This window comes from Salipiger sp. ABF4_146, assembly GCF_056161345.1.
In genome coordinates this window covers 226,828-280,879 of record NZ_JBSWYX010000005.1, presented here as the reverse complement: position 1 = coordinate 280,879, position 54,052 = coordinate 226,828, and the positions used below count along the sequence as shown (strand labels likewise).

At 66.3% G+C, this 54,052-nt stretch carries 58 protein-coding genes and 1 tRNA gene (2 of these 59 running past the window's edge); 15 read left to right on the top strand and 44 right to left on the bottom strand.

The features are described from left to right. Nucleotides 1-514: the 3' portion of an ABC transporter ATP-binding protein gene (locus ACXAJT_RS09865; protein ID WP_475234837.1), read on the top strand. It extends 278 nt beyond the left edge of the window; the window shows 514 of its 792 coding nt (coding positions 279-792); its start codon lies beyond the left edge, outside the window; its stop codon occupies nt 512-514. 19 nt (nt 515-533) lie between these two features. Next, nucleotides 534-1,565, top strand: a complete 1,032-nt coding sequence (locus ACXAJT_RS09860) for a siderophore-interacting protein (protein ID WP_475234836.1) — start codon at nt 534-536, stop codon at nt 1,563-1,565. A 9-nt stretch (nt 1,566-1,574) separates the two neighbouring features. On the opposite strand, the gene ACXAJT_RS09855 is transcribed toward ACXAJT_RS09860, so the two are convergent. The 3 genes from ACXAJT_RS09855 to ACXAJT_RS09845 are packed head-to-tail and all read right to left on the bottom strand — an operon-like array spanning nt 1,575 to nt 4,142. Continuing rightward, nucleotides 1,575-2,351 (bottom strand): LamB/YcsF family protein, encoded by a 777-nt coding sequence (locus ACXAJT_RS09855; RefSeq protein ID WP_475234834.1) that lies wholly within the window; start codon nt 2,349-2,351, stop codon nt 1,575-1,577. A gap of 31 nt (nt 2,352-2,382) precedes the next feature. Then, nucleotides 2,383-3,396, bottom strand: coding sequence for a 5-oxoprolinase subunit C family protein (locus tag ACXAJT_RS09850; protein ID WP_475234832.1), 1,014 nt, complete (start codon nt 3,394-3,396; stop codon nt 2,383-2,385). Beyond that, the gene (locus ACXAJT_RS09845; RefSeq protein ID WP_475234831.1) at nt 3,393-4,142 is read right to left on the bottom strand and encodes a 5-oxoprolinase subunit B family protein; all 750 of its coding nucleotides are present in this window, start codon (nt 4,140-4,142) and stop codon (nt 3,393-3,395) included. The genes ACXAJT_RS09850 and ACXAJT_RS09845 overlap by 4 nt, the downstream gene beginning before the upstream one ends. Before the next feature lie 176 nt (nt 4,143-4,318). Between ACXAJT_RS09845 and ACXAJT_RS09840 the strand changes: the two genes are divergently transcribed. Next, nucleotides 4,319-4,618, top strand: coding sequence for an SH3 domain-containing protein (locus ACXAJT_RS09840; RefSeq protein ID WP_475234830.1), 300 nt, complete (start codon nt 4,319-4,321; stop codon nt 4,616-4,618). Nucleotides 4,619-4,720: 102 nt separating this feature from the next. Here ACXAJT_RS09840 and ACXAJT_RS09835 read toward each other — a convergent pair whose 3' ends face one another. From ACXAJT_RS09835 to hisD, 10 genes are all read right to left on the bottom strand, one after another. After that, a complete protein-coding gene (locus ACXAJT_RS09835; protein WP_475234829.1) occupies nt 4,721-4,909 on the bottom strand; it encodes a DNA gyrase inhibitor YacG in 189 nt (62 codons plus the stop codon). Continuing rightward, on the bottom strand, nt 4,906-5,949 hold the full coding sequence (locus tag ACXAJT_RS09830) for a ribonuclease E/G (RefSeq protein WP_475234828.1): 1,044 nt from the start codon (nt 5,947-5,949) through the stop codon (nt 4,906-4,908). Before ACXAJT_RS09830 ends, ACXAJT_RS09835 begins: the two co-directional genes overlap by 4 nt. Continuing rightward, a complete protein-coding gene (locus ACXAJT_RS09825; protein WP_475234827.1) occupies nt 5,946-6,530 on the bottom strand; it encodes a Maf family protein in 585 nt (194 codons plus the stop codon). Before ACXAJT_RS09825 ends, ACXAJT_RS09830 begins: the two co-directional genes overlap by 4 nt. Nucleotides 6,531-6,596: 66 nt before the next feature. After that, nucleotides 6,597-6,815, bottom strand: coding sequence for a translation initiation factor IF-1 (gene infA / locus ACXAJT_RS09820; protein ID WP_005978431.1), 219 nt, complete (start codon nt 6,813-6,815; stop codon nt 6,597-6,599). A gap of 109 nt (nt 6,816-6,924) precedes the next feature. Beyond that, on the bottom strand, nt 6,925-7,809 hold the full coding sequence (locus ACXAJT_RS09815; protein ID WP_475234826.1) for a carbon-nitrogen hydrolase family protein: 885 nt from the start codon (nt 7,807-7,809) through the stop codon (nt 6,925-6,927). 90 nt (nt 7,810-7,899) lie between these two features. Then, a complete protein-coding gene (locus tag ACXAJT_RS09810) occupies nt 7,900-8,511 on the bottom strand; it encodes a GNAT family N-acetyltransferase (protein ID WP_475234825.1) in 612 nt (203 codons plus the stop codon). Continuing rightward, nucleotides 8,508-8,906 (bottom strand): ketosteroid isomerase-related protein, encoded by a 399-nt coding sequence (locus tag ACXAJT_RS09805; RefSeq protein ID WP_475234824.1) that lies wholly within the window; start codon nt 8,904-8,906, stop codon nt 8,508-8,510. The genes ACXAJT_RS09810 and ACXAJT_RS09805 overlap by 4 nt, the downstream gene beginning before the upstream one ends. Further along, nucleotides 8,903-9,349 carry an arsenate-mycothiol transferase ArsC gene (locus tag ACXAJT_RS09800; protein ID WP_092425390.1) on the bottom strand — a complete coding sequence of 149 codons (447 nt, stop codon included), beginning with the start codon at nt 9,347-9,349 and terminating at the stop codon, nt 8,903-8,905. Before ACXAJT_RS09800 ends, ACXAJT_RS09805 begins: the two co-directional genes overlap by 4 nt. Nucleotides 9,350-9,353: 4 nt before the next feature. After that, nucleotides 9,354-9,833, bottom strand: a complete 480-nt coding sequence (locus ACXAJT_RS09795) for a UPF0262 family protein (RefSeq protein ID WP_475234822.1) — start codon at nt 9,831-9,833, stop codon at nt 9,354-9,356. Between the two features lie 102 nt (nt 9,834-9,935). Then, nucleotides 9,936-11,237, bottom strand: a complete 1,302-nt coding sequence (hisD, locus tag ACXAJT_RS09790) for a histidinol dehydrogenase (RefSeq protein ID WP_475234821.1) — start codon at nt 11,235-11,237, stop codon at nt 9,936-9,938. Nucleotides 11,238-11,407: 170 nt separating this feature from the next. Here hisD and ACXAJT_RS09785 point away from each other — a divergent pair, with 170 nt between their 5' ends. Beyond that, nucleotides 11,408-11,821, top strand: a complete 414-nt coding sequence (locus ACXAJT_RS09785; protein ID WP_475234820.1) for a c-type cytochrome — start codon at nt 11,408-11,410, stop codon at nt 11,819-11,821. 51 nt (nt 11,822-11,872) lie between these two features. Here ACXAJT_RS09785 and ACXAJT_RS09780 read toward each other — a convergent pair whose 3' ends face one another. From ACXAJT_RS09780 to ACXAJT_RS09770, 3 genes are read right to left on the bottom strand one after another with little or no spacing between them, the layout of a single operon-like run. Then, nucleotides 11,873-12,340: a DUF2948 family protein gene (locus ACXAJT_RS09780; RefSeq protein WP_475234818.1), complete on the bottom strand. Its 468-nt coding sequence runs from the start codon at nt 12,338-12,340 to the stop codon at nt 11,873-11,875. Beyond that, nucleotides 12,337-13,608, bottom strand: coding sequence for a UDP-N-acetylglucosamine 1-carboxyvinyltransferase (murA, locus tag ACXAJT_RS09775; protein WP_475234817.1), 1,272 nt, complete (start codon nt 13,606-13,608; stop codon nt 12,337-12,339). Before murA ends, ACXAJT_RS09780 begins: the two co-directional genes overlap by 4 nt. After that, nucleotides 13,608-13,778 (bottom strand): hypothetical protein, encoded by a 171-nt coding sequence (locus ACXAJT_RS09770; protein WP_475234816.1) that lies wholly within the window; start codon nt 13,776-13,778, stop codon nt 13,608-13,610. Before ACXAJT_RS09770 ends, murA begins: the two co-directional genes overlap by 1 nt. Before the next feature lie 135 nt (nt 13,779-13,913). Here ACXAJT_RS09770 and ACXAJT_RS09765 point away from each other — a divergent pair. Beyond that, nucleotides 13,914-13,988, top strand: a tRNA-Thr gene (locus ACXAJT_RS09765). A 175-nt stretch (nt 13,989-14,163) separates the two neighbouring features. Here the strand turns inward: ACXAJT_RS09765 and ACXAJT_RS09760 are convergent. The 5 genes from ACXAJT_RS09760 to ACXAJT_RS09740 form a co-directional block, all read right to left on the bottom strand. Beyond that, nucleotides 14,164-14,895 (bottom strand): hypothetical protein, encoded by a 732-nt coding sequence (locus tag ACXAJT_RS09760; RefSeq protein ID WP_475234814.1) that lies wholly within the window; start codon nt 14,893-14,895, stop codon nt 14,164-14,166. Between the two features lie 195 nt (nt 14,896-15,090). Continuing rightward, a complete protein-coding gene (locus tag ACXAJT_RS09755) occupies nt 15,091-15,591 on the bottom strand; it encodes a CYTH domain-containing protein (RefSeq protein WP_475234813.1) in 501 nt (166 codons plus the stop codon). Then, on the bottom strand, nt 15,588-16,337 hold the full coding sequence (locus ACXAJT_RS09750; RefSeq protein WP_475234812.1) for a ParA family protein: 750 nt from the start codon (nt 16,335-16,337) through the stop codon (nt 15,588-15,590). Before ACXAJT_RS09750 ends, ACXAJT_RS09755 begins: the two co-directional genes overlap by 4 nt. Then, a complete protein-coding gene (locus ACXAJT_RS09745; RefSeq protein ID WP_475234811.1) occupies nt 16,334-17,866 on the bottom strand; it encodes a CHAD domain-containing protein in 1,533 nt (510 codons plus the stop codon). Before ACXAJT_RS09745 ends, ACXAJT_RS09750 begins: the two co-directional genes overlap by 4 nt. Continuing rightward, complete coding sequence (locus ACXAJT_RS09740; protein ID WP_475234810.1) at nt 17,863-18,042, bottom strand: hypothetical protein; 180 nt, start codon at nt 18,040-18,042, stop codon at nt 17,863-17,865. Before ACXAJT_RS09740 ends, ACXAJT_RS09745 begins: the two co-directional genes overlap by 4 nt. A gap of 202 nt (nt 18,043-18,244) precedes the next feature. Here ACXAJT_RS09740 and ACXAJT_RS09735 point away from each other — a divergent pair, with 202 nt between their 5' ends. The 4 genes from ACXAJT_RS09735 to ACXAJT_RS09720 all read left to right on the top strand — a co-directional run bounded on the left by ACXAJT_RS09735 (nt 18,245) and on the right by ACXAJT_RS09720 (nt 23,124). Next, the gene (locus tag ACXAJT_RS09735; protein ID WP_475234809.1) at nt 18,245-18,529 is read left to right on the top strand and encodes a hypothetical protein; all 285 of its coding nucleotides are present in this window, start codon (nt 18,245-18,247) and stop codon (nt 18,527-18,529) included. A 134-nt stretch (nt 18,530-18,663) separates the two neighbouring features. Continuing rightward, nucleotides 18,664-20,658, top strand: a complete 1,995-nt coding sequence (gene dnaG, locus ACXAJT_RS09730; RefSeq protein ID WP_475234807.1) for a DNA primase — start codon at nt 18,664-18,666, stop codon at nt 20,656-20,658. A gap of 141 nt (nt 20,659-20,799) precedes the next feature. Beyond that, nucleotides 20,800-22,818: an RNA polymerase sigma factor RpoD gene (rpoD, locus tag ACXAJT_RS09725; RefSeq protein ID WP_475234806.1), complete on the top strand. Its 2,019-nt coding sequence runs from the start codon at nt 20,800-20,802 to the stop codon at nt 22,816-22,818. A gap of 15 nt (nt 22,819-22,833) precedes the next feature. Continuing rightward, nucleotides 22,834-23,124, top strand: a complete 291-nt coding sequence (locus ACXAJT_RS09720) for an HlyU family transcriptional regulator (RefSeq protein WP_475234804.1) — start codon at nt 22,834-22,836, stop codon at nt 23,122-23,124. A gap of 76 nt (nt 23,125-23,200) precedes the next feature. Here the strand turns inward: ACXAJT_RS09720 and ACXAJT_RS09715 are convergent, their stop codons facing one another. Beyond that, nucleotides 23,201-24,106 carry an NAD-dependent epimerase/dehydratase family protein gene (locus ACXAJT_RS09715; RefSeq protein ID WP_475234803.1) on the bottom strand — a complete coding sequence of 302 codons (906 nt, stop codon included), beginning with the start codon at nt 24,104-24,106 and terminating at the stop codon, nt 23,201-23,203. Nucleotides 24,107-24,376: 270 nt separating this feature from the next. On the opposite strand from ACXAJT_RS09715, the gene ACXAJT_RS09710 reads away from it, so the two are divergent. Then, nucleotides 24,377-26,173, top strand: a complete 1,797-nt coding sequence (locus ACXAJT_RS09710; RefSeq protein WP_475234802.1) for an autotransporter assembly complex protein TamA — start codon at nt 24,377-24,379, stop codon at nt 26,171-26,173. Continuing rightward, a complete protein-coding gene (locus tag ACXAJT_RS09705) occupies nt 26,170-31,044 on the top strand; it encodes a translocation/assembly module TamB domain-containing protein (RefSeq protein ID WP_475234801.1) in 4,875 nt (1,624 codons plus the stop codon). The genes ACXAJT_RS09710 and ACXAJT_RS09705 overlap by 4 nt, the downstream gene beginning before the upstream one ends. 477 nt (nt 31,045-31,521) lie before the next feature. On the opposite strand, the gene ACXAJT_RS09700 is transcribed toward ACXAJT_RS09705, so the two are convergent. The 7 genes from ACXAJT_RS09700 to ACXAJT_RS09670 form a co-directional block, all read right to left on the bottom strand. Beyond that, nucleotides 31,522-32,493, bottom strand: a complete 972-nt coding sequence (locus tag ACXAJT_RS09700) for a ketopantoate reductase family protein (protein ID WP_475234799.1) — start codon at nt 32,491-32,493, stop codon at nt 31,522-31,524. Then, complete coding sequence (ureG, locus tag ACXAJT_RS09695; protein ID WP_475234798.1) at nt 32,490-33,122, bottom strand: urease accessory protein UreG; 633 nt, start codon at nt 33,120-33,122, stop codon at nt 32,490-32,492. The genes ACXAJT_RS09700 and ureG overlap by 4 nt, the downstream gene beginning before the upstream one ends. 17 nt (nt 33,123-33,139) lie before the next feature. Further along, nucleotides 33,140-33,775 (bottom strand): urease accessory protein UreF, encoded by a 636-nt coding sequence (locus ACXAJT_RS09690; RefSeq protein ID WP_475234797.1) that lies wholly within the window; start codon nt 33,773-33,775, stop codon nt 33,140-33,142. Next, nucleotides 33,765-34,358: an urease accessory protein UreE gene (locus tag ACXAJT_RS09685; RefSeq protein WP_475234796.1), complete on the bottom strand. Its 594-nt coding sequence runs from the start codon at nt 34,356-34,358 to the stop codon at nt 33,765-33,767. The genes ACXAJT_RS09690 and ACXAJT_RS09685 overlap by 11 nt, the downstream gene beginning before the upstream one ends. 138 nt (nt 34,359-34,496) lie before the next feature. Next, nucleotides 34,497-34,715 (bottom strand): DUF1127 domain-containing protein, encoded by a 219-nt coding sequence (locus tag ACXAJT_RS09680; RefSeq protein WP_475234795.1) that lies wholly within the window; start codon nt 34,713-34,715, stop codon nt 34,497-34,499. A 441-nt stretch (nt 34,716-35,156) separates the two neighbouring features. After that, entirely contained in the window at nt 35,157-36,905 is a 1,749-nt protein-coding gene (gene ureC, locus ACXAJT_RS09675) for an urease subunit alpha (protein ID WP_475234794.1), read from the bottom strand. Between the two features lie 19 nt (nt 36,906-36,924). Continuing rightward, nucleotides 36,925-37,308 carry a lysozyme inhibitor LprI family protein gene (locus tag ACXAJT_RS09670; RefSeq protein WP_475234792.1) on the bottom strand — a complete coding sequence of 128 codons (384 nt, stop codon included), beginning with the start codon at nt 37,306-37,308 and terminating at the stop codon, nt 36,925-36,927. Nucleotides 37,309-37,417: 109 nt separating this feature from the next. Here ACXAJT_RS09670 and ACXAJT_RS09665 point away from each other — a divergent pair, with 109 nt between their 5' ends. After that, nucleotides 37,418-38,263, top strand: coding sequence for a c-type cytochrome (locus tag ACXAJT_RS09665; protein WP_475234791.1), 846 nt, complete (start codon nt 37,418-37,420; stop codon nt 38,261-38,263). An 88-nt stretch (nt 38,264-38,351) separates the two neighbouring features. Here the strand turns inward: ACXAJT_RS09665 and ACXAJT_RS09660 are convergent, their stop codons facing one another. The 15 genes from ACXAJT_RS09660 to ACXAJT_RS09590 form a co-directional block, all read right to left on the bottom strand. Then, nucleotides 38,352-38,570: a hypothetical protein gene (locus ACXAJT_RS09660; RefSeq protein WP_475234790.1), complete on the bottom strand. Its 219-nt coding sequence runs from the start codon at nt 38,568-38,570 to the stop codon at nt 38,352-38,354. 65 nt (nt 38,571-38,635) lie between these two features. Beyond that, nucleotides 38,636-38,965: an antifreeze protein gene (locus ACXAJT_RS09655; RefSeq protein WP_475234788.1), complete on the bottom strand. Its 330-nt coding sequence runs from the start codon at nt 38,963-38,965 to the stop codon at nt 38,636-38,638. 34 nt (nt 38,966-38,999) lie between these two features. Further along, nucleotides 39,000-39,305, bottom strand: a complete 306-nt coding sequence (locus tag ACXAJT_RS09650; protein ID WP_475234787.1) for an urease subunit beta — start codon at nt 39,303-39,305, stop codon at nt 39,000-39,002. Further along, nucleotides 39,302-39,469 carry a hypothetical protein gene (locus ACXAJT_RS09645; RefSeq protein WP_475234786.1) on the bottom strand — a complete coding sequence of 56 codons (168 nt, stop codon included), beginning with the start codon at nt 39,467-39,469 and terminating at the stop codon, nt 39,302-39,304. The genes ACXAJT_RS09650 and ACXAJT_RS09645 overlap by 4 nt, the downstream gene beginning before the upstream one ends. 37 nt (nt 39,470-39,506) lie before the next feature. Beyond that, the gene (locus ACXAJT_RS09640) at nt 39,507-39,809 is read right to left on the bottom strand and encodes an urease subunit gamma (protein WP_475234785.1); all 303 of its coding nucleotides are present in this window, start codon (nt 39,807-39,809) and stop codon (nt 39,507-39,509) included. Between the two features lie 3 nt (nt 39,810-39,812). Then, on the bottom strand, nt 39,813-40,655 hold the full coding sequence (locus ACXAJT_RS09635; RefSeq protein WP_475234784.1) for an urease accessory protein UreD: 843 nt from the start codon (nt 40,653-40,655) through the stop codon (nt 39,813-39,815). Between the two features lie 179 nt (nt 40,656-40,834). Beyond that, nucleotides 40,835-41,311, bottom strand: coding sequence for a tRNA (N6-threonylcarbamoyladenosine(37)-N6)-methyltransferase TrmO (tsaA, locus tag ACXAJT_RS09630; protein ID WP_475234783.1), 477 nt, complete (start codon nt 41,309-41,311; stop codon nt 40,835-40,837). Between the two features lie 49 nt (nt 41,312-41,360). After that, a complete protein-coding gene (locus tag ACXAJT_RS09625; RefSeq protein ID WP_475234781.1) occupies nt 41,361-41,981 on the bottom strand; it encodes a 2-dehydro-3-deoxy-6-phosphogalactonate aldolase in 621 nt (206 codons plus the stop codon). After that, complete coding sequence (locus ACXAJT_RS09620; RefSeq protein ID WP_475234780.1) at nt 41,978-42,874, bottom strand: 2-dehydro-3-deoxygalactonokinase; 897 nt, start codon at nt 42,872-42,874, stop codon at nt 41,978-41,980. Before ACXAJT_RS09620 ends, ACXAJT_RS09625 begins: the two co-directional genes overlap by 4 nt. Nucleotides 42,875-43,038: 164 nt before the next feature. Continuing rightward, a complete protein-coding gene (locus ACXAJT_RS09615; RefSeq protein WP_475234778.1) occupies nt 43,039-43,800 on the bottom strand; it encodes a sulfite exporter TauE/SafE family protein in 762 nt (253 codons plus the stop codon). Nucleotides 43,801-43,946: 146 nt separating this feature from the next. Then, nucleotides 43,947-44,936, bottom strand: coding sequence for a hypothetical protein (locus tag ACXAJT_RS09610; protein WP_475234777.1), 990 nt, complete (start codon nt 44,934-44,936; stop codon nt 43,947-43,949). Between the two features lie 83 nt (nt 44,937-45,019). After that, nucleotides 45,020-45,898 (bottom strand): transglutaminase family protein, encoded by an 879-nt coding sequence (locus ACXAJT_RS09605; RefSeq protein ID WP_475234775.1) that lies wholly within the window; start codon nt 45,896-45,898, stop codon nt 45,020-45,022. Nucleotides 45,899-45,920: 22 nt separating this feature from the next. Beyond that, on the bottom strand, nt 45,921-48,326 hold the full coding sequence (locus ACXAJT_RS09600; RefSeq protein ID WP_475234774.1) for a circularly permuted type 2 ATP-grasp protein: 2,406 nt from the start codon (nt 48,324-48,326) through the stop codon (nt 45,921-45,923). 4 nt (nt 48,327-48,330) lie between these two features. Then, nucleotides 48,331-51,744, bottom strand: coding sequence for a transglutaminase family protein (locus ACXAJT_RS09595; RefSeq protein WP_475234773.1), 3,414 nt, complete (start codon nt 51,742-51,744; stop codon nt 48,331-48,333). Between the two features lie 178 nt (nt 51,745-51,922). After that, entirely contained in the window at nt 51,923-52,597 is a 675-nt protein-coding gene (locus tag ACXAJT_RS09590) for an SDR family oxidoreductase (RefSeq protein ID WP_475234771.1), read from the bottom strand. Between the two features lie 255 nt (nt 52,598-52,852). On the opposite strand from ACXAJT_RS09590, the gene ACXAJT_RS09585 reads away from it, so the two are divergent. From ACXAJT_RS09585 to nrdR, 3 genes are all read left to right on the top strand, one after another. Next, nucleotides 52,853-53,104 carry a hypothetical protein gene (locus ACXAJT_RS09585; RefSeq protein WP_475234770.1) on the top strand — a complete coding sequence of 84 codons (252 nt, stop codon included), beginning with the start codon at nt 52,853-52,855 and terminating at the stop codon, nt 53,102-53,104. A 123-nt stretch (nt 53,105-53,227) separates the two neighbouring features. Next, complete coding sequence (locus ACXAJT_RS09580; RefSeq protein WP_475234769.1) at nt 53,228-53,635, top strand: secondary thiamine-phosphate synthase enzyme YjbQ; 408 nt, start codon at nt 53,228-53,230, stop codon at nt 53,633-53,635. A gap of 187 nt (nt 53,636-53,822) precedes the next feature. Further along, nucleotides 53,823-54,052, top strand: partial view of a transcriptional regulator NrdR gene (gene nrdR, locus ACXAJT_RS09575; RefSeq protein ID WP_475234768.1) — the 5' end (the start) only. Its footprint extends 238 nt past the window's final position; 230 of the gene's 468 nt are visible here — the first part of the coding sequence; its start codon is at nt 53,823-53,825; the stop codon falls past the right edge of the window.

The window sequence follows — 54,052 nt, the reverse complement described above, 5'->3', positions numbered from 1 at the left end:
CGCGCCCGAGGGCATCACCGTCGCCGATCTGGTGAAACGCGGGCGCACGCCGTGGCGTGGCCTCTTCACCCCGTGGCGCGACGCCGACGCCCGCGCCTGCGCCGAGGCGCTGGAGGCGGTGCAGATGACCGCCTTCGCCGAGCGCCCGCTGAGCGAGCTTTCGGGCGGCCAGCGGCAGCGGGCGTGGATCGCGCTGGTGCTGGCGCAGAGCGCGCCGCTGCTGTTGCTTGATGAGCCGACCACCTACCTTGACCTCGTGCATCAGATCGACGTTCTGGCGCTGCTGCGCCAGCGCAACCGCGAGGCCGGGCTGACGGTGATCTCGGTGCTGCATGACCTCAACCTCGCGGCGCGTTTCTCGGACCGGCTGGTGCTGCTCGGGCCGCGGGGCCTTGTGGCCACCGGCACGCCTTGGCAGGTGCTGAGCCCCGCCAACCTGCGCACCGGCTTCGGCCTTGCCGCCCGCGTCGACCCCGACCCGGTGACCGGCACGCCGATGATCATCCCGCTCTGATCCGAAAGGAGACCGCGACATGACACCCGCTTCCCGCTCCATCTCGACGAGCCGCTTCGAAGGCCCGCTTCCCGACGGGTTCGTCGGGGCGCTGCGCAGCCGCCTCGACGAATTCGGCATCCCCAGCGAGCAACGCGGCCGCCGATTGAAGGTGCACACCAGCGGCGCCGAGGTGGCGCTGCGCATGGACCGGCGCGGCTTTGACGTGGAGATCGCCGCCGACGGCGACGCGCCGCTGCACCAGTGCCGCGAGACGGTGATCTACATGCTCGATCACCTGCTGCCCGAGGCCGCCACCCGCATGTCGTGGAGCGGCATCGAAGCCGCGCGCACCCCGCCCAACTTCCACCTCGCCACGGTGCGCGGCACCCGTCGGATCTCGGCCAACTTCCTACGCGTCGAGATGGCCTGCGAGGGCATCGCCGCGCTGTGCGAGGGCGGCATGCATTTCTCGCTGCTGCTGCCGCCGGAGGGCCAGCAGCCGCGCTGGCCGGAACTGACCGCACAAGGCCGCACGATCTGGCCCGACGGTGCCTGCGCGCTGCACCGTGCCGCCTATACGTTCGTGTGGCTCGATGCGGCGCAGGGCCGCTTTGCCTTCGACATCTTCGAGCATGAGGGCGGCCGCACCACCGCTTGGGCACAGCAGGCGACGCCCGGCACCACGGTCGGCGTGATGGGCCCCGGCGGCGGCGACTTTCCCGATGCCGCTTCGCTTTTGCTGGCCGGTGACGAGACCGCCCTGCCCGCCATCCGCCGCATCCTCGAGCATGCCCCGGCGGCGCTGCGCGGACGGGTCATGATCGAAACTGGCGCCGAGGCCGACCGCCCGGACCTGCCGCTGCCCGCGGGCATGGACCTGCGCTGGATCAGCCGCGACGATGCCGGCGGGCTCGGCACTGCGCTGGCCGAGATCACCGAGATCGAAGACGGGCAATTCGTCTGGGTCGCCGCCGAGAAAGCCACCGTTCGCGCCGCGAAGGCGCAGTTCAAAGACATGGGTCTGCCGCGCGAGCAGGGCTACTTCTCGGCCTATTGGATCAGGGGCTGAGGCGGTCGCTCAGACCCCGCCGCTACGCCCCGAAAACGCCTTCAGCGCAACGCCCGCACCTTCCAGAGCAGCGCGTACCGCGCGCGCGATCTGCAGCGCGGTCTTGCCGTCGCCGTGCATGCAGATGGTGTCCACCGCCGCCGGGATATGCGCGCCGCTTTCGGTGATGATCGCGCCCGCCTGCACCATTTGCACCATGCGCGCGGCGGCCAGATCGGCATCATGGATCACCGCACCGGGCAGCGCACGGTCGACGAGCGTGGCGTCGTCGTTATAGGCGCGGTCGGCAAAGATCTCGCCCGCCCAGCGGCAGCCCAGGTCCTCCACCGCAGCCTGCTGCTGCGTCGCCGCCAGAACCATGACGATGATCTCGGGATCGACCGACAGCGCCCCCTGATAGGCGGCCAACGCCATGGCCTTGTCCTCGGCGCACATATTGGCCAGCGCGCCGTGCAGTTTCAGATGCCGCACCTTGCCGCCCGCCGCACCCGCCATCGCCTGCGCCGCGCCCAGCTGATACGCCACAAGATTGCGCAGGCTGTCGTGAGACATGTGCATCCGGCGCCGGCCAAAGCCCTGCAAATCGGGAAACCCCGGATGCGCACCGATGCCGGTGCCGTTCTCGACCGCCAGCCGCATCGTCGCCGCCATGACGTCGGGATCGCTGGCGTGAAAGCCGCAGGCGATATTGGCCGAGGTGATCACCTCGAGCAGCGCCGCATCCTGCCCCATCACCCAAGGGCCGAAGCTCTCGCCCATATCCGCGTTGAGATCGACGCTGGTCATCCCTGTGTCTCCTTCTGTCAGAGCCTGCGGCTCAATGGTCGTGATACTCGCCGTTGGAAAAACCGCTGACCAGCTTGTGGCCCAGCAAATCGGTCACCTCGGCCGGGTCGCGCGTCAGCGGCTCGGTGCGGCGCGGCAAGTCTTTCAGCGCCGCGCGGTAGGCCGCCTCTGCGGCCAGCGCCTCGTCCATCGACACGAAACTGAAGCTCAACTCGGCCCCGGCGGGCGCCTGCGCCACGCGTGGCAGATCGGCAGGAATGACGGTGGCGAGGCGCGGGTAGCCACCGGTGGTCTGGCATTCGGCCATCAGGACGAAAGGCGCGCCATCGCCGGTCATCTGGATGTCGCCCGGGGTGATGATCTCCGAAACCACCGACAGCCCGCCGTCGACACCAAAAGGCGCACCATCAGGCACCAGCTTCACCCCCATGCGGTTGGCGCGGGAGTCGCGCGTGAACCTCGCCTCGCCAAGCCGCCGCCGCTGCTCTGCGGGGAACAGTCGGGTCTGCAGGCTCTCCACCACCCGCAGCGCCCCGCCCGAGAAGCGGTCCTCCACCGGCAGCATCCGGGCCACCGGCCCGCCCGCGTCAGCGCCCACCGGCAACCGGTCGCCGGCCTGCACCGCGCGTCCCAGCCCGGCTGTCAGATGTGCAGAGCGCGCGCCCAGCACTTCCTCGGGCTCCAGCCCGCCACCGACCGAAAGATAGCCATAGGCCCCCGATTGCACAGGGCCGATCTCCAGCACCGCGCCCGCGGGCAGCGCGTGCGCGGCGTTCCAGACCACCGGCGCGCCGTCGATGCTGGCGCGCATGGCGCCGCCGGTCAGCGCGATGCGCAGGTCGCACCCCGCCTCGAAGCGCCCGCCAACGCCGCCCATTTCCAGCGCCGCCGTCGCGCCCTGTCCAAGCAGCGCCGCGCCCTCGGCCAGCGCCAGCCGATCCATCGCGCCGCCACGCGACAGGCCATAGGCGATCCAACCCGGCCTGCCGTCATCCTGCACCGTGACCGCAGGCCCGGCGCGATGAACGATCAGCGCCCGGCTCATGGCAGGTCCTCCCAGCTTGCCCCGCCCTCGGGGTCGTCCTGCATGCGGGCAAAAACCTCTTCGCTGACTTGCGGGAACTCCACCTCATCGCCCGGCGCCAGCAGGAACGGCCGCTCCGCCCCCATGCGAAACAGCGGCGCCGCCGTCTGGCCCACATGGCGCCATCCGGTCGGCGCGCTGACCGAGAAGATCACGAACTGGCGGATCGCCAGCACCAAAGCGCCCTTCGGCACGCGCGGCGTCAGCCCCTGCTGGCGCGGAATGTTCCACGTTTCGGGCAACTCGCCCAGATAGGGCTGGCCCGGCGCGAAGCCAAGCGCCGTCACCCGCACCCGCGCCCGGGACAGAGAGGCCACCGCGTCGGCCTCGCTCAACCCGGCCTCCGCCGCCGCCTCGGCGAGCTGCGGCGCAAGGTCGCCGCCATAGACGGTGGGAATGCGGTGCAGCCGCCGGCCATGCGGCAGATCGGCCTGCAGCCAGTCGCGCGCGGCCATCAACTGGCGTAGCTTGGCCTCAAGCGTGGCATGGCTCAGCGCCAGCGGATCAAAGCGCAGATAGGCCGAGACCAGCGAGGAGGAGATCTCCTCCACCCCCTCGGGCGGCTCGCGTTCAAGCGCAGCACGAAAGGCCAGCGCGGCGCGGTTGGCAGGTTCGCTCAGCCTGTCGCCGAAGCTGACCAGCATGCCGTCGATGCCAGCGGTGCGAAGCAAGGGGTAAGACGCCAGAGCGGTCGGATCGTCAGTCATGGACCGGACGTTAGCGAAGCCACCGGTGGCTGCAACCAGCAATAGCCGCCAGCCGCCAGCCAGCGTGGCCGCGCTGCCCCGTCCGCTGCCAGACGTGCAGACCGCACCCATCGCCCGTTCCTTTTGCCCCGCGCGCGCATTAAACCTGTGACCGAGGCAGAAGACAGGAGAAACATATGCGGCGAACAATCGTCATGGTGCTGGCACTGGCGGCTCTGGCCGGATGCGGCGCGCCCTCCGGCAGCAACGTCTGGGGCGACCGCTACGAGGTCTACGGGGTGGACGACGACGACATGCTGAAACTGCGCGGCGGGCCGGGCACCGGCTTTGACGTGCTGGCCGGGCTTCCGAACGGAACGGTGGTGCGGGTCTATGAGTGCACGCAAACCGGTGGCACCCGCTGGTGCGAGGTCTCGCTGGATCGCGAGCCGGGCATGAAGGGCTTCGCGTCCTGGGCCTACCTGCGCGAGCTCTGAAAGCGCGCAGGACCAGCGACCAGACCCTTCGTCTAGACAAAAATATCCCGGGGGCGCCGCGCCACGCGCGGCGGGGGCAGCGCCCCCGAAATCACCTGTCGATCAGTGTCGCGTTGGGTTGTTGAGTTCGCGCTCAGCCGCCTCGATGGCCTCTTCCACGTCCTGCGGATCGGTCGACGGTACGGCGTAGCTGCCCGACATCCATTTCGCCAGATCCACATCGGCGCAGCGCTTCGAACAGAAGGGCCGGTATTTCGCGTCGGTCGGCTTGGCGCAGATCGGGCAGCTCATGACAGCATCCCCGGCTTCAGCACCTCGCTCAGCGGCACGCGCTCGCGCTTGCGCTGCAGCTCCATGAGCCCCAGCTGCGTCCAGCCTGCAAGGATGGTTTCGGTCGGGTCCTGCTTCAGCGCCGCACGCAGCACCGACTCGATCTGCCGGCGCTCTTTCTTCGGCATCGGAGCCAGATCGACGATGACCTGCCCGCCCAGGCCGCGCAGGCGCAGCTGCCGCGGCAGTTCGCGCAGGGCGGCGATATTGGCTTTCAGTCCCGCCGCAGGCGAGGTGTCGCCGCCGGTGTTGACGTCGACAGCCACGAGCGCACGGGTCGGCTCGATGCTCATCGAGGCGCCACCGGACAGTGGCACCAGCGGGCGCGACAGCGCGTCGATCAACTCGTGCACGCCGTGGCGCTCGAAGCTGCCAGCCTCGGCATCCACAGCGCCCTCTTCCCACTCACGCCATGCCAGCGCATGCGGGCCGTCGCCTTCGACCAGAACCTCGGCGTCGCCGGAAACGTCGGCCATCACCTGCTGGCACAGCTCAGCCATGGCGGCCACGTCCTCGGCGATCTCATCGGGATCGCCTTGGGCGCAGGACGAGCGCATAATCAGGCCGTTCTCGGCCTCTTTCGCCCCGGGCATCACCTCGTGGGCGATCTCCAGCAAGCTCTCGCGGATGTCGTCATCCTTGATCCGGCGCGAGATGTTCAGCCCCGGCGCGCCGGGCGTGACGATGGCGTAGCGCGATTTGAACAGCACGCGGGTGGTCACGGGAATCGCCTTGCCCGGTTCGGCAAAGCCAGTGACCTGCACCACCAGCGGCTGGCCGGGGGACAAGCCCTTCACCTGTCGCAGGAAGGCCGAGCCTTCGGGCGTGTCGAGGAACATGCCGCCCTGCCCCTTCATCGGGCGCTGCGCGATGCCGCGGTAGATGGTGCCGGGGCGCGCGTGGTCGCTGTCGATCAGCAGATCCTCGAGCTTGCCGTCGACGATCAGCGCCGCCGCTTCGGCATCGCCGAGGTGGTCGAGCGCGATGGTGCGTCCCTTCATGCCAGTTCTCCGGGCTTGTAGAGCGGATAGCCTGCAGCGAGCAGCAGGTTCGCGGTTTCGGCAAGCGGCAGACCGACCACCGAGGTGAAGCTGCCGTTGATCCAAGGAATGAAGGCGCCCGCCATTCCCTGAATGCCGTAACCGCCAGCCTTGCCCTGCCAGTCGTCCGAGGCAAGATAGGCGTTGAGTTCCTCGTTCGAGAGGTCCTTCATCTTCACCTGCGTGACCACATCACGCTCCCACAGCTGATCGCCGCGGCGCACTGCGACGGCGGTGATCACCCGGTGACGCCGGCCCGAGAGCTTGGTGAGGAACTCCGCCGCTTCGCCGGCATCGCGGGGTTTGCCCAAGATACGACGCCCCAGCGCGACGGTGGTGTCGGCCGAGAGAACGATTTCGTCAGCGGTGGCGGGAATCGCCTGCGCCTTTTCGCGTGCGAGGCGCACGCAGTAGGGGCGCGGCAGCTCGCCCGGCATCGGATCTTCGTCGATGTCGGGCGGGCGGATGTCGTCGGCTTTCACGCCCAGCTGCGCGAGCAAATCGCGCCGCCGGGGCGAGCCGGAGCCGAGAACGAGCTTCATGCGCGGACCTCGCAGGTCCAGCCCCGTGCAGCGGGAACCGCCTTAAGATTCGGGACCATCCGGCGCTTACTTGAAGCGATAGTTGATCCGGCCCTTGGTCAGATCATAGGGGGTCATTTCGACCTGTACCTTGTCGCCTGCGAGAACACGGATGCGGTTCTTGCGCATCTTGCCTGCCGTGTGCGCGATGATCTCATGGCCGTTCTCAAGCTCGACCCGAAACGTCGCGTTGGGCAGGAGTTCCTTCACGACACCGGGAAATTCGAGCGTATCTTCCTTGGCCATGCTTTCTCCTGAAAATGCCATTCCGCCTGTAGGTCGCGGAACGCGCATGGATATGCGCCCAAACGCGGCGTTTTTCAAGGGTGCAATTGCAGATTGTCGGGAATAGCCGTCAGCGCAGCGCCCGCACTGCCACGGGGCCGTCGCGCCCGGACTGATCGTCCCAATGGGTGCGGTTCAGCACAACCCCATCGTTGCGGACCCGGGCGACGGCGTCAAGGTCCAGCTCGGCATAGGTCCAGCCCGGTTTGCCTAGCACCCCTTCGGCGATCACCCCGGTGGCCGGAAACCCGGTGTCCGGCGGGCAGAACACCCCGCCCGCACCGGTGTTGGTGTCCACCGCCTCGGACCAGTCGCAATCGCCCACGGTCGAGGCCATCACCGCGATGCACTGCTGTTCGAGCGCGCGGGCCATGGTGCCGATACGCACGCGGCTATAGCCCGCCTGCGCCTCGGTGCAGGAGGGTACAAGCAGCAGATCGGCATCGCGCAGCGCCCGGCCCAGCAGCGGATATTCCGAATCGTAGCAGATCAGGATGCCGATCCTGCCAAGCGCAGTGTCGAAGATCTGCAGCGGCGCGCCGCCCACCACGTCCCAGTCCTCGCGCTCGAAACGGGTCATGATCTGCTTGTCCTGAAACCCCATGTCGCCGCCCGGCGCGAAGAGCCGCGCGCGGTTCACCGGACGCGGGCCCAGCGTCCCGTCGAACACCGGCGCCGAGGCGGCGAGGATATGCGCGCCGTATTTCGCCGCGAGGTCCGAGTGCAGCGCATCCACACGTGGCAGGCGCTCGGATATAGCGTGCAGCGAGCCCTCGAGGTCTGCCGCCGCGGCGGCCCCGGCAAGCGTGGCGATTTCCATCGCGCCGTATTCGGGGAAGACCAAAAGCTCCGCGCCCTGCCCCGCTGCCTCGGACACCCACGCCTCGATCTTGGCGGCATAGGCATCCCAGCTTTCTTGAAAGTCCATCGGGTAGGCGGCGGTTGCGATCTTCATGGGCAGGTCCTTGGTGATGCCGGTTGAGAGGGGGCGCTGCCCCCGTCCGCTGCGCGGACTCCCCCGGCGTATTTGGGAAGAGAAGAAGGGCTAGGCGGTATCGCCGCCGAGGTCCCCCTCGAGGTCGCGGATCCAGAATTGCAGGGCGTGGTCGGTCTGTTCGGCCTGATCCACGTCGCGCCAGTGGAAATGCGCGATGACCCCCTCGAGCGGCGCGTAGCCGCGCTTGCGCCAGAACGGGTCGAGCGGCGCGTAGCTGGGGGGACGCAGCGGATGGTCTGCGCGGCGCTGCACGGCGCAGAACGCGCTATAGCGGCGCTCGAGGCGGCGCGCATGGGCTTCGCGCAAGTCAAAAAAACGGTGGCCGATCCCCTGCCCACGCGCTTCGGGCAGCAGCACCGACTCGGCGCAGTAGAAAATCTTGGCAAGCGCGAGGCCGGTGGCGGCAAACGGCGCGGCGAAATCGTCGGCGTGGTCTTCCATCGGAGTACCGGTGGCGGCACCGACAAGGCGCACGCCCTCGAAGGCACCGACCAGCACCGCCCCGGCGCTGGTCCGGTAGCTCTCGAGATAGTCGCGCTCGTAATCGAGATCACCGTCGTAAAGATAGGGCCAGTCGCGGAACACCGCGATGCGCAGCCGCGCCACGTCGTCGAGCGCGGCGTCGAGCGCCGCGCCGGTGAGCACGCGGACCTCGGTCACGAGACCTGCCGGACCCAGTCGGACAGGCTGTAATAGGTGACCACGCGGCTGATCTTGCCGTCCTTCAGCGAAAAGAAAGACCCTGCGGGCAGCCGGTAGGTCTGTCCCCGCGCCTCGGGCAGCCCTGCGTCGGTCTTGAGATAGGTGCCGTTGACCACGAATTCGGCGGCGGCGCGGGTGCCGCCCTCGGCCTCGAAGATCACCATGTCGGTCAGCTGCTCTTCGTAGCAGTGGGACATATGGGCGCAGAACTCGGCGAACTTGGTCTTGCCGGAGCGAATCTGCCCCTCGTTCACGTGATGCGCGATATCCGCCGACAGCAGGTCGAGCATCGCCTCGGTGTCGCCGGAATTGAACGCCTCGAAATAGGCCTTGATGGTGTCTGTGGCCGTCATGTGTCTCCCCATCGGGTCTTGAGCTTGTCGTAAATCTGGTCGCGGGTCTGGCGGTAGGCGTTGAGCTTGGTCTCGCGGGTCTCGCCGAGCCCCGTGGGATCCATGATCGGCCAGTATTCCACCGTCAGATGAAAGAAGCGGGTGAGTTCCAGCGCGGCGCGCTGCGAGGCGGGCGACATGGCGACGATCAGGTCGAACCCCGACAGCGTCTCGCCCATCTCTTCGAGTTCTTCGAAGCTGCGCGAGCGATGCTTGGAAAGCTCGACGCCGATCTCCTGACAGACAGAGATGGCGAAGCCGTCGATCTCGAGATCATTCACCACGCCGACGGACTGCACATAGGTGCCCTGTCCGTAGAGCTTTTTCATGATGCCCTCGGCCATGGGCGAGCGCACGGCGTTGTGGTCGCAGCAAAACAGAACCGATTGCGGCAGCTTCGGCACCCGGTCAGCCCCCGAAATGCAGCACGCAGATGAGGGTGAAGAGCCGGCGTGCCGTATCATTGTCGACCTCGGCCTTGCCCTCGAGCCGCTCTTGCAGGATGCGCGCGCCCTCGTTGTGGATGCCGCGGCGAGCCATGTCGATGGTTTCGATCTGACTGGGCGCGGCGGATTTCACCGCGTCGAAGTAACTTTTGCAGATCTGGAAGTAATCCTTCACCACCTGCCGGAAAGGTGCCAGCGACAGATGGAACTCGGCCGCCGGCTCCCCGGCCTCGGTGGAAATGTCGAACACCAGCCGTTTCTCGCGGATCGACAGGCCAAGCGCATAGGGGCCTGGCGGCACCTCGCGGCCCTCGCGCGGGGGAAGTGTGAAACTGTTTTCTTCCATGAGATCGAACATGGCAACGCGGCGCTCCTGCTCGATCTCCGGGGTCGGAGGCGGCAGGTTGGCGTCGTCCAGCTCGATACGGGCGATATGGCTCATGGGCGCGTCCTCGGCTTCGGCTCCGGAATCTGTAGCCAATGCGAGGAGATGGGGCAATGCGCCTTGCGCCGCAGGCGGCGCGCTGCGCCTGCGCCTTTGGTGTCAGCCGTTGAGCTTGCGCAGGCGCGCCGTCACCGACAGGCCATGCGCCTGCAGGCTTTCAGAGGACGCCAAAATCTCTGCCGCCGGGCCGATCGCACGCAGCGCCTCGGGCGACATCTTGGCCAATGTGGTGCGCTTGAGGAAATCGAGCACCGACAGCCCCGAAGAGAACCGCGCCGACCGGGCGGTGGGCAGCACGTGGTTCGGCCCGCCGACGTAATCGCCGATCGCCTCGGGCGTCCACTGGCCGAGGAAGATCGCACCGGCGTGGCGGATCTGCTGCGACAGCGCCTCGGGGTCGGCGACGCAGAGTTCGAGATGCTCGGGCGCGACGCGGTTGGAGAGATCGGCCGCCTCGGAAAGATCACGGGTGACGATGACCGCGCCGAAATCGCGCCAGCTGGCGCCGGCGATGCCTTGGCGTTCGAGCCCCTGCAACTGGCGCTCTACCTCCTCGGCGACGGCGCGCCCGAAGGCCGCGTCGGGGGTGATCAGGATCGATTGCGCGCTCTCGTCGTGCTCGGCCTGACTGAGCAGGTCGAGGGCGATGAATTCCGGGTCATTGTCAGCGTCGGCGATCACGAGGATCTCTGACGGACCTGCGATCATGTCGATGCCCACTTTGCCAAAGACGCGGCGTTTGGCGGCGGCGACAAAGGCATTGCCCGGCCCGGTGATCTTGTCGACCGGGGCGATGCTTTCGGTGCCATAAGCCAGCGCCGCGATCGCCTGCGCGCCGCCCATGCGGTAGATCTCGTCGACGCCGGCGATCTTCGCCGCCAGCAGGACCAGCGGGTTCACCACGCCGTCGGGCGTCGGCACGGTGATGCAAAGCCGCTCGACCCCGGCCACCTTGGCGGGAATGGCGTTCATCAGCACCGACGACGGGTAGCTTGCCAAACCGCCGGGCACGTAAAGGCCCGCCGCCGCGACCGCGGTCCAGCGCCAGCCCAGCGTGGCACCATCGGGATCGGTCCACTGCGAATCCTCGGGCATCTGCCGCACGTGGTAGGCGCGGATACGTTCCGCTGCGGTCTCCAGCGCGTCGCGCTCGGCCTGCGGCACCTGCGCGCAATAGGTCTCGATCTCTTCGGCGGTGAACCGCAGGCCCTTGGCGTCCAGAGTCATCCGGTCAAACTTGGCGGTCAGTTCCAGCACCGCCGCGTCACCGCGGGCGCGCACATCGGCGATGATCGCGCCGACGGTATCGTCCACATCGGGGCTGTCCTCGCGCTTGGCGCTGAGCAGCTGCGCGAACTGCAGCTCGAAATCCGGCTCTGTGGTGTCGAGAAAGACGGGCATGGGCGATCTCCTTGTCGCGCCCGTGCTTAGAGACAAGCCGTGCCCGGCTCAAGTGGCCGGATCGGGGATTCGCGGCCTTGGCGATGACGAGGATCAGCGGGCAACACATGCGAATCGCTTAATGTAGAGGAATCGGCACGGGAGAGCCGTGGTATTTCGGAGGAGCTAAGATGTTTGAGAATCGTATTTCCGCCTTCGCGTTGGCATTGGCCATGACGGGGCTTTGCATGGGGGGCGCCGCGCTGGCGCAAGGCGCGGGAGAGACCGAATACATGAATGCCTGCGCTGCGTGCCACGGCGAAGGTGGCACCGGCGACGGGCCGCTGGCCGAACTGATGACCGTCGACCTGCCGGACCTGACGCAAATCGCGGCGAACAACGACGGCGTGTTCCCGATGCTCGAGATCATTCAGATCATCGACGGCCGCAGTGGCATCCGCGGCCATGGCTATCCGATGCCGGTCTGGGGGCAGCGCTTCAAAGAGACGCTGTCGGTTGAGATCGGCGCATATGCCAGCGAGATCGTCACGCGAGGGCGTATCCTCGCCCTCGCGCAGTATCTGGAAACGATGCAGGCGCAGTAGGACAGGCGCAGCAGGCCGGCCGTCCTAAGCTAAGCCTAAGCCGGGCTGCTTTCAGGCTCCGTGATCCGGCACCTGTCCCGAAATGGCGCGATAGGGCCGGGTCACATCCTTCAGGCGCAGTTCCAGCGCCTCGACCTCGGCGCGGATCGCGCCGTCGCCGGCGAAGGTCAGTTCGACGAAACCAGCGCCGTCCTCGCCCGGCTCGAAGCCGACCTTCAGCAGCGACAGCACCGTGTCCTTGTCCTCGCGACTGATTCCCTGCGCCGCCACCTTCAGCACGCTTTCCACCACGAGCAGCGCGCGAACCCGCTCTGGCGGATCCCGATGCACACCGTCCTCGCGGCGGAGCCGGTTGAGCAGCAGCGCCAGCCGATTGTGGCGCTTTTCCCATGCGATGTCGGCGACGCTGAGCACCGAGTCCTGCGCCAGAGCCGACAGCACCTGCAGGTCCTCGGGGTCCATCGCGCCGAGATTGAGCGGCTGGCCGCCCGCGTCTTCGAATCTTGCGTCTTCGGTCACTCGCCCTTCACCCGTTCGATCTTGGCGCCAACACCGCGCAGTTTACGCACCACGTGCTCGTAGCCGCGGTCCAGATGATAGACCCGGCTGACCACCGTGTCGCCCTCTGCCGCAAGACCGGCGAGAATCAGCGACACCGAGGCCCGCAGATCGGTGGCCATCACCGGAGCGCCCTTCAGTTTCTCGACGCCCTTCACCCGGGCGGTGCCGCCCGATACGTCGATGCTCGCGCCCATGCGCAGCAGCTCGGGCGCGTGCATGAACCTATTCTCGAAAATCTTTTCTTCCAGCACGCTTTCGCCGTCGGCGGTGCAAAGCAGTGCCATCATCTGCGCCTGCAGGTCGGTGGGGAAGCCCGGGAAAGGTTCGGTGGTCACATCCACCGCCTTCACCCGGCCGTTCTTGCGCGCCACCTTAAGGCCGGTCGGCGTCTCCTCAACCCCGATGCCCGCCTCGTCAAGTTTCTCGCAGAAGCTTTTGACCAGTTCGATCGTACCACCGAGGCATTCCACCTCGCCGCCGCAGATCGCCGGGGCCAGCATATATGTGCCCAGTTCGATTCGGTCGGTCACAACACGGTGCGTGGCCCCGCCCAGCGTCTCGACGCCCTGGATCTCGATGGTGCTGGTGCCCTCGCCCTCGATCTGCGCGCCCATCTTGCGCAGGCATTGCGCCAGATCGACGATCTCCGGCTCGCGCGCCGCGTTGCGGATCACCGTGGTGCCCTTGGCCAGTGTCGCGGCCATCAGCGCATTCTCTGTCGCCCCGACCGAGGCGAAGGGAAACTCGACGATGCCGCCCTGCAGACCGCCCGACGGCGTCTTGGCATGCACATAGCCTTCGCGCAGATCAAGTTCGGCGCCCATCGCTTCGAGCGCCCGCAGGTGCAGGTCCACCGGGCGGGCGCCGATGGCGCATCCGCCGGGCAACGACACCTCGGCATGGCCAAAACGCGCCAGCAGCGGACCAAGCACGAGAATCGACGCGCGCATCTTGCGCACGATGTCATAGTCGGCGCGGGTCGAGGTCAGCGCGTGGCTCGACATCGCCAGCACCTGCCCGTCGTTCAGTGCCTGCACCTCCGCGCCCAGCGACTGCAACAGCAGCGTCATGGTGCGGATATCCGAAAGCCGCGGCGCATTGGTCAGCGTCAGCGGCTGATCCGACAGCAGGGTCGCGGGCATGAGGGTAAGGCAGGCATTCTTCGCGCCGGCGATGGGGATCTGTCCCGAAAGCGGGCCGTTGCCCGTGACGACGATCGAATCCATTAGCTGTCCTTTTCACTGCTCGGCCCGTCTTCGGGCTTATTGTCGTCTGTCGAGGCGTCGCGCGCCTTCGCCTGTGCCTTGCGCCGACCGAGATTGGCCTTCAACGCCGCCTTGAGGCGGGCGTCCCGGTCGTTTGCAGGCTTTTTTTGCGGGCTCGATTTGGGCTTCATGAACTTTCTTTACTTGAGACGCAAAAAACCGTCCAGATTGCGCTTGCACCCCCCGGCGTTTGCCCTTAGACACCGCGCCACGCCACGAGGCGCACCGACGCAACCTAGCGTGGACGCTTCGAAAGGCACACCGGCGCTGCTGTAGCTCAGAGGTAGAGCACTCCCTTGGTAAGGGAGAGGTCGAGAGTTCGATTCTCTCCAGCAGCACCATTTACCCCCCAGAGAACAATATTTTTTATGCGGGTGCGCCGCGTGCGCCCGGTAGACGCGCAACAGCAAGACTGCTTCGCCCCATCGCGACGCTCTGAGTGGCTTTGCAACAGCCCGATCAGATGACGCGACGGGAAGAGCGGCCTTGCCGCGCCTTCCCGCACCTCTTTCGCCTTTAGGCGTACCCGAGTCGCTCACACATCTCCGCAAAGCTCGCCGTCTTGCCGGCGACCGTCCAACGGAACACCTGCGTCAGCACGTCCTCGCTCACCTCGCCCAGATCGAGCCCCTCAAGCTGGTTGCGATGCGAGGCGCGACGCACCTCAGCCCCGTTGAAGTGACTTAGAGTGGCGCCATCCGGCACATCAAACGACTCGCGGAAGTAGTCCTCTTCGGACACCAGCCGCTCCATTTGCAAAAACTCGCAGCCCGCCTCGAGCGCCTCGAGGTTGAATTGCATCACATGCGACATCGCCGCGGCAAAGGCGGCGTTCGGAAAGCTTCGCGGAATCGGCAGCTTGGCAATCAGATGCTCGTCGATGGTGGTGATCTTGCGGTGACTGATCTCGTCGCCCTGCAAGGTCTTTCTCACCCACCATGCATAACACGAGCGGACATGCTTGATCGGGTCGCGTACGATGATCTTATGCGTCACCCCATTGGCCTCGCAGATCGGGCGCGCCTGCGGGGCACTATATAGACAGTGCACCGCGTAGACCCGTTTGCCGGCCGCCGCGCTCCGCTTCATGTCCGCAACGAACTGCTCGGGCGGCGTATCATCCGCCCCAACGGCACCGCCTTTTGCGAAATTGCGCGTGCCGTGCCGCACCTCCGCCTCCGGGATTTCAGAGAGAATTTCGCTGATCGTATGCGTCGCCGCAAAACCGATGGAATCCGCGAGGATCATCTTGCTGCCCCTGCCCTGTGCTGCCGCTTCCTTGGCATCATGGGTAGCAGGCGCCGGGGCCGGACCCCAGCCGCCCGACGCAGCGCGCGCTGGCGGTGGCGCATGAGGGACACAGACCGTGGGCCGGGCGCAGAACGGGCGACGCGCCAAACACACAAGCGCGCCGCCCGAAAGCTCACTTTGCCGCTTCGCAGCTCAGCCGCGGCGCTCCGGACGACCGGGCACGCCGTCGTCGGCCAGCGCGCGGTTGCGGTATCGCCGGTCCTCGGTCACATCCTCGCCGAACCAATCTGGCGGCGTGAAGGCTTGCGCATCCTCGGCCTTGTCGAACTCCACCTCCACCAGCACCAGCGGTGCCAAAGCGCCTATAAAGACGTCGAGTTCGAACCCGGTCCCGTCAGGCAAAGCGCCGACATAGCGGGTTTTTTCCAGCCGCCGCCCCTCTGTCGCTGGCCAGAGCGCGTCGAACTGCGCGGCGTCGATCTCGACCTCGCGCTCCATCCGGGTCAGCCCGCCATCCGACTTCAGCGTCAGAAAGAACGCTCCGCCTTTCTCGCGCAGGCGCAGTTCCACCGAATCTCCAGCAAGGGTGACATAGCCCTGACGCACCGGCTTGGCTTTTAACTCTTCAAGCACCGGCAGGCGCGCGACGAGGAACTTGCGTTCGATTTCCACGGCGTCAGTTTGCTCGGTCATTTCAGCACCCTTTTTGCCAGCTCGTCATGCAGCGCCGTATAGGCGGCGCTGGCCGCGCTCGAAGGTGCGCTGGCCATCACCGGCGCGCGATGCACGCCCATACGCTCAACGTCCGAGGTGAAAGGGATGCTGGCCTTCATCAGCCGTTTGCCGTGCTCGCCGCGCATCTCGTCCATGGTTTCGCCGTGCAGCGACTTTACCCCCTGCACCATCGAGAAGAAGCCGTGCAGCTTCTTGAGGCTGAGGTCATGCGCGCGGAAGAAGTCCTGCAACTGCTCGAAGGTGCGCTGCGACAGCGTGGTCGGTATCACCGGCACGACGATCGCATCCGAGGCGCGAAACACGTTCTCCGAAAGCGTCGAGATGTTCGGCGGGCAATCGAGCAAGATCACATCGTAGTCGCCCTTCACCGCCTTCAGCGCCTTTTTCAGACGCGAGCGCGAATTGCGCATCCGCGCGAGGAACACGTCGAAATCGCGGAAGGTCATATTGGCGGGCAGGATGTCGAGATTGTCAAAATCGCTGCCACGGATCGCCTTGGTGAAACGTTGCACATCCTCGAAGAACTTCGCCTCCGTCAGCTTTTTCGACGGCTTGACGCGGAAGTAGAAACTCGACGCGCCCTGCGGGTCGAGATCACACAGCAGGACCCGGCGACCGCCCTGCGCAAGCGCATAGGCAAGGTTCACCGAGGTTGCGGTCTTTCCGACGCCCCCTTTGTTGGAATAGCAGGCGATGATCTTCATGTCTTTCCTCCGTGAAACAGATCGCGGAACGTCTTTTGGGTTTCAGGGCTGTTGAACGTCGCGAAGCTGCCGACGACCTTGGCACGCTCGGACAGCTGTCGCTCGTGCAGCACGAGGATCAGCGCACCGACGCTCTGCGCCACTTTGAGATTGCCGCGCGCACCGCTTTCTTCGAGACCAGTAAGGAAGTCGACAAGGCTGCCTTGCTGCACCGAATAGTCGTTGAACAGGCCAAGGTTGTCCTGCAGGCGTTTCAGCGGCTTGATCAATTTCTTGAACGGGCCCGCGGGGAACAGCGGCGCGAAGAACTCCATGAGATAGCGCAGTTTTTTGCAATGAATGCGCAACTCGTGCACCTCATGATCCGGCGTCGCGTCGTCGATCGCCTCGGCGATGGTGCAGATCTTGCGGTAGCGCTTCCAGATCAGCTTGCAGGCGAAATCATAGGCTGGAAGGTCGGCGCGTGCGCCGCGTTGCAGCGCCTTGCGCTTGTCGAACAGCTTGCCAAGCGCGGCGATCTCTTTGCGGTAGGCAGCGCTGCGCAGGTGTTTTGCCAGCCCGGCCTGCGCACCCGCACGCTCCTCGGCGAAAAGCGTGAACATGCGGTCGAGCCCATCGTGCAGGTTCTCGGGCAGCATCGCGTAATAGGCGTCTTTCTCGAGCAGATAGACGTCGAGATCGCGCAAACGTCCTGTCGGCGCCATCAACGCCGAGAAACGTGCCTTCAACTCTGCGGTCTGTGCCTCCGCGTAGACTCCCTTGAAAAGACTCAGGACCGAGCGGATCTTGCGCAGCGCGATCCGGTAGTCGTGCAAGAACTCGGTGTCGTCATCGGCAATGACGCCAGCCTCATTGGCGCGCGCCACGGGCATATAGGCGGCGATAATGTCGTTCGCGGCATCAAAGGCCTCTTCATCCCCTGCAAGTGCGACCTCGGGCTTGGCCACATAGGCCTCGTGCCCCGGGAACAGCAGGCTGTAAAGCGCGCCCTGCTCCAAAGCTGCACCGCCCATCGCCGCGATCAGCGCACGCAGCCGGACCAGCGCCTTGTCGTAGCCGCGCAGGCCTTGCAGCCGGGCGATCGTCACGCAGCCCCCCTCGGTCGCGTCGAGAACCCAGAGCAGCGCGCGCGCCTGCGTTTTTTCCTCATCATCGAGCAGCGCCAGTTCGCCCCGGCGCAATTCGCCCGCACCCACCGGCAGCAGGCAGCGCAGCGGCGAGATATCGGACAGGGCGTGCTTTACCGCGCCTTCGGAGAACTCCGCGACAAAGCGCGCACCACCCGCCGCGGACTGACCCAGCACCCGCCCCTGGGGCTGCAGCAATTCGAACTGCTCGGACACCTCGATCAGCACACGACCGGTCAGGCGCAAGTCCTGATCGAACGTGTCCCGGATCAGGAACGGGCTGCTCGCATCCTGCCAGCTGATCGACGGTGTAAGGCCGCCCAGATCAGCAACATCGGCGAGCGATGCCACATCGGTGGCGGCATTTGGGAGGAGGTAGAAGGAAACCTCGCTTTGCGTCATTTGGACTTCTTTCCGGTCTTGCTCAGGTAATCCTCGATCAGCGTCTCGACGATCTTCTGAACGCTGCGATCCTCTTCGATGGCGCGGATCTTCAGCGCCTTGAGCGTCTTGCTATTCAGCCGCAGGGACGTGTTCTTCTTCTCGTCCTTTGGCTTGCTATCCTTGGTCTTTGGCATGGTTCTTACCCATAAATCATGACGTCATGATTTCACTCATGACCAGCGGGCGCAACGCGATTTTTTTCAAGCGGTGTCGCGGCAACAAAAGCGCGGCAATGACACACGGCTCGCCAAGCCGTGATCGCCGCACGTCACACGCGTGACACCTTTCGACCAAAGGGTTACACAGACGCCTTGGCTGACATAGGAGATGCAGACCATGCGGAACCTTGTAGTATTTTTCGGGCTGGTGCTTGCCGCCGCCGGTCCGGCCTCCGCGCAAAGTGACAAGGCGGCACGCTGTGAAAATTCCGCCAAAATGGTCATGGAAGCAGTGCAGGCGCGTAAGGACGGCATTTCGCAAAGGCGCACCGAACGCGAATTGCGCCGGGCGATAGATCGCGACTCGGGCGCGATGCTGGCGGAGTGGATCTATTCGCTCCCCGAGAACCAACTGACGCTCGACGTGGGCCGCACCTGGGAACAGCAGTGCCTCTCACAGTAAGGTCGCGCTGACGTCGCTGACAAAGCCCCCGCGTCGCCCTTCCGGACGGCGCGGGCATCGGCTATCTGACATAAACATGAAAGCGCGTGCCGAGCCGCATGGACTCGGCCTTCCTCTGCATTGATACTCCGAGCATGAGTCTACCACCCGGCTTCCTTGACGAATTGCGCACCCGCACGAGCCTGAGCCAGGTCGTCGGCCGCAAGGTCATGTGGGACACCCGCAAGTCCAATCAGGGCAAAGGCGACATGTGGGCGCCCTGCCCGTTCCATCAGGAAAAGTCGGCGTCGTTCCACGTGGATGACCGCAAGGGCTTTTACTACTGCTTCGGCTGCCACGCGAAGGGCGACGCGATCTCTTTCGTGCGCGAGAGCGAGAATGTCGACTTCATGGAAGCGGTCGAGATTCTCGCCCGCGAGGCCGGGATGCAGATGCCCGCGCGCGACCCGCAGGCCGCGCAGAAGGCCGACCGCCGCAGCCAACTGGCCGAGGTTATGGAACAGGCGGTGCGGTTCTTTCGCATGCAGTTGCGCACCGGCGCCGCATCCGAGGCCCGCGCCTACCTCGACCGGCGCGGACTGACGCAGCCGGTGCAGGATCGCTTTGAGCTTGGGTTCGCGCCCGAGGGCTGGCAGCACCTGTGGGATCACCTGCGCGGTCAGGGTGTGTCCGAAGACCTGATCATGGCGGCCGGGCTCGCCAAGGCCTCGCAGAAGGGCCGCGCACCCTATGACGTGTTCCGCAACCGCATCATGTTCCCGATCCGCGACGGCCGCGGCCGCGCCATCGCCTTTGGCGGGCGGGCGATGGATCCCCGCGACAACGCAAAATATCTCAACTCGCCCGAGACCGAGCTTTTCGACAAGGGCCGCAACCTCTACAACCATGCCCCTGCGCGCGAGGCGGCGGGCAAGGGCCAGCCGCTGATCGTCGCCGAAGGCTATATGGACGTGATCGCGCTCAGCGAGGCCGGATTCGAGGCGGCGGTGGCCCCCTTGGGCACGGCGGTGACCGAGCATCAGCTGGCGCTTCTGTGGCGCATCGCCGACGAGCCGGTGATCGCGCTTGACGGCGACAAGGCCGGCCTGCGCGCTGCCTATCGGGTGATCGACACGGCCATGCCACTGCTTGTGCCCGGCAAGGGGCTGCGCTTTGCCATCATGCCCGAAGGACAGGACCCGGACGATCTATTGCGCGCCAAAGGCCCGCAGGCGGTCCGAGAGGTGCTCGATCAGGCGCAGCCGATGGTGCAACTGCTGTGGCGGCGCGAGACCGAGGACAAGGTGTTCGACAGCCCCGAACGCAAGGCGGCGCTGGACGCGACGCTGCGCGCGGCGATCAAACGCATCCAGCACCCCGATCTGCGCCACCACTACGGCAACGAGATCAAGGAACTGCGCTGGCAGCTCTTCCGCTCGAAGCGGAGCAACGATGGCGGCACCTGGGGCGGCAAATCCAACCAGCGCAGCCCGTTCCGCAGCGGTCAGCGCAATCAGCGCTGGGGTCAGGCGGTGACCATCGCACCCAGCGCCTCGGCAAAGTCCTCGCTGCTGGTGTCGGCCGGTGAGACCGCCGAGACCCGCCTACGCGAGAACGTCATCCTCGCCGTGCTGCTGCGCTACCCCTCGCTGCTGCCGGAGTTCGAAACCCAGCTCGAGACATTGCCCTGCACAGACCCTGACCATGCGGCCTTGCGCGACCTGTTCCTGACCGCCGGAGCGACCGACCCGGACATGCTTCATGAAGATGCGGCGCACAGAATCGGACCCGAGGCTCTTGATTCCCTGCTCGGGGCACGCCATGTGGCAGTCGTACCCTGCTTGCGACAGATCGGTGACATCGAACTTGCCCGCCTTACGGTGGCCGAGGAATTCGCCAAGATCGCCGCGCAGGCAGGACTCGTGGCCGAACTCGCCGAGGCGCTGGAGGATATGGAGAGCCTAGCGGATGAGGCCCTGACCTGGAGGCTGGGACAGGCGGCACAGGCGCGAAATCAGGCGGTTATGAACCGGTCTGAAGACGAGGTGGAATTCGAAACCGGGGCGAACGGCGCCCGGATGGACAAAGAAGAGCGCAGCGCTTTCGACGCGTTGCTACAACAGATTCGCTTTTCCAAGGGTCAGAACTAGATGACCATTTAGGGAAACTGGAGGAAAAACGGGTACACGGGTGGCCGAATCATTTGATTCCCCCCATGATTCGTAGACACGAATCACTTCACTTGCGCGAGTGCCGGCCAGAACCGGCCCCTCCCTTTGACGGAGCACTTCATGGCAGCCAAAGACAACGACGACGCCAAGCCGGAAACTCAGGACGACGCACATAGCCTCGACATGAGCCAGGCCGCGGTCAAGAAGATGATCGCCGAGGCGCGCGAGCGTGGCTTTATCACCTATGACCAGCTGAACCAGGTTCTGCCCCCCGATCAGGTCAGTTCGGACCAGATCGAAGACGTGATGTCGATGCTCTCGGAAATGGGCATCCAAGTCACCGAAGAGGATGAGGAAGCCGAGGAAGACGCGGAAAAGAACAAGGGCTCGACCGATCTGATCGACGCCTCCAAGGGGCGTGACGTCGCGCTGTCCTCGGGCGGCTCCGAAAAGCTCGACCGCACCGATGACCCCGTGCGCATGTACCTGCGCGAGATGGGCTCGGTGGAGCTGCTGTCGCGCGAGGGCGAGATCGCCATCGCCAAGCGCATCGAGGCCGGTCGCAACACGATGATCGCGGGCCTCTGCGAAAGCCCTCTGACCTTTCAGGCGATCACCATCTGGCGCGAGGAACTTCTCGGCGAAGAGATTCTGCTGCGCGATGTGATCGACCTCGAGGCGACCTTCGGCAACCAGCTCGACGAAGACGGCGAACTGGACGCGCCGGTGGTGGACCCCTCCGCAGGTGCTGCAGCGGGCGCCGCCGGTGGCGAAGCCGCCCAGAAACCGAAAAGCACCGAGCCCGAGCTTGACGCCGACGGCAACCCGATCCGCAAGGATGAAGACGAGGACGAGGACGATCAGGCCAACATGTCTCTGGCCGCGATGGAGACCGCGCTGAAACCGCGCGTGCTCGAAACCCTCGATCTCATCGCCGCCGACTATGAAGCCCTGTCCGAAATGCAGGACGCCCGGATCAGCGCTACGCTGAACGAGGACAACTCCTTCTCGTCCGCCGACGAAGCGCAGTACCAGAAGCTGCGCTCGGAAATCGTCGAGATGGTCAATGGCCTGCATCTGCACAACAACCGCATCGAAGCGCTGATCGACCAGCTTTACGGCATCAACAAGCGCATCATGTCGATCGACAGCTCGATGGTGAAGCTGGCCGACCAGGCCCGCATCAACCGCCGCGAGTTCGTCGCCGAGTACCGTGGCCGCGAGCTTGATCCCAACTGGATGGAGCGCATGGCCCAGAAAGACGGGCGCGGCTGGCAGATGTTCATCGAACGCTTCTCGGATAAAGCCGAGGATCTGCGCGCCGACATGGCGCAGGTCGGCCAGTACGTCGGCCTCGACATCAGCGAGTTCCGCCGCATCGTCCAGCAGGTGCAGAAGGGCGAGAAAGAGGCGCGTCAGGCGAAGAAGGAAATGGTCGAGGCCAACCTGCGCCTCGTGATCTCGATCGCCAAGAAATACACCAACCGCGGCCTGCAGTTCCTCGATCTCATTCAGGAAGGCAATATCGGCCTGATGAAAGCGGTCGACAAGTTCGAATACCGCCGCGGCTATAAATTCTCGACCTACGCAACGTGGTGGATCCGTCAGGCGATAACCCGCTCGATCGCCGACCAGGCGCGCACCATCCGTATCCCGGTGCACATGATCGAGACGATCAACAAGCTGGTCCGCACAGGCCGCCAGATGCTGCACGAGATCGGCCGCGAGCCGACCCCGGAAGAGCTGGCGGAAAAGCTGCAGATGCCGCTCGAGAAGGTCCGCAAGGTGATGAAGATCGCCAAGGAGCCGATCTCGCTCGAAACGCCCATCGGCGACGAGGAAGATTCGCAACTCGGCGATTTCATCGAGGACAAGAACGCCATCCTGCCGCTCGACAGCGCGATTCAGGAGAACCTCAAGGAGACCACCACGCGTGTGCTCTCTTCGCTCACCCCGCGTGAGGAGCGGGTTCTGCGGATGCGCTTCGGCATTGGCATGAACACCGACCACACGCTCGAAGAGGTTGGCCAGCAGTTCTCGGTGACGCGCGAGCGGATCCGTCAGATCGAGGCGAAGGCGCTGCGCAAGCTCAAGCACCCGTCGCGGTCGCGCAAGCTGCGCTCGTTCCTCGACCAGTAAGCGGAGGAAACTGCCATGTCCTTCTGGTCACGTCTCTTCGGCGGCGGCGGTTCCAACACCGGGGCCGCAGCGCAGCCGCAGGCTGAAGCAGTGGAATACAAGGGGTTCGTGATCTTCCCCGAGCCGCAGGCGACCGACGGTCAGTTTCGCATCGCCGCCCGGATCGAGGGCGAGGTGAACGGCGAGGTGAAGGTGCACGAGTTGATCCGTGCCGACGTCATCCGCGACCGCGACGAAGCCGTCGCCGCCTCGCTGCGCAAGGCGCAGCAGATGATCGACGAACAGGGCGCGCGCCTCTTCAACTGAGCACGCTTCTATCAAGATGCAAAACGCCGCCCTCCCGGGCGGCGTTTTTTGTTTGGAGCCGCCAAGGGCTCACGCCTCACAGCCCGTAGTCAGCCACCATCCGCGCCAACCCTGCGTCCAGGCTCACCTGCGGCGCCCAGTCCAACTGCTGGCGCGCGCGGCTGATGTCCAGAACGCTCGACTTCACCTCGAGATCGGAGGGTTTGCTCACCAGATTGAGCCTGCGCCCCGTCGCCGCCTCCATGCGCGCGATCAGCCCCTTGAGCGTCGTGCCCTCCCCCGCACCAAGGTTCAGGCGGGTGATCTGCTCGGGCAGTTCGGCGGCCACCACCTGCGCAACCGCGCGGGTGAAATCGTCCATATGCAGGTAATCGCGCGACGTCTCGCCACTGCCGTAGACGGTGAATTCCGAACCGGTCGCCAGCGCATCCAACAGCAGCCGCATCACGCCCCGCTCGCGCCCCGGCATCGCGGTGCCATAGGGATTGCCGAGCCGCAGCAGCGTCAGCCGGAACCCGTGCTGCGCGGCCAGAAACAGCAGCGCGTTCTCGACCGCCAGCTTGTGCAGCGCATAGTAGCCCTTGGGCTGCGGCTCGCGGGTTTCGGCAATGGGCAGATCTTCGGTGTCGCCGTAAACCGCGGCAGTCGACAGGTAGACCAGATGGCCGCGCCAGCCGCGCGCCAGCAACGACTCTAGGAACTCTGTCTGCGGCTCGGTCACTTCGCGGTTCAGCGCGCCGATGCTGTCAAACCGGCGGCGCGCGTCCGAAAGCCCGGCGCAATGCACGACGGTCGCGGCCTCGTCTCCGGGCGCAAGCCAGCCGGGATGCAGCGCGTCGCTGACCCGCACATGCGGCAACGCCGGGGCCCCCTCGGGCAAGGCGCTGCGCGAGATACCCGTCACCGCATGCCCGTCTGCCTGCAAACGGCACAGGATTTCATAGCCCAGAATGCCCGCACAGCCCGTCACGTAGATGCGCATCACCGCCCCTTATCGTTGTGTCGGTGGCCCGCACTCTGCGCGGCCACCTTTTACGCCTTTGGGATAAAGCTCACCGGCTGCACCGGCAAGGCGCCGCGCGCCCACGATGCCCGCCCCGCCTGTTCGCGCGTTCACGCTTTCGCTGGCGTGGCCCGATCCCCACGAAACCGCGCGAAATCAACCGACAGTCCGCGCAACTTCGCGCAGCGCCTAGCCGCATGGATTCCGCTGCGTTAAGGTACGTGAAAAGTTTCGCGAAAGGACAGTTCATTGCGCCTTCGGCATCATTCCATTGCCCTGAGCCTCGCCCTGAGCACCGCCGCCCTGCCGGCCTCAGCGTTCGAGACGCTCAGCTTTGCGTTTCCCGGTGTGAGCGAGGATCTCCAGACTCAGATCACCAATTTCTCGGCACTGGTGACCACCAAGTCCGAGGGCAAGACCGAAGGCCCCGACGTGATGGCCGCGGCGCTGTCTGACTACGGGATCATCGTCGAAACACTTTACGGCGCGGGCTACTATGGGCCCGAAGTGTCGATCCGCATCGACGGACGCGAGGCCTCGGACATTCCGCTGCTGTCCACCCCGCAGAGCGTGAACCGCGTCGACGTGCTGGTGCGCCCCGGTCCGCGCTTCGAATTCGGGCGTACCGACGTGACGCCGCTCGCCCCCGAAACCGACCTGCCCAGCGACTTCCGCCCCGGCGAGCGCGCCAAGGTGACCACGATCACCGGCGCAGCGCAGGCGGCTGTGGATGGCTGGCGCAACGTCGGCTATCCGAAGGCCGAACTGACCCGGGAGGATGTCACCGCCAACCACGCCGCGCGCCGCGTTGATGTCGACATGGGCGTCACCACCGGGCCGCGCCTGCGCTTCGGCCGGATCGACACAGATGGCTCCAGTTCGGTCCGCACCGCTGCGCAGCGCCGCATCGCGGGCATGCCGACGGGCGAAATCTATGACCCCGAAGAAGTCGAAGACGTGGTCGACCGTCTCACCCGCACCGGAGCCTTTGCCACGGTCACCCTGCGCGAAAGAGACGTGCCGAACCCCGACGGCACGCTCGACTACACGCTCGACGTGGTCGACTCCAAGCCCCGCCGTGTGGGCTTCGGCGCCGAAATCAGCTCGCTCGAGGGCGTGTCGGTCACCGGCTACTGGCTGCACCGAAACATCCTCGGCGGCGCCGAGCGGCTGCGTTTCGATGCCGAGATCACCGACATCACGCCCGAGGGCGAAACGCTCGACTACACGTTGACCGGGCGGCTCGACGTGCCCGCCGCCGTGGGGCCGGACACCAATGCCTACTTCCAGACCGAACTGCAGCACCTGCAGGAGCCGGCCTACGATCTCGACAGCATCGAGCTGACCACCGGCCTTACCCGGCAGGTGACCGACAACCTCTATTCCGAGATCGGCATCGGTTACCTCTACTCGGAAACCACAGACGACCTTGGCGAGCGCACCTTCGAGCTGCTGACCCTGCCGGTCGAAGTGGAATACGACCGCCGCGATGACGAGTTCGATCCGCGCCGCGGCTATTACATCCTTGCCGATGCAACACCCTTCCTGAACTTGGGCGACGATCCCAACGGCGCGCGGCTGTTCGGCGATTTCCGCGGGTACTATGCCTTCGGTGAGCGTCAGCGCACCGTGCTGGCCGGGCGCTTGCAACTGGGCTCGGTACTTGGACCGGACATCGACGAAACCCCGCCGGACTACCTCTTCTACTCGGGCGGTGCCGGCACCGTGCGCGGCCAGCCGTACCAGTCGCTCGACATCGATCTGGGCGACGGAGACTCGATCGGCGGGCGCAGCTTCGCCGGCCTCTCGGGCGAGCTTCGGCAGGACATCGGCGAGAGCCTTGGCGCGGTCCTGTTCTACGACGCCGGCTATGTCGGCCGCGACAGCACCCCCGGCGGCGACGATGGCGAATGGCATGCGGGCGCTGGTGTTGGCGTGCGCTACAAGACCGGGATTGGCCCGCTACGTTTCGACGTGGCCATGCCCGCTGGCGGCGACACCGGCGATGGCGTGCAGATTTACCTCGGCATAGGACAAGCATTTTGACCCTTCTCAAGCGTTTCTCCCTGCTGCTCTTGCTTCCGCTGCTGCTGGTGGCGCCCCCTGCCCACGCACAGGAAGAGGACGAAGACAGCGGCGGCTTTCTTGAGCGGCTGATCGAGGACTCGCTTTCGGGCGCAGGCCGCGACGTGTCGATCTCTGGCTTCCGCGGCGCGCTGAGTTCCGAGGCGACGCTCGAACGCATGACCATCTCGGACGACGAGGGCGTCTGGCTGATCCTCGAAAATGCCACGCTGAACTGGCGCCGCAGCGCGCTGCTGCGCGGCGCCTTGGTGGTCAACGAGCTGAGCGCCGAGCGGCTGGTGGTCGAACGCGCCCCCGCTGCGGGCGAGGAAGCGCCGGCGCCCGAAGCCTCGGGTGATTTCGCCCTGCCCGACCTGCCGGTTTCGGTGAACGTCGGCGAGCTGAGCATCGCCCGCGTGGAACTGGGCGCCTCGTTGCTGGGGGAAGAGGTCGCGCTTGAGGTGCAGGGTTCGGCGCAGCTGGCCGATGGCGAGGGCGAGGCCGACATCTCCGTCAACCGCCTAGACGGGCCACAGGATTCGCTCAGCCTTGCCGGCAGCTACGCCAATGAGACCGGCGCGCTGTCGCTCGATGTCTCGCTGGAAGAGGAAAGCGGCGGCATCGTCACCACCAAGATGGGCCTGCCAGGCGCGCCCTCGCTGACCCTTGCCGTGCAGGGTGACGGCGAGTTGGACGATTTCACCGCCGATCTGCAACTGGCCACCGATGGCGAAGAGCGCCTTGGCGGGCAGGTCACCCTGCTGGGCAACGCCGAAGAGGGCCGCCGGTTCACCGCCGACGTCACCGGCGATCTTCGCCCACTGCTGCCCGAGCAGCACCGCGAGTTCTTTGGCCCCGAACAGACTCTGCAGGTGGCCGGCCTGCAGGGCGCCGACGGTGTGCTTGATCTGGAAACGCTCGACCTGCAAACCGCCATGGTCTCGCTCACCGGCGCGGCGCGCATCGGCGCCGATGGCTGGCCCGAACTGCTGCAACTGGATGGCGAGATCGCCTCGGACGACGGCAGCCCGGTGCGGCTGGCCATGTCGGGTGATGTGACCATGGTGGATCAGGCCACGATCGACCTTGATTTCGATGCCTCGCAGGGCGAGGCCTTCACCCTCGACGTGATCGCACAGGGCATCGACCGCCCCGACATGTCTGTGGAACGCGCCGATATCGCAGGCCGCGGCACCATCCGTCGCAGCGCCGGCAACTCGCTTCCGGGCGGTGTCGAGGCGCAGCTGACCTTCGACGCCACCGGCCTCGACTTCGCCGACGCCTCGATGGCCGACGCTGCGGGCGAAGAGCTGAGGGGCGTCATGCAGATCGACTGGCAGGCGAGCGATCCGCTCTACCTGCGGCAGATCGATTTCAGCGGCGCGGGCCTCGCGCTGGCGGGCGACGTCACCTTCTCGGGCATTGGCAACAGCGGCAATATCATCATCGAGCCCGACCTGCAGATGCGCGCCGAAGACATCGGACGCTTCTCCGGCCTTGCCGGGCGCGACCTCGGCGGCGACGCCAATGTCGCGGTGCAAGGCACGCTGGAGCCCGTGGCCGGACGTTTCGACGTTACCGTCGATGGCCTGACCCGCGATCTCAGAACCGGGGTTGCACAGGCCGATGGACTGCTCGCAGGCGAGGTCGAGCTTTTCGCCTCTGCGGTACGCAACGAGGAAGGCACTGAACTGCGCCGGCTCGACCTGTCGGGCGATGGCATCCGCGCCGAGGCACAGGCGCAGCTGCAGACCGGTGGCAGCACCGGCACCTTCGACATCTCGCTGCCCGACCTTTCGCTCGTCGAGCCCGACATGAGCGGCGCAGCCCAGCTTTCCGGCACGCTTGACGAGACGCCCGAGGCCTACCTGCTCGACTTCACCGGCAGCGCGCCGGGCGGCACCGATCTCGACGGGGTGCTCACTGCCAGCAAGCTCGAAGATGGCAACATCGGCACCATCAGGTTTGAAGGCGATGCCGCGGCCGAGGAGCTTGCCGCCTATGCGCCTCTGGCCGGGCGCCCGCTGGCTGGCGCGGTCGATCTGACCACCGATGTCACCTACACGCTGGACGGCGGCGCCATCGATGCGGTGCTGGACGGCACGGTTGCCAATATCGAGACCGGCATCGAACAGGTCGACGGGCTGCTCACCGGCAGCGTCGATCTCGATGCCTCGGTCAACTACGACAGCGACCGGGCGCTGATCCGCGAGCTGACGGTTGACGGACAAGCCGTGCAACTCAACGCCGAGGGTGAGGTCTATACCGCCGCGCTGCTTGGTGGCACGCCCTCGCCCGATGCCGGGCAGAGCAGTGCCAGCTTCGACATCCGCCTGCCCGACATGTCGCTGATCCAGCCCGGCATCACCGGGCCGCTCGCCGCGACCGGCCGCCTGCAGGAAAGCGACGACAGCTACCGGCTCGACATCGACGCCAATGCCCCCGGCGGCGTGGCGATCAACGGTCTTGCGGAGGCCGGCAAGCAGGCCGACGGCAGCATCAGCACGGTGTCCTTCGATGGCGATGTGGCGGCGGATGATCTCTCGGTCTACGCCGGGCTGGCCAACCGTCCGCTCGCGGGTGCGCTCGATCTGACCGCCGATGTCACCTACGACATGCAAAGTGGCGCCATCGACGCGGTGCTGGATGGCAGCACCCGCGATATCGGCACCGGGATCGCGCAGCTTGATGGGGTGCTGACCGGCACCGTCGATCTCGACGTCTCGGCGGCCTATGACACAGACAGGGTCGACATTCGCCAGCTCGAGGTGAACGGCGAGGCGATCCGCGCCACCGCAGAAGGCGAGATCTATACCGCCGCGCTGGTGGGGGGCACCCCCTCCCCCGATGCAGGCCAAAGCAACGCCAGCTTCGACATCACCCTGCCCGACACGTCGCTGATCCAGTCCGGCGTGACCGGCAGCGCCAATGTGAACGGTCAGTTGCAAGAGACCGATGGCAGCTACCAGCTCGACTTTAGCGCCTCCGGCCCCGGTGAGACCGACGCGCAGGGCCGGGTCACCGCCGAAAAGCTAGACGACGGCAGCATCGGCACGGTGGAGTTCGACGGCAATGCATCGGTGGCCTCTCTGGCAGCCTATGCGCCGCTTGTTGGGCAGCCGTTGTCGGGCGGTGTCAGCTTCGATGGTGACGTGTCCTACAACCTGCCCGACGGCAGCCTTTCGGCCAACGGCCAGCTAAACTCCAGCAATCTTGCGCTTGGCATCCCCACCGCAGACCAGCTTGTCGGCGGAGACGGCAGCGCCACGGTGCAGATCACCCGCGACGCAGACGGTGTGCTGACCATCCAACAGCTCGACGTGCAGACCGGCGAGGTCACCGCCTCGGCCTCCGGCACCTACGGCGGTGACGGATCCAGCATCAGCTACGAGGTCGCCCTGCGCGATCTTGGCTTGATCGTGCCGCAGCTTCCGGGCCGCGCCGCGGCGCAGGGGACGCTGGCAGCCAATGGCGGGCAGTACGACGTGCAGACCGCGCTGACCGCCCCCGGCGGCACGCAGGCGCAGATCGCTGGCAGCATCGCGCAGGATTTCGGCACCGCCGACCTGTCGATCACTGGCAACGCGCCGCTGGCGCTGGCCAATCAGGTCGCCGCGCCAAATCTGCTGAACGGCAACGCCAATATCGACATGCGCCTGAGCGGCCCGCTGGCCGTGAACTCGCTGTCCGGCAATGTCACGGTGAATGGCGCGCAGGTGATCCTGCCCGGCCCCGGTCTGGAACTGACCGGTCTCAACCTCAACGCCAACGTCGGCGGCGGGCAAACCACGCTCACCGCATCGACAGCCCTTGCCACCGGCGGGCGCATCGAGGTCAACGGAACCATCGGCATGAGCGGCAATTACCCCGCCGATCTGGCCATCGCCTTGAACCAGTTGGTGCTGGAAGACCAGCGGCTCTATCAGGTGCAGCTTGGCGGCAACGTGGGCATCTCCGGCCCGCTGCTCACCGGCCCGACGGTCACTGGCGACATCCTCATCGACAACGCCGAGATCCGCATCCCCGAGACCGGCCTTGGCCCGAGCAGCCGGGGCTTCGTCCTTCATCACGTCCAAGAGCCCGCGGGCTCGCGCATCACCCGCGCCCGCGCCGGGCTGCTGGACGAGGGGGAAGAGGCCTCTGGCGGCGGGTCGAGCTATTCGATCCCGCTCGACGTGACGATCCGCGCTCCGCAGCAGATCTTCGTGCGTGGTCGTGGTCTCGACATGGAACTGGGCGGCGCACTGCGCGTCACCGGCACGTCGAACGACATCATCACGCAGGGCCGGTTCGATCTGATCCGCGGTCGTCTCGACATCCTTGGCCAGCGGCTGACGCTGGACACGGCTTCGATGGCGCTGACCGGGGACTTCATCCCGACGCTGGACATCGCTGCCACCTCCGAGGTCGAGAGCACCACCGTCACGGTGAGTATCACCGGGCTAGCCACCTCGCCCGAGGTGGACTTCACCTCCGACCCCTCGCGCCCCGAGGAAGAGGTGCTGGCGCTGCTGCTCTTTGGTCGTGACCTGACCGAGATCTCGGGGTTTCAGGCGCTGCAGATCGCCGCGGCAATCAACACGCTGGCGGGCGGTGGCTCGGGGGCGGTGGACAACTTGCGGCAGGGCTTCGGCCTCGATGATCTGGATGTCACCACCAACGACGAAGGCGAGGCCGGGCTGCGTTTGGGCAAGTACATCTCGGAGAACATTTACACCGACGTGGAGGTGGACTCCGGCGGCGACAGCGCGGTGAACCTGAACATCAAGATCACCCCCAGCCTGAAGGCCAGAGGCAGCGTCACCTCCGACGGTGACAGCACCCTCGGCATGTACTTCGAACGCGACTACTGATCCGTGGAATAGGCCACCGCCGAAACCAAAAAGGGACGCCTGCAGGGCCTCCCTTTGCAATAAATGGTGCTTGGGGCTCGGTGGAAGCGCACACGCAATGACCAACTTCAGCCCGTCCGCGCTCGCTGAAAATGGATCGAAAGTTCACTTGGACGAGTTTTCAGGAAAGAAATTCACTGCCGGGCGAACCAAGCCCATGCATCCGCCGCAATCATCGGCCCGACGTCGGTGTTGATGATGTGACCGTCCTCCTTTGTGGATCATCGCAGACCCACCTTGGCACATCGATGCCGTCGGGGGGCGGTTACATCATCAATGCCCATCCAGCGCAAAAAGCTCCCGTAGGCTTCTTCGGGAGATGCCGTTTAAATTCGCGGTTTGTCCGCAAGCCCATGTTGAACACGAACCACATCGCATACTGCGATGAACTGGCCGCAAGGGCGCGCCATTTTCCCGGCATCACCGGGCAGCAGCGGACTACAGCGCCAGAGCCGCCTTCACCTCGTCCAGCGACACAGCCCCCGGCGCCGCGCCCTCGCGCACCAGCCGCGCCGCCAGCGCGGTGAACCAGTCGTTGCCCGGGGTCGGCACGCCGTGAAGACGCCCCAGAAGCGAGACTTGACCGTTGAGGTAGTCGGTCTCGACCGAGCCCGCGCCCCGCGCGAGGCTCTGCGCGGTCGAACTGCCGACGCGCGTCACGCCCGGCACGTCGACGATCTTCATCTGCGCGTCGCGCGCCTCATCCCCAATCGCCGGATCGGTCCACGCCAGCCCCGCCTTGGCAAAGACCGCTTCGGCCTCGGCCTTCAGCGCCTTTGTAACCTCCTTGCCGTCGACCTCTTCACCGAGCGCAGCCCCGACGATATTGCCGAGGTTCATCAGCAGCTTGCCATGCTTGAAGGTCATCACCTGATCGCGCACTGCCGACGGGAACTCCGCCGCCTCCAGCCGCGCCACCAGCGCCGCATCGGCCGCATCAGAGCCCGACGGGTAGCGCCCCACGTCGAACGAGCCGCAAACCGGCGCGCCATAGCAGACCACTTCGCCCGGTTGCACGAAGTCGGCAGGCAGCATCACCGTGACGCCGTGCACGTTGGGGAAATAGCGCAACGCCAGCCGTTCGTTCTCCACCCCGTTCTGGAAGCAGAAGATGTGCTGCTCCGCCGCCCCCGCCGTGCGCAGTTGCGCCAGCGCCGCCTCGGTGTGCTGGGTTTTCACGCACAGGATGATCACATCATCCTCACGCAGCCCCGCCTCTTGCGGGCTCGCCACGCAGGGAAAATTGGCATGACGCGGCCCGGCCGGGGTGCGCAATGTCAGCCCGCCTGATTTGATCGCCGCAAGCTGCGCGCCGCGCGCGATGCCGATCACATCCTCGCCGGCTTCGGTCAGCGCGACGGCCAGCGTGCCGCCGACCGCGCCGACCCCAAGTATGACGATGCGGCTCATTGTGCGACCTCGGCCAGCGGCAGCCCGCCGATCTGCGCCAACAGCCGGACAATCTCGTCCACGCCCTTGCCGTTCTTGACCTGCGCGAAGACGAAGGGCTTTCCGGCGCGCATCCGGGTGGCGTCGCGCTCCATCACCTCGAGCGAGGCGCCGACATAGGGCGCAAGATCGGTCTTGTTGATGACGAGGATGTCCGACTTGGTGATCGCCGGGCCGCCCTTGCGGGGGATTTCCTCGCCCGCGGCGGTGTCGATCACGTAGATCGTCACGTCGGCCAGCTCCGGCGAGAAGGTGGCCGAGAGGTTGTCGCCGCCGCTTTCGATCAGGATCAGGTCAAGGTCGGGGAAGCTCTCGTTCAGCTCGGCTATGGCGGCGAGGTTGATCGAGGCATCCTCGCGGATCGCCGTGTGCGGACAGCCGCCGGTCTCGACACCCTTGATGCGGTCGAGCGGCAGGATCTGCTGACGCATCAGCTCTTCGGCATCCTCGCGGGTGTAGATGTCGTTGGTCACCACGGCCATGGAAACACGGTCGCGCAGGGCATGGGCGAGCGCTGCGGTGAGGCTGGTCTTGCCGGCGCCCACGGGGCCGCCGAGGCCGACGCGGAGGGGTCCGTTGGGGGAAGTCATGTGGTCTCCGTCAGGTGTCAGGATCTGAAGATACGGGAGTAGAGCGCCTCGTGGCGCTGGCTGGCAATGTCCGACAGTGGGGAAAAGCCGCCGATCTCGTCGAGCGAGGCCTCGGCGGCCTTTGCCGCGAGCGCCTCGCACAGCGGCGAGAGCGCGCGGACCACGCCCTGCCCCTCGGTCTGGCCGAGCGGGATCAGACGGATGCCAGCGGCCGCGAGGTTGGACGCGAAAGCCTGCAGGTAAAGCTGCAGGGCAGGCAGCAAAGGCAGGTCCAGTGCACGCACGGTTTGGCCGACGGCCACGGGATAGGGCGCCGGGAGGATGTCGGCCTGCCAGAGGTCACGCACGGTGGAGGCAAAGGCCTCGCCCTGTTTCACCGTCTCAAGCCGCCGTTCAGCCGAGGGGGTGAGCGCCGTGGCCAGCTCCGCCAGTTCGGCAGCATCTGCCCCCTGCGCCACCTGCGCCAGCATCACAGCGTCGCTCCAGCCCGCGCCATGGCGCAGCACCGCTTCGAGCCAGTCCTGCAACTGAGCCGCGGTGGTGACGCGTCCCTCCTGCACCAATGTCTCGAGCCCGTGCGAATAGGCGAAGGCCCCCACCGGGAAGGAGGGCGAGAAAAGTTGGTGCAGCGTCAGCAGCGGATCAGTGGTCATGCGTGTGCGTGTGGCCGTGGGAATGGGTGTGGCTGTGGCCGTGCCCGTGGTCATGGTCGTGCGCGTGGGAGTGGCTGTGCGCGTGCCCCTCCGGCCCGTGCGAATGGGAATGGTCGTGGCCGTGGGTGCGGCCATGGCCATAGGCCCCGCCCTCGGGTGTGAAGGGCTCGGTCACCTCGTCCACCGTCGCACCGATATGGGCGAGCATGTCGCGGATCACGTGGTCACGCTGGATCAGCAGACGCGCCGCTTCGATCTGGCAGGGGGTGTGGCGATTGCCGATGTGCCACGCCAGACGCGGTAGGTCGGAGCCGCTCACCGCCAGCAGCGGCTCGGCGGCGGCCTCGACGCGCACCTTGCGGCCATCGGTCAGCACGAAGGCATCGCCCGCATCAAGGCTTTCGGTGTGCGCGAGATCGACAAGGAAGCTCTCACCCTGATCGCTCTTGAGCACCTTGCGGCGCAGGAAGCGGTCCTCGTAGGTGAGGGTCACGCTCAATTCGGCCTCGGGCGCGGCACCCTTGCGGGCGATCTCGTGGGCCACGGGCAGTGCAGACGCGGGGGCGGTCGCGGGGGCGGTCATGGGAAGGCTCCGTCGGTCTTCTGGATTGCGCCTGCAACCTCGTCCCAACCGCCGGAAAAGGCAAGGCCACGCGCCGGGTTCTCCGGGGCGTGGCCTTGAGATGCCGAGTTCTGCAGCGCCATGAGGGCGCCGTAGACCTCAGAGGTAGAAGACGTCTTGGAAGACGTGACGCACAATGTCTTCGCGGCGGATGCCACGTGCGGCCAGCTGCTCGTCCGAAAGACGCTGCAGAGCTTCGATCTTGCGCAGGCGCGGGTTCGATTCACCGATCGAGACGAGGCCGTTGCCGATGGCTGCGAAGAAACGCGACAGGAACGGTGCTTGTTCGTTGCGTGCGGTTGCAGTCAGAAATGCCATTTGGAAACCTATCCTAGCTTCAGTGTTGGTTTCCTCCCTTGGCACTCAATTTAGGCCACCCCCCGCGGAACAACAAATGCTGCAACTGCATAACCGTCCTTCAAGCTATGCAGAGATCACAGATAGTTTTGTTACCGAAATCTCCCGCGATACGAAGCAAAATAATTAGGCGCCCATATGAGCGGCGTTTCGCGAACGGTGCGTGGTTAAAATCGTTTAAGACACGGCATTTAACTTCAGGCAGCCATGCGCCGGACGAAAGGCTGCCTAGGATTTTGGCGATTTGCGAAGACGGGTGTTTCGGCTCTGTCATGCGCAAAACGCAGCGCTTGCAGCGGCCATAGGCGCCTGAGTCTCCCCCCGGAAACGGCAAGCGCCGGCCCTCAAAAAGGGCCGGCGCCGTTCGCTCACGCTCCGCCGGGTCGCCGGCGGGCAGGCTGATCAGTAAAGGAAGTAGCGCTGCGCCATCGGCAGTTCCTTCGCTGGCTCGCAGGTCAGCAACTCGCCGTTGGCGCGCACTTCGTAGGTTTCCGGATGCACCTCGACCTCGGGCAGCGCGTCGTTGAGGATCAGGTCCTTTTTGCCGATGCCGCGCGTGTTTTTCACCGCCACCGTCTGTTTCGCGAGGCCCAGCTTGTCGCCAATGCCATCGGCCTGCGCCGCTTCCGACACGAAGATCACCGCCGAGTTCTCGACCGAGCGGCCATAGGCGCCCCACATCGGGCGCGTGTAGACCGGCTGCGGCGTCGGGATCGAGGCATTGGGATCGCCCATCTGCGCGCAGACGATGGTGCCGCCCATCAGCACCATCTCTGGTTTCACCCCAAAGAACGCCGGGTTCCAGAGCACCAGATCGGCGCGCTTGCCCTCTTCGATCGAGCCGATCTGATGGCTGATGCCATGCGCGATGGCCGGGTTGATCGTGTATTTGGCGATGTAGCGGCGGACGCGGAAATTGTCGTTATCGCCCTGTTCCTCGGCCAGCTTGCCGCGCTGCTTCTTCATCTTGTCTGCGGTCTGCCATGTGCGGATGATCACCTCGCCGACGCGGCCCATGGCCTGACTGTCCGATGCGATGATCGAGAAAGCGCCCATGTCGTGCAGGATGTCCTCGGCGGCGATGGTCTCGCGGCGGATGCGGCTTTCGGCAAAGGCCACGTCCTCGGGGATCGACTTGTCGAGGTGGTGGCAGACCATCAGCATGTCGAGGTGTTCCTCGAGCGTGTTGGCGGTGAAAGGCCGCGTTGGGTTGGTCGAGCTGGGCAGCACGAACTCCTCGCCGCAGATCTTGATGATGTCCGGCGCGTGGCCGCCCCCTGCCCCTTCGGTATGGAAGGCGTGGATGGTGCGGCCCTTCATCGCCGCAACGGTGTTCTCGACGAAGCCAGATTCATTGAGCGTGTCGGTGTGGATCATCACCTGCACGTCCCAGTCGTCAGCCACCGACAGGCAGTTGTCGATCGTGCCCGGCGTGGTGCCCCAGTCCTCGTGCAGCTTGAGGCAGCATGCGCCGCCCCGGATCTGCTCTTCCAGCGCCGCGGGCAGCGCGGCGTTGCCCTTGCCCGCGAAGGCGAGGTTCATCGGGAAGGCATCAGCGGCCTGCATCATCCGGCCAAGGTGCCACGGCCCCGGGGTACAGGTGGTCGCCAGCGTGCCATGCGCCGGGCCGGTGCCGCCGCCCAGCATGGTGGTCAGGCCCGAGTGCAGCGCGTCCTCGATCTGCTGCGGGCAGATGTAGTGGATGTGGCTGTCCATGCCGCCGGCGGTGAGGATGCGCCCCTCGCCCGCGATCACCTCGGTGCCGGGGCCGACGATGATGTCGACGCCGGGCTGCGTGTCGGGGTTGCCGGCCTTGCCGATCTTGGCGATGCGCCCGTCTTTCAGGCCGACGTCGGCTTTGTAGATGCCGCTGTGGTCGACGATCAGCGCATTGGTCACCACGGTGTCCACGGCGCCTTCGGCGCGGGTGTATTGCGACTGGCCCATGCCGTCGCGGATCACCTTGCCGCCGCCGAACTTCACCTCTTCACCATAGAGCTCGCCGTTGCCGCCCTGCCCGGCGCCAGCCAGCGATGCGGTCAGGTCGCGTTCGACCTCGATGATCAGGTCGGTGTCGGCGAGGCGCAGCTTGTCACCCGTGGTCGGGCCGAACATGGCGGCATAGTCGCGGCGGGAAATCGTTGCGGGCATGTGGGTCTTCCTCGGATGGTCACTTCGGCAGGATCGCACGCAGGTCTTCGCTGCGGCGCTGGGTTAGTCTGGTCAGGCAGCTGAGATGGATCAGCGGCTGGATGGTTCCGCCCTCGTAGGGCGCGGCTTCGGCGGCGCAGGCGGCATCCCGATAGGGGATCCACGCGCGCTGCGCGTCGCGGACCTGCGCCATGATATCTGCAGAGACACCGGCCTTGATCTGCGCATAGACCGCGTTCAGCTCGGCGTCGGCGGCCTCGTATTCTCTGCCGGCGCAATCTCTTATCTCGATGGTGGTCTGCGCCGCAGCGCAATCGGCGGCAACGGCAGGCTCCGACAAGATGATAAGGCCCGCGAGCGCGGCCCCCGTCACGAGGGCCATGCGGCGAAAATGGGGAAACATTCCGCATTCGCGATTTCTCTTGGTGCGGCAGGCTGCCGCAGGTAACGTGGCCGTGAAGTCAGACATTGCCATTTCCCACTCCCAAGGCTGCACAGGCAAGGAGCCGCAGATGCGTAACACGTTCTTTCTTTCCTTCACCGCCCTCGCGCTTGCCTGCGGCAGCGCCCCTGCCGACGAGAGCGAGATCGCCCGTGGCGAATACCTCGTGCGCGGGCCGGCGGGCTGCGGCAATTGCCACACGCCGTTTGGCGAGGCGGGCCCCGACCTGAGCATGGAACTGGCCGGACGGCTGGTCGAGGACACTCCGATGTTCACCGCTTACGCGCCCAACATCACGCCCGCCGGGCGCATCGCCGACTGGAGCGACGCCGAACTGGCCCGCTCGATCCGCGAGGGCATCCGCCCCGATGGCACGGTGATCGGTCCGCCGATGCCCTTTGCCATGTACCGCGATCTGGGCGATGCGGACCTGTCGGCCATCGTCGCCTTCCTGCGCTCGCTCGACCCGATCGACAACGAGGTGCCTGCCTCGGTCTACAATATCCCCCTGCCCCCGGCCTACGGTCCGCCGGTCGAAAGCGTCACCGCGCCGGAGCGCGGGGTCACCGTGGAATATGGCGAATACCTCGCTCGTGCGGTCACCCACTGCATGGAGTGCCACTCGCCCATGGGCGAGACAGGCCCGATGCTCGACGGCGATCACCTCGGCCGAGGCGGCTTTGAGTTCCACGGCCCGTGGGGCAGTGTCACGGCGCCCAACCTCACCAGTTCCGAAGACGGGCTGGCCGGGTACAGCGATGCCGAGCTGAAGACGATGATCACCGAAGGCAAGCGGCCCGACGGCATGCCGATGATGCCCCCCATGCCCTACGGCTATCTGGCGCAGATGACGCCCGAGGACCTCGACGCGGTGATCCTCTACCTGCGCAACCTGCCGCCGCTGCCCGACGCCTGATCGCAGCGCAAGGCGCGCACGGGTCCGGCGCGCGACGCCGGTCCTGGCGCCATGGATGTGATCGCGCGCGCTCAAGCGACCTCCGGCATCAGCGCTGCGCCTGCGAGGGCTTGACCAGCGACAGCCGCGCCGGGCCGCAAATGCCCATCGCGGCAGGCGCCGATGGTGCCGCCACAGGCGTCAGCGCCGCGCCCTGCTGCTGCGCATAGGCGAGAAAGCTCTGCGCCATCTGCACCTGCAGCGCATATACCTGCGCGGCGGTGCGTATGGAGATCGCGGCCCAGTCCATCGGTGTGATGAAAAACAACGTCTTGCTCTCCTTGCCCTAGGTCTTTGCCGGTTCGCCGAGACGCGCCAGCGCCGCCGCCCGCGTCACCAGCCCGAGCGCTGGCCCGGACGAAACTGCGGCCCGCGCCGGCTCAGCCGCTTGCGGTTGCTGCGCGCCTTACGTTCCAGCGGTGCCGAAAAGGCGGTGATCACCGTGCCCGCAGGCGCGCCCATCATCACCGCCTGACTGGCCCGCCACCATCCTTGGATGAAGGCCGGTCCCTTCTCGGCGGTCATGCGGTAGGCTTCGGTCGGTGGCACCGACCACATGCCGGCAAACCCCAGCATTCGGTAGGCGACCACGCTCTGCGCCTCGGCGCTGAGCATTCCCAGTCGCATCATGCTTCCCGTCAGTGCCCCGAATGCCTCGAACATGGTTGCCGTCCTTATGTTGAAAGATGCGCGCCCGTCAGAGCGCTCCCATGACTTGCTGGTTGAAACCGTAGATCTTGCGCGCGCCCGAAATCGGGATCAGTTGCACCTCGCGGCGCTGGCCCGGTTCGAACCGCACGGCGGTGCCCGCGGCGATGTCGAGCCGCATGCCGCGTGCCGCGGCGCGGTCGAAATCCAGCGCCGGGTTGGTCTCGGCGAAATGGTAGTGCGAGCCGACCTGCACCGGGCGGTCGCCGGTGTTGGCGACCATCAGCGTGATCGCCTCGCGCCCCGCGTTGAGCGTCAACTCACCCTTTGCCGGAAAAAGCTCGCCGGGGATCATTTGCGGCCACCGCCATACATCCGGTACGCGCCATAAGCGCCCACCGCCAGCACGGCGATCACGGTCAGCCAGCTTTCGGCGCCATGCGGGTGGATATGCGCGCCCTCATGCGCGAGCGCTGGGGTCGCAAGCGGCAGGGCCATGAGCGGAAGGAGGTATTTCATCGTCTCACCTGTGGTCTTTGTCTCGTAAGGCCGCGTGTCAGCGGATCGGGTTGTGCACGGTCACCAGCTTGGTGCCGTCCGGAAAGGTGGCCTCGACCTGCACCTCGTGCACCATTTCGGGCACCCCTTCCATGCATTGCTCTGCCGTGATGACCTGCGCGCCCGCGTCCATCATCTCGGCCACCGAGCGGCCGTCGCGCGCGCCTTCGACCACCGCGTCGGTGATCAGCGCGATCGCTTCGGGGTAGTTGAGCTTCACGCCGCGCTCGAGGCGTTTGCGGGCCACCTCGGCGGCCATGGCCACCAGAAGCTTGTCCTTTTCGCGGGGGGTCAGTTGCATGGGTCAGATCATCCAGGGTCTTGGGAGTTCGGCGCCCGACAGGCGCCGCAGTACAGGGCAAAGGTGACGGCGCAGTTCGAAACCGTCAATGGCGAGCATGCGTAGCACGATAAGGTCGGGGTCGAGCGCCGAGACACCGGCCGAGAACACATCCTCGGTCTGAGGCAGCATCTCGCGCAGCGTATCAACCCGCGCCGCGGCCCCCGGCGCGGCCAGCACAACGCTGGCCATGGCCTGCGCGCCAGCGGCAATCGCCGGATCGCCCAGCCATGCAGAGGCATCACCGCACAGGCGCAGCCGGTCGGCCCAGACGAGCCTGCCGCCGCGGCGAATGTCGATGCGGTCGGCGTGGCGCAGGTCGGTGACGCGCTCGCCCATGGCGGTGCGCCCGAAGATCAGCGGCTCGCACAGCAGCAGGCGCGCATCCTCGGCCATCTCGACCGAGAGGCGGCGATCAAGCGCCGCGCCGTCGAACACGATGGTTTCCTGCGGCAGCCAGTCGAGCCGGGCCCCGGCCTCGATGTGCAACCGCGTCTCGACGCGACCGATTTCGCCGGGAAGCGCGCGATAGACCCGCTCTGCCGCCTGTGTGGTCAGCGCCAGATGCGCGCCCTCGCGGGCCGTCGCCTCGATCTCGAAGGCATCGCCGCCGGTCACGCCACCCGAGCTGTTCAGATAGACCGCCTGCAGCGCGTCCTGCGCGCGGGGGAACAGGAGTTTCGAGCTACCGGACATGTGCAAATCGCCGATGACGCTGGCCGCGTTGCGCCGCCGCGCGGCGATCCGGGCCTTGCCGCGGGCGCGGTTCGCCGAGCCCGAAACCGGGGCATTTCCGGCGGCACTCATCTGCGGCTGATCATAGGGAATGGACCTGTCCTCCGGTTGCCTCGCGGACCCTCTTTCAGCGGGTCGGGAACCTCAAGCAATCGGCACCTGCAGGCGCACGGTGGCGCAATGCGCAAGGGGCAACTGCCCAACGTGAATGCGAAAAACGCACAAATGCACAGTATTGCACCGAAACTGAATCACCCTTCTACGGGCCGCGTTCCATGCGCGCAGCGGTCCGGCTTGATGTCGAGAAGCGGCGTGCCGTCGACGCAGTCCAGCCCCCGCACCACCAGTACCCTGCCCTCACGGCGCAGCAACTGCACAGAGGAAATACCAATAGGGTTAGGTCGCACCGGAGAGCGCAGCGAAAACGTGCCGCGGGTCTCGCCGCTGCCACGCGGGCTTTGGGTCAGCAGGTCGCGGCGGGCACGGTCGAGCCAGTAGAGCACCTGCAACCGCTCGGCCCGCTCGACACCGTCGAGCGCAGGTTCCCAGTCAGGATCAACCTCGATGCGGCATTCGGGCCCGGCGGGATCGCCCTGCCGCGGACACTCCGCGCGGCTGGCAAACGGCGTGCGGATGCGCCCGATGAACCGCAATTGCGCGTCCTGCGCGGGCGGCACGTCTAGCGAGGTTTCGCCCGGGCGGATGTCATCCTCGGTGGTTTGGGTCATGCTGCGCTCCCCTCGTCGCGGTGTCGCGAAGAAGGTAGCGCGCGGCGGCTCAGCCCGCCAGTTCGCCGTCGTGCGCCGCGTCATAGGCCGCGACAACCTCGCGGGCGCGCGCCGCAAGATCATCGAGGCCACGGCCCGGCTTGTAGAGCCACGTGCCAATGCCGAACCCGGTGACACCGGCGGCCAGCCACTGCCCCATATTGGCAGCGCCGACGCCGCCCACAGCATAGGTCGCCGTCTCCTCGGGCAGAACCGCCTTCATTGCCTTCAACCCCTCGGGACCGACCAGCGGCGCGGGGAAGAACTTCAACCCGTCGGCGCCGGTGCGCAGCGCGGTGAACGCCTCGGTCGGGGTCAGCACGCCGGGATAACTCAGCATTCCGGCCTTCTTGGTGGCCATGATCACCCGCTGGTTCATGTCCGGAGACACCACCATCCGCGCGCCAATCTGGTTCAGGCGCAGCACGTCTTCGGGCGCCAATACCGTGCCTGCACCGATGATCGCCTCCTCGCCGAAGCCTTTCACCATTGCGGCAATGGAATCGAAGGGGCGCGGCGAGTTCAGCGGCACCTCGATCTTGGTGATGCCTGCGCCGATCAGCGCCTCGGTCACAGCGGGCGCTTCTTCGGGCGTGAGGCCGCGCAGGATGGCGATAATCTCGCGGGTCATGGGGATGTCTCCTCTTTGCGGGCCGCTTTCAGCCCTTCCAGCGTCATACGGTCTGCATCGGCGATGACCACCGGCACCGCCTGCGCCTCGAGCGCGCGGCGGTAGTGTGACACGAGCTTGCTTGCGCCCAGCAGAGCGACGCTCGTGCCCAGCCAGTAGGGTTTTGCCGCCGACAGTTCCATGCCGATCAGCAGGCCCGACAGCCGCGCCGCCGCCGTGTCGGGCGACAGCCCGTGCAGCAGCCCCTCAGCGCGCAGGGTGAACAGTTCGGCGGCAAAGGCAGCCGGGCGGCCCATCGCCTGATCCACCGCCTCGGTAAAGGCCGCATCGTCCCAGCCCTGTCCCAGACCGTGCCGCAGCACCGAGCGCTGGCTGAGCAGTTCGAAGATCTCGCCGGTCATGAAGCTGCGGAAAGAGATGATCTCTCCGGCGCTCACATGCACCCATTTGCTGTGGGTGCCGGGCAGGCAGATCACCCCATCGAAGTTCGGATTCAGCGCCAGAAAGCCGGCGACCTGCGTTTCCTCGCCCCGCATCACGTCAGCGGGGCTGACTTGCGACACGCCGGGCAGGATACGCACGTCAAGCCGGCGGTCCTTGGTCGGCACCGCGATGCCCTCGGCGGCCTTCGGCGGCGCGCAGGGAACAGACAGGTAGGGCGCTTCGACCCAGCCCTGCCGCGCCCCGGCCATACCGCAGATCAGCACCGGCGTGGCGTCGGAAAGATCGGGCAGCAAATCCAGCAAAGTCGGCTCGAACTCTTCGGGCGACAGCCGCCCCATGCCGGCGTCACTTTCGAGCCGCTCCAACACCGCGCCATCCGCCGCCATGCGCCACAGACGCAGGTTCGATGTGCCCCAGTCCACCGCGATCCAGTCGGTCGCCTCGGTCATCTGCCCTCCTCGGGTCATTTTGCTCGGCCCATTTTGCAATGCCGGTTGGTGTTAGCGCCCGCTTCGGCAGGGCGCAAGCGCGGAGACCCGCAGAGATCTGGGGGCGCTGCCCCCGCCGCGCTGCGCGCGCCTCCCCCGGCGTATTTGGACAAGAGAAGAAGAGCCTAGAGCCAGCCCCAAGCCGTTGCCACTTCCCATAGCAGCCGCAGGGTGAGCAAGGCGAGCGCCGCGTTGACGGCGGCAAAGAAGGCGCGCTCGGGCAGCCAGCGCAGCAGCCTATGCCCCGACCACGCCCCAAAGAGCGCCACGGGGGCGAGCAGCGCCACATGACCAAGGCTGCCCCACGTCACCTGCCCGGCCAGCACGTAGGGTGGTAATTTCATCCAGTTGACGCAGGCGAACAGGATCGCGGCGGTGCCGGCAAAGCGCATCTTCGAGAGCTTCTGCGGCAGGACATAGGCCTGAAAAGGCGGGCCGCCGGCGTGCGAGACGTAGCTGGTGAAGCCCGCCAGCGCGCCCCAGAACAGCCCGCGCGGCACATCGGCGGGCCGCGCCCGGTTGTCGCGCACGATCCGCCGGCGCAGCGCGTCGCCGAGGTAGTAGACCCCCACGAGCGCCACGAGAAGCTTGCCCGCCTCGGGCGGCACGCGCGAGATGAACAGGAACGCCAGCACGATGCCCAAGGCGGACGCGGGGATCAGAATGGTCAGATTGCGGCGCGAGAAGGCGCCCCGAAACAGCCACAGCGCGTAGAGATCGGCAAGGATATACATCGGCAGCAAAAGCCCCGCTGCCGCCGCGGGTGAGGTAAAGAGCGACAGGATCGGCACCCCCAGCATCGCGATCATCGGCAGCCCGCCTTTCGACGCGCCGACGCAATATGTCGCCAGCGTCGCTGCGATCCAGAACCCGCTGCCCTCGTCCATCACCCGGTATACCGCCTTCCTCGTTTACGCGGGCCCTTTCTGGACAGATCGGACGGCGGGGGAAAGCAGAAAGCGCCTGACCGGGCGAACGCGGGTCGCGCCCGCCGGAACTCGCCCGCGCCTTTGCGCATCGCTGGCGATCGGCGTCAGGCGGCGCGGGTCTGGTTGCGGCTCAGCAGCGGCACGGTCAGTTCGAGGTCTTCGGCGGGGGGCCGCAGCGGGGTCAACCCGGCCTTTTCCAGATCGGCGTGATAGGCCTGCGCGGCCTCGAGCGAACTGACCCCTTCACGCACCACGCGGCGCATGGCCCGCATCATCAGCACCGGGTCTTCGCAGTGGAAATCGGCGCGGCTGAAACTGGCGACGCGCGCACCGTGACGCTCCCCCTGCGCGAGCCGTTCGAGGCAATCGCGCGTGGTGCCGTCACCGCAGCCGGTGAGCCCGAAGATGACGCGGGTCGGGTCCCAATCGGCCAGTTCCTCCATCGCGCGGGGCCCGTGGTAGCCGACCTCGATAAACAGCGGACGCTCTTTGCGGGCGACGCCGGAGAGGCTGCGGGTCAGCACGTCATTGCGATAAGCGGCGAAATCGGCCTCGCCGGTGTCAACCCGGATCGGCGGATCAGCGGCGCGCAGGATGTGGCGCAGCCCTATGGCGGTGGCCTGCTCGCGAAATTCGGCATAGGCGCGCAGCGTGGCATGATCGAGGTCGATGTCATTGTAGAAGTTCAGCGCGTAGAGACCGAGATTGGCCACCGGACGCACATTTTCGAGCCGCGAGGAGCGGAACGGCCGCGCCGGCGCTTGCGCGTAGCACCCGCCGCGCACCTGCCAGATGTCGGTATTGTCGCTGATCCGCACCGCCGGGGTGACGTTGGAACGCGCATAGATGCCCTCTTCGCTGAACACCTCGGCAGAGGCGAGCGACGTCAGCACGATGTCGGCAAGATCGCTTTCGATCACCCGCCGCATGTCGGCGCGGTAATCGGGCGCACTGCGCAGCCGCCCATCGGGATGGCGCCCAGCGGCGGAACAGCCGCGGATCAGATCGGCGTCCTTGCAGAACGTGAGGATGAAATCGCGCGGCCCGTAACGGCCCCGTGCGATCTTGGCCAGTTTCTCGTCGATCCGTCGCATGGCACCCCTGCCTGCAGCCCTTTGCGAGGCACAGACTGAGCCAAAGAGGTTGAGCATTCGTCAACGCCGCCAGGCCGCCCGGCTCAGACCGGCACCACATCGACCTGATGCGTTGTCACATGGCTGCCTTCGGACCGCAGCGAGCCGCGCGTCGGCGCCACGTCGGAATAGTCGCGCCCGTAGGCAACGGTGACATGGTCCGCCCCGGCGAGCATGTTGTTGGTCGGGTCGATCTCGATCCAGCCGGTCTCGGTGCCGCCCCACGCCCGCACCCACGCATGCATCGCATCGGCGCCTTCCAGCCGCGGCTGGCCTTCGGGCGGCAAGGTGCGCAGAAAGCCCGAGACGTAGCCCGCCGGAATCCCCAGCGCGCGCAGCGCGGTGATCATCACATGACTGATGTCCTGACACACGCCGCGGCGGGCGCGGAACGCCTCGATCGCGGTGGTGGTCACCTCGGTGGCTTCGGGATCGAAATCGAACTCCGTGTGCAGCCGGGCGCTGACCGCCTCGATCGCCGCCTGCGCCGACATGGCCTCGCGCACCGTGTCGCGCGCGAAGGCGGCGATCTCGGGCGCGGCCGGCAGCCGCGGCGAGGGGCCAAGGAAATGATGCGGGCTGTCCGGCGCGATGCTGCGCGTCGCCGCCAGATCCTGCGCCAGCGTCCGCCAGCCCCCCGACAGATCGAGCCCGGCGGTGGGCCTCGCCTTGCGCACCCGGCCCGCGAAGGCAAAGGTGATCTTGCTCAGCCGCATGTCATGGGCCATCTCGCAGGTGGGATTGCCGAAGAAATCCGCGCCGTCGCGCCGCCAGTCCGGCGCCGGTGTCGCGCTGACCCGGCCAGAGATCAGCTGCTGGCCCTGCAGCGCGCGCGGCAGCATGCGCAGCAGCGTGCGGCTGGCCCCCGCCGGGCTGGCGTACTCGTAGGTGATCTTCAGCGAGATATCGTAGATCTGCGACATGCGACGGCTCCTTCGGCTGCGGTCAGCTCAGGTATTGCGCGGTCAACGCATGCGAGATCGCCGCCAGATCGGCGCGGAAGCCGCGCAGCCGGTCGGGGGTGATTTCAGCGGGTTCAGCGACGGCAAGCGCGGTGCGCAGCATCAGGATGCGCTTGCCGGCCTCGCCCATGGAATGCCCGCTGGCGGCGCGAATGCTCTCTTCCTCGGCCAGCAGCACATCGAGCTGGAACAGCATCGAGCGCGGGTTGCCTGCGTCCTGCGCCAGAAGGTCGATCACCGTCTCTCGCGAGGTCTCGACCGAGTAGCGGCGGCGGTGGGTCATCACGCTGTCGCCCACCTCCACGGTCAGATCGAGCCCGCCCCCCGGCGCCCGCGCATCGGTGAAGGTGGCCAGGAAGGCGGCCATCTGGTCTGTGCGCTCCAGCGCCCGCCCGGCGGTGAGGAAGCGCCAGCCGAGAAAGCGAAACATATTCTCGTGCACCAGCCCCGAGAAACCGGCGATGCGGCGCAGCAGCAGGCTCATCGCGCGCGCGGCGTCATCGCCCGGCTGGCAGCCTGTCGCCACTTCGCGGGCGGTGCTGGCCAGATCCGACAGCGCGTTCCAGCCGTCGGTCGAGAACCGGTCGCGCACTTTCGAAGCGCAGCCGCGCGACACTTCGAAAAGCTGCAGCAGCCCCGGTGGCACCGGCTCTTCGGAGGGATCGAGCCCAAAACCGGCAAGGAACTTGGCAAGGCTTTCCACCAGCGGCAGCGCATCCGGTCCGTAGTCTTCGAGCCGCAGGTGATAGGCACGGATCTGCCGCACGCCGATCTCGGCGCGCTCGACGTAGCGGCCCAGCCAGTAGAGATTGTCGGCGGCGCGCGCCGGAAGCTGCGCCGGCTGGCGGCGCAGGAACGGCCCCTTGTCACGCGGCGCCAGCGTCTCGCGCGGGACCGGGGCGTCGGCGGTGATCCAGACATCGGCCACCGAGCCGCCCGCCTGCATCGCAAGCGCCGTGGCGTCACCGCTGCGCCCGATCCGAGCATAGCCGCCCGGCATCACCGTCCAGCCCTCGGGCGTGCGCGCGGCAAAGACCCGCACCACCATCGGGCGCGGCACCAGTTGTCCGTCGACCATCGCCGGGGTGGTCGAGAGCGTCACCGCCTCCTGCCCCACGAGCGCCTCGCCCTCACGGTCGAGCCAGTCGGAGACCGAGCCATGCACGCCGCCGCGGAACTCGCCGCCAAGCGCCGTGCCCGCATCGATGTCGAAGGGCAGCTTGGTGGACTGCGCCGGGCCGATCATCATGCGCTGCAGGTTTTTTTGCACATAGTCTCGCTCCGAAGACTGACCGCACCACCATGTGGCAATGTTGGGCAGCTTCAGCGCCTCGCCGGTGAGCGCCTCGCAGATGCGCGGCAGAAAGGCCATGAGCGCGCGCGATTCCAGCGCGCCCGAGCCAAGGCAGTTGACCATGGTGATCGCCCCGGCGCGAAGCGCCGAGACCATGCCGGGCGTGCCAAGCGCCGAGCTTTCGTCCAGTTCCAGCGGGTCGGCGAAGCGTGCATCAAGACGCCGCCAGAGCACCGAGACCGGCTCGTCGCCTGCCACCGTGCGCACTTTCAACTGGCCTTTCTTGACCGCCATGTCCTCGCATTCGAGCAGCATGAAACCGAGGTATCGGGCGATATAGGCGTGCTCGTAATAGGTGTCGGTGTGCTGGCCGGGGGTGAGGATCGCCACCCTGCCCCCCTCGTCCGCGCGCAGATCGATCATCGCGTCGCGGAAGCTGCGGAAGAAGCCCGCAAGACGCTCGACGTTGGCTTTGGGGAAGAGGTCGTGGAACACCCGCCCGGTCGCCATCCGGTTTTCCAGCGCAAAGCCCGCGCCCGAGGGCGCCTGCGTCCGATCCCCCAAGACTAGCCACGAGCCGTCGGGCGAGCGCCCGATCTCGAAGGCAAGGAAATGCAGGAAATGACCGGAGCGCGGCTCGATCCCCACCACGGGCCGCAGCCACTCGGGGTTGCGCGCCACGAGGTCCGCCGGCAGGTGACCATCCTGCACAAGCTGCCCCGGCCCATAGAGATCGGCCATCACCTTCTCGAGCAACTCGGCGCGCTGCACGATGCCTTCGGAGAGCGTGGCCCATTCGCTGGCTGAAATGACCACGGGCACATGGCTCAACGGCCAGCGGCGCTCGGTCGATCCCTCGCCGGTGTGCTGACGAAAATAGACGCCGGTGTCGTCGAGATATTGATCCCCCCGCGCGAAGGCGCGGGCGCGGGTCTCGGCGCTTTGCCCGGCGAGGTGACGGATCAGCGGCTGCCACGCGGGCCGCAGACTGCCGTCGCGGCGCAGCAGTTCGTCGGCCACGCCCTTCGGCGGGCTGTAGCCTTTTAGGAACTTCGCCACCGTTTCCGGCAGCGCATGTGTCGTCTTTGCCTCCACGGCATCAGATCCCCGGCAAGCGGCGCAGATCGAGGGTCATCGGAAATTCCGGATGCGGCGTCTCGGGCGCGGGCCAATAGCTGCCCGGCGTGTGCCCCAGTTTCTCGAACCGGGCAAGCCTGCGCGCGTCGGCCTCGTTGGTATTGACCGGGAAGGTGTCGTAGTTGCGCCCGCCCGGGTGCGCCACGTGATAGCGGCACCCGCCCAGCGCCCGCCCCGTCCACGTGTCAAAGATGTCGAAGGTCAGCGGTGCATTGACAGGCAGCGTCGGGTGCAGTGCCTCGGCAGGCTGCCACGCCTTGAACCGCACGCCGCCCACGTTGACCCCCGAGGCGCCCGTGCCAGCCATTGGCACCTGCCGCCCGTTGCAGGCGACGATGTAGCGCCCTGGCTCGGTCGCCGTGAGCTGCACCTGCATGCGCTCGACCGAACTGTCGGTGTAACGCACGGTGCCGCCGATCGCGCCGCGCTCGCCCAGCACGTGCCACGGCTCCAGCGCCTGCCGCAGTTCGAGGTGTACGCCCTCGTACTCGACCTCGCCAGCGAAGGGGAAGCGGAACTCGCGCTGCGCCTCGTACCATTCTGGGCGGAAGGTGAAGCCGTGATCGCCGAGGTCGCGCAGCACATCCAGGAAGTCTTCCCAGACGAAATGCGGCAGCATGAAACGGTCATGGAGCGTGGTGCCCCAGCGCACGGGCTTGCCCTGAATGGGCGATTTCCAGAAGCGCGCCAGCAGCGCCCGGATCAGCACCTGCTGGGCAAGGCTCATCTTCGCATCGGGGGGCATCTCGAAGCCGCGGAATTCCACAAGGCCAAGGCGGCCGGTGGGGCCGTCGGGCGAGTAGAGCTTGTCGATGCAAATCTCGGCCCGGTGGGTGTTGCCGGTCACGTCGATGAGCATGTTGCGCAGCAGCCGGTCGGTAAGCCACGGCAGCGGTGGCTCGCCCTGACCCGGCGCCGGGAAGTGCGCCAGCGCGATCTCCAACTCGTAAAGGCTGTCGTGCCGCGCCTCGTCGATACGCGGGGCCTGCGAGGTCGGGCCGATGAAGAGGCCGGAGAAAAGATAACTGAGCGAGGGATGCCGCAGCCAGTGCAGGATCATCGAGCGCATCAGGTCGGGCCGGCGCAGGAACGGCGAGTCGTTCGGTGTCTCGCCGCCGACCACCACGTGGTTGCCGCCGCCGGTGCCGGTGTGCTTGCCGTCGATCATGAACTTGTCCGCGCCAAGGCGGCACTGCCGCGCCTCCTCGTAAACCGCGCTGGTGATCTCTTTGCAATCCTCCCAACTGTGCGCTGGGTGGATGTTCACCTCGATGACGCCCGGATCGGGCGCGACACGGATCACGTTCATCCGCGCGTCATGCGGCGGGGTGTACCCCTCGATATGGATCGGCAGGCCAAGGTCCTCGGCCGTGGCCTCGGCGGTGGCCAGCAGATCGAGATAGTCCTCCAGATCCTCCACTGGCGGCATGAACAGGCACAGGCGCCCGTCGCGCGGCTCGATGGCGATCGCGGTGCGCACGGCACCGCCCGCCGGATCAACCCCCTGTTCCATGATCTTCTGGCGCCGCCCTGCGTCGCGCGCCTCGGACACCGGCTGGGTGTGTTCGGGCGTCACCTCGGGCAGCATCTCGGCGGCCTCGCGTTCCTCGGTGGCGATGCGCTCCAGTTCCTCCATCAGCCGCGCGCGCCGATCGGCCTGCGCTGCGTGGAAGTCCGGCAGATCGGTCTGCGGTATGCTGGGATCGGTGGGATAAACGTATGGATACGCCGACGGTGGCACGAAGGGCAGCGCGCCCAGCGGCAGGCGGAAGCCGACCGGGCTGTCGCCGGGGATCAGGAAGAGATGCCCGCGCCGGGTCTTCCAGTGCTCAGAGCGCCATTTCGGCCCCGTTGCCTTGGACTGCCAGCGCTGCAGCGGCAGGATAAAACCCGCCGCCTCGTCGAGCCCCCGGTTGAACACACGGGCGATGCGGGCGCGGGTCTCGGGGTCTTTGAGCTTGGAGTCCTCCGGGGTCACGTTCATCGGTAGATCGGCTTCCTTGAGGATCCACTCCACCGGGTCCTCATAGGCCGGATGCACGTAATCGCCGCCAAGCCCGAGGTTCTCGGCGAACTTGGTCATATAGGCGTCGGCTTGGCGAGCATCCGCGCCGGTGGCGGTCTCCTGTGCGACCAGATCGGGGTTCTTCCACACCGGCTTGCCGTCGCGCCGCCAGTAGAGCGAGAAGGTCCAGCGCGGAAGCGTCTCGCCGGGATACCACTTGCCCTGCCCGTAGTGCAGGAAGCCGCCCGGTGCGAAACGCTCGCGCAGGCGGCGGATCAGCGTGTCGGCAAGACCGCGCTTCTGAGGCCCGACGGCGGCGGTGTTCCACTCTTCGCTTTCGAAGTCATCGATCGACACGAAGGTCGGCTCGCCGCCCATGGTGAGCCGCATGTCTTGCTTGGCTATCTCGGCGTCTACATCGTGGCCCAGCTTGTCGAGCGCGCCCCACGCCTCATCCGAGAACGGCTTGGTGATGCGCGGGTGCTCGGCCATGCGGCGCACCTGCATATCGAAAGCGAAATCGGTTTGCGTGTCCGGAGGCGCCGAGTAACCGCCCACGATGGGCGCGGCGTTGCGGTAATGCGGCGTGGCCGCCAGCGGAATATGGCTCTCGCCGGTGAGCAGCCCCGAGGTCGGATCGAGCCCGATCCAGCCCGCGCCGGGGATGAACACCTCGCACCATGCGTGCAGATCGGTGAAATCGTGATCGGTGCCCGCAGGGCCATCGAGCGCGACGAGATCGGGCTTCAGCTGGATCAGGTAGCCCGACACGAAGCGGGCGGCAAAACCCAGATGGCGCAGGATCTGCACCAGCAGCCATGAGGTGTCGCGGCACGACCCCTTGGCCAGTTGCAGCGTCTCTTCCGGCGTCTGCACGCCCGGCTCCATACGCACGATGTAGCCGATATCGCCTTGTAGCCGCGCGTTCAGCCCGACAAGGAAATCCACCGTGCGCGGCGCGCTCTTCTCGATGGTATCAAGATAGGCCTGCAGCCGCGGGCCCGCCTGTTCGGGCGTGCGGTAGATCGACAGATCCTCGGAGAAGTCCTGCGGGTATTCGAAGGGAAAGGCCTCTGCCGCCTCCTCCACGAAGAAGTCGAACGGGTTGTAGACGGTCATGTCGGCAACAAGATCGACCTCGATCTTGAACTCCGTCACCGGTTCGGGGAAGACGAAGCGCGCCAGCCAGTTGCCGTAAGGGTCTTGCTGGTGATTGACGAAATGCGCCGAGGGCGAGACCCGCAGCGAATGCGAGATGACCCGTGTGCGCGAATGCGGCGCCGGGCGAAGGCGAATGATCTGTGGCCCAAGGCTGACCGGGCGGTCGTACTTGTAATGGGTCAGGTGGTAGATGCTTGCCGTAATCGCCATTCGGAAAGTCCGCACGTAAGGAAAACTCCTCACACCTGAGCGGCTTGTCCCGATCTTGTAAAGCCTTGCGTGAGGCTGCGCCGGAAGCTTTGACCGCACCGCCCGTTCCGCGGGCGATGCGATGGCGCGGGTTTGATGCCCGTTCTCCGGGGCAAAAGGTCCGCTATCAGTTCACCGGTCAGTTCACCGGCATGACGAAGACTTCGCGCACGTCGGCGCGCGGATCGGCGTTCAGCGCAAAGATCACCGAGCGCGCGATATCCTCGGGCTTGAGCTTGTCCGGCTTACCTTCGTCAAAGAACGGCGTGTCGACCATGCCCGGCGCGATCACCGTGACCTTGGCGCCCCATTCGCGGAACTCTTCCGCGAGGTTGCCGCCGTATCCGTGCACGAACCATTTCGTCGCGCCATAAACCGACCCCTTGATATGCGTCCGCCCCGCCGCCGAGCCGGTCAGCAGCAGATGCCCGCGGTTCTTCACGAAATACGCCGAAGCCGCCTTGGCGGTCCATAGCACACCCAAGACGTTGAGCTTTACAAGCATTTCCCACTCGTCCGGCTCCCCCTTGCGCGTGCCCGCCTGCGACAAGCCCATGCCCGCGTTGGCAAAGGCGGCGTTCACATCGCCGAAATGCTTGGCGAGCTTCTCCATCGCCGCTGTCTGATCTTCAAGCGACGTCGCGTCTCCCGGCAGCGCCAGCGCATGGGGCCCCAGCTCGCGCTCCAGTTCCGCGAGCTTCTCGGCGGAGCGGGCAAAGAGCCCGACGTTCCATCCGTTTTCGACCGCCGCGCGAGCCGTCTCGGCGCCGATGCCCGAAGAGGCGCCGGTAATGAACAGGGTCTTGCGGGTCATGTTTAATCTCCTCCTAAGGAATGCGCGTCAAATTACGGGCACCGCCGTGCAGCGCGCCGTTCACCGGCAAGCTAGCGCAGCCCGCCGTCGCGCCCATGATCGCCGCCGACCTCATCGCCGCTCGCGATCCCCGCGGCCCGAGGGTGATCCGCGCTCCTCACGATCTGATGACGTAGCGGCACAGGAACGTTTCGGGGGCAGCGGCGTTTTCTTGCCGAGCAGCCTTCACTTGTTGACCAGTCAAGGAGACTTACGATGACCCGCCTCGCTCTGCTGTCCGCCGCCGCCATCTGCAGCGCCGTCGCCGCCTATGCGGCGAATGAGGCGTTCACCTCCGAAGGCCCGACGGTCATCGACATTAAGGTTGCGCCACACGAACTGGCAGAGTGCAAAGCCACGCTCAAACAGGTCGGAACAATGCCCGCGGTCGCGGATGACGGCACGCCACTGCTGTTCCAATCCAACGACGACCTGCCGCAGGTGCGCTGCGTGGCCGACACCATCTGACCACGCTGGGGGCTTCTCGTCGCCCCGAGCCCCGGTGCTGACCCGCCGACTGGTCACAGACCGGCGCGGTTGCTAATCAGGCCCCACCGCACCAGAGCGGAGAGATATCTACGGGGGGATCAGATGCAGACCACTTTTGTTGTCGGGACCCGCGGCCCCGGTCTTTACGAATTCACCCGCGACGTCGCGCAATGGGTGCATAGCACTGGGCTTCTGACCCTATTCATCCGCCACACCTCGGCCTCGCTGCTCATTCAAGAGAACGCCGACCCTGAGGTGCAAACCGATCTCACCGCCTATTTCCATCGCCTCGTGCCGCCCAGCACCGATCCGTCAATGAGCTATCTGACCCACACCTACGAAGGGCCGGACGATATGCCCGCGCATATCAAGGCGGCGATGCTTCCGGTCTCGCTGTCGATCCCGGTCAGCGACGGGCGCCTTGGGCTTGGAACGTGGCAGGGCATCTACCTCTTCGAGCACCGAAACGCCCCGCACCGGCGCGAAGTGATCGCACATCTCAGCCCCTGAGCCGCCCGAAAACACCGTTCTGGTACGTTTTCGCGGCATTTTCCCCACGGAAACCGTATTTTCTACGCCCTTCATCTTGCGGGCCAAATTGACCTCTACCCAATTTCTGGGCGCTCCCCTATAGTGGCTGTGGATAAATGGGGGATAACCTCATACCAACGGCGGAACGAAGTGATAGGGGAAAGCGATGCGCTGCCCGTTTTGTGGAAATATCGACACCCAGGTGAAGGACTCGCGCCCTGCGGAGGATCACGTCTCGATCCGGCGGCGGCGGTTCTGCCCGGCCTGCGGCGGACGGTTCACCACCTACGAGCGGGTGCAGTTGCGCGACCTCGTGGTGATCAAGGCCAATGGCCGTCGCGAGGATTTTGACCGTGACAAGCTGGAACGCTCGATCCGCATCGCGCTGCAGAAGCG

Bases quoted from the DNA above. Each gene is read 5' to 3' on its own strand.
- ACXAJT_RS09860 (WP_475234836.1), top strand. From the start codon at position 534: ATGACACCCGCTTCCCGCTCCATCTCGACGAGCCGCTTCGAAGGCCCG.
- ACXAJT_RS09855 (WP_475234834.1), bottom strand. From the start codon at position 2,351: ATGACCAGCGTCGATCTCAACGCGGATATGGGCGAGAGCTTCGGCCCT.
- ACXAJT_RS09850 (WP_475234832.1), bottom strand. From the start codon at position 3,396: ATGAGCCGGGCGCTGATCGTTCATCGCGCCGGGCCTGCGGTCACGGTG.
- ACXAJT_RS09845 (WP_475234831.1), bottom strand. From the start codon at position 4,142: ATGACTGACGATCCGACCGCTCTGGCGTCTTACCCCTTGCTTCGCACC.
- ACXAJT_RS09840 (WP_475234830.1), top strand. From the start codon at position 4,319: ATGCGGCGAACAATCGTCATGGTGCTGGCACTGGCGGCTCTGGCCGGA.
- ACXAJT_RS09835 (WP_475234829.1), bottom strand. From the start codon at position 4,909: ATGAGCTGCCCGATCTGCGCCAAGCCGACCGACGCGAAATACCGGCCC.
- ACXAJT_RS09830 (WP_475234828.1), bottom strand. From the start codon at position 5,949: ATGAAGGGACGCACCATCGCGCTCGACCACCTCGGCGATGCCGAAGCG.
- ACXAJT_RS09825 (WP_475234827.1), bottom strand. From the start codon at position 6,530: ATGAAGCTCGTTCTCGGCTCCGGCTCGCCCCGGCGGCGCGATTTGCTC.
- infA (WP_005978431.1), bottom strand. From the start codon at position 6,815: ATGGCCAAGGAAGATACGCTCGAATTTCCCGGTGTCGTGAAGGAACTC.
- ACXAJT_RS09815 (WP_475234826.1), bottom strand. From the start codon at position 7,809: ATGAAGATCGCAACCGCCGCCTACCCGATGGACTTTCAAGAAAGCTGG.
- ACXAJT_RS09805 (WP_475234824.1), bottom strand. From the start codon at position 8,906: ATGACGGCCACAGACACCATCAAGGCCTATTTCGAGGCGTTCAATTCC.
- ACXAJT_RS09795 (WP_475234822.1), bottom strand. From the start codon at position 9,833: ATGAGCCATATCGCCCGTATCGAGCTGGACGACGCCAACCTGCCGCCT.
- hisD (WP_475234821.1), bottom strand. From the start codon at position 11,237: ATGCCCGTCTTTCTCGACACCACAGAGCCGGATTTCGAGCTGCAGTTC.
- ACXAJT_RS09785 (WP_475234820.1), top strand. From the start codon at position 11,408: ATGTTTGAGAATCGTATTTCCGCCTTCGCGTTGGCATTGGCCATGACG.
- murA (WP_475234817.1), bottom strand. From the start codon at position 13,608: ATGGATTCGATCGTCGTCACGGGCAACGGCCCGCTTTCGGGACAGATC.
- ACXAJT_RS09770 (WP_475234816.1), bottom strand. From the start codon at position 13,778: ATGAAGCCCAAATCGAGCCCGCAAAAAAAGCCTGCAAACGACCGGGAC.
- ACXAJT_RS09760 (WP_475234814.1), bottom strand. From the start codon at position 14,895: ATGATCCTCGCGGATTCCATCGGTTTTGCGGCGACGCATACGATCAGC.
- ACXAJT_RS09755 (WP_475234813.1), bottom strand. From the start codon at position 15,591: ATGACCGAGCAAACTGACGCCGTGGAAATCGAACGCAAGTTCCTCGTC.
- ACXAJT_RS09750 (WP_475234812.1), bottom strand. From the start codon at position 16,337: ATGAAGATCATCGCCTGCTATTCCAACAAAGGGGGCGTCGGAAAGACC.
- ACXAJT_RS09745 (WP_475234811.1), bottom strand. From the start codon at position 17,866: ATGACGCAAAGCGAGGTTTCCTTCTACCTCCTCCCAAATGCCGCCACC.
- ACXAJT_RS09740 (WP_475234810.1), bottom strand. From the start codon at position 18,042: ATGCCAAAGACCAAGGATAGCAAGCCAAAGGACGAGAAGAAGAACACG.
- ACXAJT_RS09735 (WP_475234809.1), top strand. From the start codon at position 18,245: ATGCGGAACCTTGTAGTATTTTTCGGGCTGGTGCTTGCCGCCGCCGGT.
- dnaG (WP_475234807.1), top strand. From the start codon at position 18,664: ATGAGTCTACCACCCGGCTTCCTTGACGAATTGCGCACCCGCACGAGC.
- rpoD (WP_475234806.1), top strand. From the start codon at position 20,800: ATGGCAGCCAAAGACAACGACGACGCCAAGCCGGAAACTCAGGACGAC.
- ACXAJT_RS09720 (WP_475234804.1), top strand. From the start codon at position 22,834: ATGTCCTTCTGGTCACGTCTCTTCGGCGGCGGCGGTTCCAACACCGGG.
- ACXAJT_RS09715 (WP_475234803.1), bottom strand. From the start codon at position 24,106: ATGCGCATCTACGTGACGGGCTGTGCGGGCATTCTGGGCTATGAAATC.
- ACXAJT_RS09700 (WP_475234799.1), bottom strand. From the start codon at position 32,493: ATGAGCCGCATCGTCATACTTGGGGTCGGCGCGGTCGGCGGCACGCTG.
- ureG (WP_475234798.1), bottom strand. From the start codon at position 33,122: ATGACTTCCCCCAACGGACCCCTCCGCGTCGGCCTCGGCGGCCCCGTG.
- ACXAJT_RS09690 (WP_475234797.1), bottom strand. From the start codon at position 33,775: ATGACCACTGATCCGCTGCTGACGCTGCACCAACTTTTCTCGCCCTCC.
- ACXAJT_RS09685 (WP_475234796.1), bottom strand. From the start codon at position 34,358: ATGACCGCCCCCGCGACCGCCCCCGCGTCTGCACTGCCCGTGGCCCAC.
- ACXAJT_RS09680 (WP_475234795.1), bottom strand. From the start codon at position 34,715: ATGGCATTTCTGACTGCAACCGCACGCAACGAACAAGCACCGTTCCTG.
- ureC (WP_475234794.1), bottom strand. From the start codon at position 36,905: ATGCCCGCAACGATTTCCCGCCGCGACTATGCCGCCATGTTCGGCCCG.
- ACXAJT_RS09670 (WP_475234792.1), bottom strand. From the start codon at position 37,308: ATGTTTCCCCATTTTCGCCGCATGGCCCTCGTGACGGGGGCCGCGCTC.
- ACXAJT_RS09665 (WP_475234791.1), top strand. From the start codon at position 37,418: ATGCGTAACACGTTCTTTCTTTCCTTCACCGCCCTCGCGCTTGCCTGC.
- ACXAJT_RS09655 (WP_475234788.1), bottom strand. From the start codon at position 38,965: ATGTTCGAGGCATTCGGGGCACTGACGGGAAGCATGATGCGACTGGGA.
- ACXAJT_RS09650 (WP_475234787.1), bottom strand. From the start codon at position 39,305: ATGATCCCCGGCGAGCTTTTTCCGGCAAAGGGTGAGTTGACGCTCAAC.
- ACXAJT_RS09645 (WP_475234786.1), bottom strand. From the start codon at position 39,469: ATGAAATACCTCCTTCCGCTCATGGCCCTGCCGCTTGCGACCCCAGCG.
- ACXAJT_RS09640 (WP_475234785.1), bottom strand. From the start codon at position 39,809: ATGCAACTGACCCCCCGCGAAAAGGACAAGCTTCTGGTGGCCATGGCC.
- ACXAJT_RS09635 (WP_475234784.1), bottom strand. From the start codon at position 40,655: ATGAGTGCCGCCGGAAATGCCCCGGTTTCGGGCTCGGCGAACCGCGCC.
- tsaA (WP_475234783.1), bottom strand. From the start codon at position 41,311: ATGACCCAAACCACCGAGGATGACATCCGCCCGGGCGAAACCTCGCTA.
- ACXAJT_RS09625 (WP_475234781.1), bottom strand. From the start codon at position 41,981: ATGACCCGCGAGATTATCGCCATCCTGCGCGGCCTCACGCCCGAAGAA.
- ACXAJT_RS09620 (WP_475234780.1), bottom strand. From the start codon at position 42,874: ATGACCGAGGCGACCGACTGGATCGCGGTGGACTGGGGCACATCGAAC.
- ACXAJT_RS09615 (WP_475234778.1), bottom strand. From the start codon at position 43,800: ATGGACGAGGGCAGCGGGTTCTGGATCGCAGCGACGCTGGCGACATAT.
- ACXAJT_RS09610 (WP_475234777.1), bottom strand. From the start codon at position 44,936: ATGCGACGGATCGACGAGAAACTGGCCAAGATCGCACGGGGCCGTTAC.
- ACXAJT_RS09605 (WP_475234775.1), bottom strand. From the start codon at position 45,898: ATGTCGCAGATCTACGATATCTCGCTGAAGATCACCTACGAGTACGCC.
- ACXAJT_RS09595 (WP_475234773.1), bottom strand. From the start codon at position 51,744: ATGGCGATTACGGCAAGCATCTACCACCTGACCCATTACAAGTACGAC.
- ACXAJT_RS09590 (WP_475234771.1), bottom strand. From the start codon at position 52,597: ATGACCCGCAAGACCCTGTTCATTACCGGCGCCTCTTCGGGCATCGGC.
- ACXAJT_RS09585 (WP_475234770.1), top strand. From the start codon at position 52,853: ATGACCCGCCTCGCTCTGCTGTCCGCCGCCGCCATCTGCAGCGCCGTC.
- ACXAJT_RS09580 (WP_475234769.1), top strand. From the start codon at position 53,228: ATGCAGACCACTTTTGTTGTCGGGACCCGCGGCCCCGGTCTTTACGAA.